Origin of the sequence: Paenibacillus tyrphae, assembly GCF_000722545.1 — a bacterium.
Lineage (GTDB): Bacteria > Bacillota > Bacilli > Paenibacillales > NBRC-103111 > Paenibacillus_G > Paenibacillus_G tyrfis.
In genome coordinates this window covers 1-57671 of sequence record NZ_JNVM01000047.1, presented here as the reverse complement: position 1 = coordinate 57671, position 57671 = coordinate 1, and the positions used below count along the sequence as shown (strand labels likewise).

The 57671-nt window shown below is 46.6% G+C and carries 47 protein-coding genes (1 of these 47 running past the window's edge); 34 read left to right on the top strand and 13 right to left on the bottom strand.

What is annotated here, in order from left to right; all coding sequences use genetic code 11:
* The 3 genes from ET33_RS33505 to ET33_RS33495 form a co-directional block, all read left to right on the top strand.
* Positions 1-496, top strand: the final stretch of a protein-coding gene (locus ET33_RS33505) for a glycoside hydrolase family 2 protein (protein WP_036692765.1). 2006 nt of this gene lie to the left of the window's left edge; 496 of the gene's 2502 nt are visible here — the last part of the coding sequence; its start codon lies beyond the left edge, outside the window; its stop codon occupies positions 494-496.
* Between the two features lie 22 nt (positions 497-518).
* Positions 519-1670 carry a glycoside hydrolase family 88 protein gene (locus ET33_RS33500; RefSeq protein WP_036692762.1) on the top strand — a complete coding sequence of 384 codons (1152 nt, stop codon included), beginning with the start codon at positions 519-521 and terminating at the stop codon, positions 1668-1670.
* A gap of 152 nt (positions 1671-1822) precedes the next feature.
* A complete protein-coding gene (locus ET33_RS33495; RefSeq protein ID WP_036692760.1) occupies positions 1823-2488 on the top strand; it encodes a hypothetical protein in 666 nt (221 codons plus the stop codon).
* A 359-nt stretch (positions 2489-2847) separates the two neighbouring features.
* Here ET33_RS33495 and ET33_RS33490 read toward each other — a convergent pair whose 3' ends face one another.
* Positions 2848-3789, bottom strand: coding sequence for a helix-turn-helix domain-containing protein (locus ET33_RS33490; protein ID WP_036692758.1), 942 nt, complete (start codon positions 3787-3789; stop codon positions 2848-2850).
* A gap of 222 nt (positions 3790-4011) precedes the next feature.
* Between ET33_RS33490 and ET33_RS33485 the strand changes: the two genes are divergently transcribed.
* Complete coding sequence (locus tag ET33_RS33485) at positions 4012-4749, top strand: ThuA domain-containing protein (protein ID WP_036692754.1); 738 nt, start codon at positions 4012-4014, stop codon at positions 4747-4749.
* Between the two features lie 349 nt (positions 4750-5098).
* Here ET33_RS33485 and ET33_RS33480 read toward each other — a convergent pair whose 3' ends face one another.
* On the bottom strand, positions 5099-5524 hold the full coding sequence (locus ET33_RS33480; RefSeq protein WP_051775979.1) for a carboxymuconolactone decarboxylase family protein: 426 nt from the start codon (positions 5522-5524) through the stop codon (positions 5099-5101).
* A 26-nt stretch (positions 5525-5550) separates the two neighbouring features.
* The gene (locus tag ET33_RS33475) at positions 5551-6777 is read right to left on the bottom strand and encodes an MFS transporter (RefSeq protein ID WP_051775977.1); all 1227 of its coding nucleotides are present in this window, start codon (positions 6775-6777) and stop codon (positions 5551-5553) included.
* A 129-nt stretch (positions 6778-6906) separates the two neighbouring features.
* Here ET33_RS33475 and ET33_RS33470 point away from each other — a divergent pair, with 129 nt between their 5' ends.
* From ET33_RS33470 to ET33_RS33455, 4 genes are all read left to right on the top strand, one after another.
* Positions 6907-7785, top strand: coding sequence for a helix-turn-helix transcriptional regulator (locus ET33_RS33470; protein ID WP_051775981.1), 879 nt, complete (start codon positions 6907-6909; stop codon positions 7783-7785).
* A gap of 208 nt (positions 7786-7993) precedes the next feature.
* A complete protein-coding gene (locus tag ET33_RS33465) occupies positions 7994-8470 on the top strand; it encodes a PH domain-containing protein (protein WP_036692750.1) in 477 nt (158 codons plus the stop codon).
* A complete protein-coding gene (locus tag ET33_RS36870) occupies positions 8457-9917 on the top strand; it encodes a PH domain-containing protein (protein ID WP_051775975.1) in 1461 nt (486 codons plus the stop codon). Before ET33_RS33465 ends, ET33_RS36870 begins: the two co-directional genes overlap by 14 nt.
* Before the next feature lie 94 nt (positions 9918-10011).
* Entirely contained in the window at positions 10012-10452 is a 441-nt protein-coding gene (locus ET33_RS33455) for an N-acetyltransferase (RefSeq protein ID WP_036692746.1), read from the top strand.
* 158 nt (positions 10453-10610) lie between these two features.
* Here the strand turns inward: ET33_RS33455 and ET33_RS33450 are convergent, their stop codons facing one another.
* Both ET33_RS33450 and ET33_RS33445 read right to left on the bottom strand, forming a co-directional pair.
* On the bottom strand, positions 10611-11693 hold the full coding sequence (locus tag ET33_RS33450; protein WP_036692744.1) for a TolB-like translocation protein: 1083 nt from the start codon (positions 11691-11693) through the stop codon (positions 10611-10613).
* The gene (locus tag ET33_RS33445) at positions 11686-12357 is read right to left on the bottom strand and encodes an RlpA-like double-psi beta-barrel domain-containing protein (RefSeq protein WP_036692740.1); all 672 of its coding nucleotides are present in this window, start codon (positions 12355-12357) and stop codon (positions 11686-11688) included. Before ET33_RS33445 ends, ET33_RS33450 begins: the two co-directional genes overlap by 8 nt.
* A 396-nt stretch (positions 12358-12753) precedes the next feature.
* Between ET33_RS33445 and gap the strand changes: the two genes are divergently transcribed.
* The gene (gene gap / locus ET33_RS33440; RefSeq protein ID WP_036692738.1) at positions 12754-13800 is read left to right on the top strand and encodes a type I glyceraldehyde-3-phosphate dehydrogenase; all 1047 of its coding nucleotides are present in this window, start codon (positions 12754-12756) and stop codon (positions 13798-13800) included.
* Positions 13779-13997 (top strand): GapA-binding peptide SR1P, encoded by a 219-nt coding sequence (locus ET33_RS33435; protein ID WP_036692736.1) that lies wholly within the window; start codon positions 13779-13781, stop codon positions 13995-13997. Before gap ends, ET33_RS33435 begins: the two co-directional genes overlap by 22 nt.
* 142 nt (positions 13998-14139) lie before the next feature.
* On the opposite strand, the gene namA is transcribed toward ET33_RS33435, so the two are convergent.
* Together namA and ET33_RS38750 are read right to left on the bottom strand one after the other, a co-directional pair.
* Complete coding sequence (namA, locus tag ET33_RS33430; RefSeq protein ID WP_036692734.1) at positions 14140-15147, bottom strand: NADPH dehydrogenase NamA; 1008 nt, start codon at positions 15145-15147, stop codon at positions 14140-14142.
* 269 nt (positions 15148-15416) lie between these two features.
* The gene (locus ET33_RS38750) at positions 15417-15971 is read right to left on the bottom strand and encodes a hypothetical protein (protein ID WP_051775973.1); all 555 of its coding nucleotides are present in this window, start codon (positions 15969-15971) and stop codon (positions 15417-15419) included.
* Positions 15972-16256: 285 nt separating this feature from the next.
* Between ET33_RS38750 and ET33_RS33420 the strand changes: the two genes are divergently transcribed.
* The 4 genes from ET33_RS33420 (at position 16257) to rlmD (ending at position 20070) form a co-directional block, all read left to right on the top strand.
* A complete protein-coding gene (locus ET33_RS33420; protein WP_010494821.1) occupies positions 16257-16547 on the top strand; it encodes a YerC/YecD family TrpR-related protein in 291 nt (96 codons plus the stop codon).
* A gap of 154 nt (positions 16548-16701) precedes the next feature.
* A complete protein-coding gene (locus ET33_RS33415; protein WP_036692785.1) occupies positions 16702-17493 on the top strand; it encodes a sirohydrochlorin chelatase in 792 nt (263 codons plus the stop codon).
* Between the two features lie 77 nt (positions 17494-17570).
* Positions 17571-18560 carry a diacylglycerol kinase gene (locus tag ET33_RS33410; protein ID WP_036692732.1) on the top strand — a complete coding sequence of 330 codons (990 nt, stop codon included), beginning with the start codon at positions 17571-17573 and terminating at the stop codon, positions 18558-18560.
* Positions 18544-20070 carry a 23S rRNA (uracil(1939)-C(5))-methyltransferase RlmD gene (gene rlmD, locus ET33_RS33405; RefSeq protein WP_200879271.1) on the top strand — a complete coding sequence of 509 codons (1527 nt, stop codon included), beginning with the start codon at positions 18544-18546 and terminating at the stop codon, positions 20068-20070. Before ET33_RS33410 ends, rlmD begins: the two co-directional genes overlap by 17 nt.
* Before the next feature lie 158 nt (positions 20071-20228).
* On the opposite strand, the gene ET33_RS33400 is transcribed toward rlmD, so the two are convergent.
* From ET33_RS33400 to ET33_RS33375, 6 genes are all read right to left on the bottom strand, one after another.
* On the bottom strand, positions 20229-21404 hold the full coding sequence (locus tag ET33_RS33400) for a tyrosine-type recombinase/integrase (protein WP_036692729.1): 1176 nt from the start codon (positions 21402-21404) through the stop codon (positions 20229-20231).
* A gap of 415 nt (positions 21405-21819) precedes the next feature.
* Entirely contained in the window at positions 21820-22134 is a 315-nt protein-coding gene (locus ET33_RS33395) for a hypothetical protein (RefSeq protein ID WP_036692727.1), read from the bottom strand.
* A complete protein-coding gene (locus tag ET33_RS33390) occupies positions 22121-23059 on the bottom strand; it encodes a tyrosine-type recombinase/integrase (protein ID WP_036692723.1) in 939 nt (312 codons plus the stop codon). Before ET33_RS33390 ends, ET33_RS33395 begins: the two co-directional genes overlap by 14 nt.
* 13 nt (positions 23060-23072) lie before the next feature.
* A complete protein-coding gene (locus ET33_RS33385) occupies positions 23073-24176 on the bottom strand; it encodes a tyrosine-type recombinase/integrase (protein WP_036692719.1) in 1104 nt (367 codons plus the stop codon).
* A 2-nt stretch (positions 24177-24178) separates the two neighbouring features.
* Complete coding sequence (locus ET33_RS33380; protein ID WP_036692715.1) at positions 24179-25720, bottom strand: tyrosine-type recombinase/integrase; 1542 nt, start codon at positions 25718-25720, stop codon at positions 24179-24181.
* 114 nt (positions 25721-25834) lie between these two features.
* Entirely contained in the window at positions 25835-26668 is an 834-nt protein-coding gene (locus tag ET33_RS33375; RefSeq protein ID WP_036692714.1) for a hypothetical protein, read from the bottom strand.
* A gap of 681 nt (positions 26669-27349) precedes the next feature.
* Between ET33_RS33375 and ET33_RS38155 the strand changes: the two genes are divergently transcribed.
* The 20 genes from ET33_RS38155 to ET33_RS33290 all read left to right on the top strand — a co-directional run bounded on the left by ET33_RS38155 (position 27350) and on the right by ET33_RS33290 (position 57475).
* Complete coding sequence (locus tag ET33_RS38155; RefSeq protein WP_081890619.1) at positions 27350-27520, top strand: helix-turn-helix domain-containing protein; 171 nt, start codon at positions 27350-27352, stop codon at positions 27518-27520.
* Between the two features lie 404 nt (positions 27521-27924).
* Positions 27925-28092 (top strand): hypothetical protein, encoded by a 168-nt coding sequence (locus tag ET33_RS39560; RefSeq protein WP_200879270.1) that lies wholly within the window; start codon positions 27925-27927, stop codon positions 28090-28092.
* On the top strand, positions 28085-28219 hold the full coding sequence (locus ET33_RS40840) for an NlpC/P60 family protein (RefSeq protein WP_200879269.1): 135 nt from the start codon (positions 28085-28087) through the stop codon (positions 28217-28219). The genes ET33_RS39560 and ET33_RS40840 overlap by 8 nt, the downstream gene beginning before the upstream one ends.
* Before the next feature lie 421 nt (positions 28220-28640).
* A complete protein-coding gene (locus ET33_RS33370) occupies positions 28641-29159 on the top strand; it encodes a VUT family protein (protein WP_081890618.1) in 519 nt (172 codons plus the stop codon).
* A 49-nt stretch (positions 29160-29208) separates the two neighbouring features.
* The gene (dpdA, locus tag ET33_RS33365; RefSeq protein ID WP_036692707.1) at positions 29209-31239 is read left to right on the top strand and encodes a tRNA-guanine transglycosylase DpdA; all 2031 of its coding nucleotides are present in this window, start codon (positions 29209-29211) and stop codon (positions 31237-31239) included.
* A gap of 57 nt (positions 31240-31296) precedes the next feature.
* Entirely contained in the window at positions 31297-32091 is a 795-nt protein-coding gene (locus ET33_RS33360; RefSeq protein ID WP_036692703.1) for a hypothetical protein, read from the top strand.
* A 107-nt stretch (positions 32092-32198) separates the two neighbouring features.
* Positions 32199-33131 (top strand): tRNA guanosine transglycosylase family protein, encoded by a 933-nt coding sequence (locus tag ET33_RS33355; protein ID WP_036692700.1) that lies wholly within the window; start codon positions 32199-32201, stop codon positions 33129-33131.
* Positions 33097-33873: a hypothetical protein gene (locus tag ET33_RS33350; RefSeq protein ID WP_036692697.1), complete on the top strand. Its 777-nt coding sequence runs from the start codon at positions 33097-33099 to the stop codon at positions 33871-33873. The genes ET33_RS33355 and ET33_RS33350 overlap by 35 nt, the downstream gene beginning before the upstream one ends.
* Positions 33842-37033: a hypothetical protein gene (locus ET33_RS33345; RefSeq protein WP_036692696.1), complete on the top strand. Its 3192-nt coding sequence runs from the start codon at positions 33842-33844 to the stop codon at positions 37031-37033. Before ET33_RS33350 ends, ET33_RS33345 begins: the two co-directional genes overlap by 32 nt.
* Before the next feature lie 39 nt (positions 37034-37072).
* The gene (queC, locus tag ET33_RS33340; protein ID WP_152570740.1) at positions 37073-37756 is read left to right on the top strand and encodes a 7-cyano-7-deazaguanine synthase QueC; all 684 of its coding nucleotides are present in this window, start codon (positions 37073-37075) and stop codon (positions 37754-37756) included.
* Positions 37757-37786: 30 nt separating this feature from the next.
* Positions 37787-38224 (top strand): 6-carboxytetrahydropterin synthase, encoded by a 438-nt coding sequence (locus ET33_RS33335; protein ID WP_036692693.1) that lies wholly within the window; start codon positions 37787-37789, stop codon positions 38222-38224.
* The gene (queE, locus tag ET33_RS33330; RefSeq protein WP_036692690.1) at positions 38221-38949 is read left to right on the top strand and encodes a 7-carboxy-7-deazaguanine synthase QueE; all 729 of its coding nucleotides are present in this window, start codon (positions 38221-38223) and stop codon (positions 38947-38949) included. The genes ET33_RS33335 and queE overlap by 4 nt, the downstream gene beginning before the upstream one ends.
* Before the next feature lie 195 nt (positions 38950-39144).
* A complete protein-coding gene (gene dpdE / locus ET33_RS33325; RefSeq protein WP_036692654.1) occupies positions 39145-42480 on the top strand; it encodes a protein DpdE in 3336 nt (1111 codons plus the stop codon).
* Entirely contained in the window at positions 42461-44998 is a 2538-nt protein-coding gene (dpdF, locus tag ET33_RS36860) for a protein DpdF (RefSeq protein WP_051775971.1), read from the top strand. Before dpdE ends, dpdF begins: the two co-directional genes overlap by 20 nt.
* A complete protein-coding gene (gene dpdG / locus ET33_RS33315) occupies positions 44995-45885 on the top strand; it encodes a protein DpdG (RefSeq protein ID WP_036692651.1) in 891 nt (296 codons plus the stop codon). Before dpdF ends, dpdG begins: the two co-directional genes overlap by 4 nt.
* 4 nt (positions 45886-45889) lie before the next feature.
* On the top strand, positions 45890-48937 hold the full coding sequence (gene dpdH / locus ET33_RS33310) for a protein DpdH (protein WP_036692649.1): 3048 nt from the start codon (positions 45890-45892) through the stop codon (positions 48935-48937).
* Entirely contained in the window at positions 48934-49650 is a 717-nt protein-coding gene (locus tag ET33_RS33305; protein ID WP_036692647.1) for a hypothetical protein, read from the top strand. The genes dpdH and ET33_RS33305 overlap by 4 nt, the downstream gene beginning before the upstream one ends.
* Positions 49651-49659: 9 nt before the next feature.
* Positions 49660-54174: a protein DpdJ gene (dpdJ, locus tag ET33_RS33300; RefSeq protein ID WP_036692646.1), complete on the top strand. Its 4515-nt coding sequence runs from the start codon at positions 49660-49662 to the stop codon at positions 54172-54174.
* A 5-nt stretch (positions 54175-54179) separates the two neighbouring features.
* Positions 54180-54695: a phospholipase D-like domain-containing protein DpdK gene (gene dpdK, locus ET33_RS33295; RefSeq protein ID WP_051775969.1), complete on the top strand. Its 516-nt coding sequence runs from the start codon at positions 54180-54182 to the stop codon at positions 54693-54695.
* Complete coding sequence (locus tag ET33_RS33290) at positions 54692-57475, top strand: hypothetical protein (RefSeq protein ID WP_036692644.1); 2784 nt, start codon at positions 54692-54694, stop codon at positions 57473-57475. Before dpdK ends, ET33_RS33290 begins: the two co-directional genes overlap by 4 nt.
* Positions 57476-57671: the final 196 nt, after the last annotated feature.

The following is a 57671-nucleotide window of genomic DNA, read 5'->3' as shown; positions in this document are numbered from 1 at the left end:
GGAGACAGCGCTGGAAGCGGGTATGAACCACGTAAAGGTCGTCGCGGTAAAAGACGGCGTGACCGTGGAGGACGAGCTGACCTTCGAGTACCAGACAGCAGTCTGGGGCGCCCCGGCGGAGCTGCGGCTGACGGCCGAGCCGCAGGCGGACGGACGGGTTTATGTGGAAGCACGGGCATACGATGCCCAGGGCGTGTTCTGCCCTGATGCGGCGGGCTTCGTCCGCTTCGGTCTTGCGGGCGACGGCCGGCTGCTGGACGGCCTCGGGACGATCCGCGGTTCACGGCTAGTCCAGCTCGCCACGGGGCGGGCCGGGATTTACATCGATCCACAGGGCGGCTTGCCGGCGGGTATCTCGGTCACGGACTTCGTCACGGCCGGAGGTCCGGCAGCGTCGCTTGCCGGCGGCAACAGCAAGTCTGGCGCAGGGCATCCGCGGGTGTCGGTGGTCAGTGCGGCTTGCGAAGGGATGGCTACGGCGTTTATTACGATATAAATCAATAGGAGGAGTTTCACGCATGACATCGATCGATACGAGCAAATGGGCGCAAGCGTCCGACCTGAAGGCGGCGCTCCCGGCGATTTGGGACGCTTTGCAGGTGAAGGTGGACCGGATGATCGGGCAGCTTGGAGAGAAATCGCCGCACGTGGCCAAAGCCGATGGTCTGTACGACGATATGCGGCTGGATTGGTGGACGGCCGGCTTTTGGCCGGGCATTCTGTGGATCATGTACGACATGACCGGAAAAGAACATTACCGGGAAGCCGCATGGGCTTGGGACGAAAAATTCGAGCAGAAAACGATTCAAGATAATAATTTCCACCATGACGTAGGGTTCCAGTTTCTTCCTACCTCCGTCATCAAATACAAGCTGACCGGCGACATGGACGCCAAGCGCCGCGGCTTGCAGGCTGCGAACTTCCTAGCGGGACGGTTCAATATTGCGGGCAGCTTCCTGCGTGCGTGGAATCAAGATAAGATCGGCTGGTCGATCGTCGATTCGTCGATGAACTTGTCCATCTTGTTCTGGGCGGCGCAGGAGATCGGCGATCCCCGCTTTGACCATATCGCCAGAGCGCATGCCGATACGGTCGTGAATAAGTTCATCCGCCCGGACGGCTCGGTGAACCACATTCTTAGCTTCGACCCGCAGACGGGTGAGCTGATCGAGCCGCTTGGCGGCCAAGGCCACGGGCCGGACTCGTCCTGGAGCCGCGGCGCTTCGTGGGCGCTGCACGGCATGGCGAACACGTACCGCTACACGGGCGACAAGCGGTATTTGTATGCGGCGCAGCAGGTGGCGCATTACTTCCTGGCCTGCCTGCCGGACGATCACGTGCCGCATTGGGATTTCCGCGCCGCCGACCCGCTCGACGACGAGCCGCGCGATACGTCCGCGGCGACATGCGCTGTTTCCGGCCTGATCGAGCTGGGCGCGGCGCTCCCGGGGGTTGAAGGCGCGGTGTACCGCCGAGCAGCGGAGCGCATCCTGCTCTCGCTGACGCGGCATTACGCGACGTGGGACCGTCCGGAGCACGAGGGTATTCTGCTCGCAGGAACAGGGAACAAACCGGCTGGGCAGAATATCGACGTCTCGTTGATCTACGGCGATTATTACTACGTGGAAGCTATCGCGAAGCTGCTCGGCTGGCAGAACCGGATTTTTTAGGCGATGGGGGAGGAGACTCTTACCTCCGCGCCTTGCTTGTTGCTAGTTGATTCGTTATGATAAGGTATACGAATTGGTTGTGAAGCACACACCGTCCATCTCCGGTAATGGGGATTGGGCGGTTTTTTATTTTTCCGGAGGTGGACTGGGGGATGAGATTTCAAGACGCTTACGAAGCTTTTTTGCATGCACATGTGCAGTCGGCAGCGGATGAGAGGCAGCGGCGGTTGAAGGAGGGGCTTGGACATGCGGAGAAGCTTTTTCTGCAGGAGGTGTGGTGGCCGGCTGTCGGACGTTTTGAGCACCTGCATCCGGAGTTCGAAGTTCATGATTTCAAGGATGGAACCCGCTACTTGGATTTTGCCTATCTGCGCCCGCCGTTCAAAGTATGCTTCGAAATCGACGGCTACGGTCCACATAGTCGGGATGCGAGCCGCTGGCAATTTGCCGACCAGCTTGTCAGACAGAACCATCTGGTGATCGACGATTGGAAGGTGCTTCGTTTTGCTTACGACGATATTAAAGAGAAGCCGCGGCGCTGTCAGCAAATGATCCAGCAGCTGATGGGCAGGTGGTTTGGGGACGAGAGTGTGCCGATCGCGTTGACCCTGAAGGAGAAAGAAATTGTGCGCTTGCTCCTTCATAAACAGCGGCAGGTGACCCCTGCGGAAGTGAGCCGGCACTTAGGGGTAAGTGTGCGGTATGCGCGGGAGCTGTTGCAGGGCCTTCTGAAGCGCCAGGTGCTGGTGCCGGCTTCGGGCACCGTGCGCGTTCGGGCTTACCTGCTGAATCCGCATGGGAAGCCGATGTTTTTGTAGCGGGAGTGCGGTTTTTAGCAGGTGATGGACAAATAGAGCATCTGGGATGCGCTAATTAGTTTCTTTTGGGTGGTCCCGGGCGTGTAGCGGAACTGGGATGCTTTATACGTGTCGAAAAATGTGCATGTCGTGCGGAAGAAGGCTGATAGAGGAAGTGTACTTCCTCTATTTTCGCAGACACCCCTAGTTCGGAGGGAATAAGTTACTTGAGTTCCTCTATTTTGTATGGAGCCCTTAAGCCGCTCGCCCTTGTCGGCGTATTGGATTCCCGTGCCCCCGTCGCTCCATACTTTAGGCCCATCAGCCCGCCGTCCCATCTCGCCAACTGCACTCTCCCGCCTGCGTCCCCCACCCGCTGTCTACGCCTGCGGTGCGGCTTCGCTAACACCGACACCGGCTTCGCCGCGCATCCGCTGCTTGAACTCCTTCGGCGAGCAGTGATTATGCCGCTTGAACAGCTTGTAGAACTGGGCCATGTTGGGGATGCCGACCTCGAAGCCGACCTCGACGATGCTCAGATCGCGCGTCAGCAGCAGGCGTTCGGCTTTTTTCACGCGCTTGTAGTTGACGTAATCGACGAAGGAGAGGCCCATCACCTTCTTAAAATACTTGATGAAATAGTGGTAGCTCAGGTTCAGCAGCCCGCACATGTCCTCCACGGCGATTTTCTCGCTCAGATGCCGGTCGACGTAATCGAGCGCCGGGCGGAGCCGGGTCAGCTCGGTGTCCTCCACGCCGCCGAGCACGCCCTCCGTGTCGGTGCGCATGAGCAGCAGCATCAGCCGCTTGATCGAAGCGCTGATAGCCAGCTCGTAGCCGCGCATCCGGCTTTGGGACTCTGCGAAGATATCCATGATGAGCGCGTACGCTTCCTGCCGCGCATCTGCGTTGTCGCGGAAAATATAATTCAGCTTCCACAGCGGCTGCGTCAGCTCCGAGAAGCAGTGCAGGTAAGGCATCGTGCTCTGGTCGAAATGCTGGGACAAATCGACCTGGAACACGATATAGCGAAGCCTCCCCGGATCGAGCTTGGCCGTCCGGTGGAGCTGCGAGGACCCGAGCACGATCAGATCGCCGGGACCGATGACGGTATACTCGTGCTTCGTCTGGATGCCGAGCCGCCCCTCGATGATGGCTAGAAATTCCACTTCCTTGTGGTAATGCCACCGGCATTTCTCCGAGAGGCCGTGGTGGGGCGAATCCGAGCAAATTTCCCATATTTTTAAGAACAGCAGCGGGTTCTGGTAAATAACCTCCTCCTCGCTGGCCGTTTCCATTGGCATTTCGACGACGGTTTTCATCGGTTCGCAGGCGCACCTCGCTTCGGTATATACAATAGCGGTAAGACATTTTTGAATAGATCGGTTTATAGCCTCTCTAGGCACATTATGTAATTCAGTATATCACGAAACGGACGTTGATGGCAGTTTTGCATACAGACGAAACAGGATTGGGAATATCTTTTTGCAAAGGGATTCACTATACTGTAAGAAACGCTTCAATTCCAATGTGGAGGGATTCTCATGAGCCAAAAACTGCGCGTAACCGTCTGGAACGAATTCCGTCATGAAAAAGAAAGCGAGATTGTGCGTTCCGTATATCCGAACGGCATTCACACGGCCATCGGCGAAGGGCTGGGCGCGGACTTCGAAGTAGCCCACGCGACGCTAGACGAGCCGGAGCATGGCTTGACCGAAGAAAAGCTGAACAACACCGACGTACTGATCTGGTGGGGTCATAAAGTCCATGGCGACGTTCAGGACGAAATCGTAGAGCGCGTGCATCAGCGCGTCCTGCACGGTATGGGGCTGATCGTGCTGCATTCGGGGCATTTTTCGAAAATTTTCAAAAAGCTCATGGGCACCGGCTGCGACCTCAAATGGCGCGAAGCCGACGAGAAAGAGCGCATCTGGGTCGTATCCCCGGGCCATCCGATCGTCGAAGGCATCGGCGAATATATCGAGCTGCCGGCCGAGGAAATGTACGGCGAGCATTTTGATATCCCGCAGCCGGACGAGCTGATTATGGTCAGCTGGTTTGAGGGCGGCGAGGTATTCCGCAGCGGCTGCACGTTCCATCGTGGACAAGGCAAAATCTTCTACTTCCGTCCGGGTCACGAAACGTACCCGACCTATTACAACGAGCAGGTGCGCCGCGTCATCCGCAATGCCGCCCAATGGGCCGCGCCAACGACGCGCGAGTATCCGAAATACGGCAACCACAAGCCGCTCGAAGCGATTAAAGGGAAAGCGAACGCTTAATTCTCGATCGCATAGCCATAAGAAAGACCGCCGCGAAAGTGCTGGTTTCCAGCCGTCGCAGCGGTCTTTTCGTCGTATTCCCCTTGTGCGAGGCAATGTCAGGCCTACCCCTTTTTCGAAGAGGCCATAATTTGGGCAGAGGTTTGAACGTAAGCTGTGGCGTCCCTGTCGGTCCCTGCACGTACCTGCCGGCCGTCAATTGTAAATTGTCCGAATTAACCATTCCCGCCTGCCGTCGCCTATCCCTGCTCGTCCTCGTCAACAGCCCACGCTTGGCTCACTCCTCCTCATTCGCATACGCTTAGGCTCATTCTTATCTGCCTTCGCTAGCTCATCCGCATCCGTTTTGTTATTCCGCCGCCTGACTCTCACCGTGACTGCCTTCGTTCGCTCTCCTGCTTTCGAACACCTCCCGAGCGACCGTGAAGATCGCGTTCAGCGCGACCGGGAATCCGGCGTAGATGATCATCTGCAGGATCGTTTCCACAATCTCTTCCTCGGTCCAGCCGACGTTAAGCGCTCCATTAATATAAAACCGCAATTGCTGCGTGTTCCCCAGTGCCGTCAAGCCCGCGACGGAGGCCAGCAAGCGGGATTTCAAATCCAATCCGGGACGGGAGAACAGCTGTCCGTAATTAAATTCGACGGCGAGCCTCCCTAGATCGGGAGCGGGGGAGTGCTTGAAGCTGTCGACAATAGCCTGATAATTTTCTTTATCGATTTGGGCTAAAATATCTAAGCCCCTTTGGTACGTTTGTTCGTGAGAAGATGACATAATAGAAGCTCCTTTTACCTTTATTATTAAATTCCAGACTTTTCCTCGGTGGTTCTCGCCCCATGCACTGGATTGCGTCGTCCGACCAGCCCGCCGAACGACGCGGCAACCATGAGCGATCCTGTGAGGCACACCATGCTCCACTGCCCGTGGCTCCACGCCAGTACTCCGAGATAGGAGCCTGCCGCGCCGCCCAAAAAGGCCGAAACCATGTACAAACCGTTCAACCGGCTGCGAGCTTCGGCAGACAGCGCGAAGATCCGCGCTTGGCAGGCGACTTGGTTCGCTTGCGTGCCGACGGTGAGCAGGAATGCGCCGAGCAGCAGGAATGGCAGCCGGTTGCTCGAAACCGCAAGAAGCAGGAACGAAGCCGCTACGACGAGCAGACACAGCAGGTTGGCAAACCACGCGCCTTTGCGGTCAATGATGCGTCCGACGACGGGCGAGGCAAACACGCCTCCGAAACCGACCAAACCCACGATACCGACGAATTCGCTTCCTAGCGAGTACTCGGGCGATTTCAGCAGGAACGCCAGGGTGGTCCAAAATACGCTGAACGCGCCGAACATCATGCCTTGACTCAAGCAAGCTTGCCGCAGGACGGGTTCCTTTAAAAATAACGGCCCCAAGGACCGCAAAAGCGCTCCGTACGTCAGAGCGCCGGACGGCTTGCTCCTCGGGAACTTCCAGCATACCCACCCGATGAGCAGCAGCATGCAGACGAGCGAAATCCAGTACATCGCCCGCCAGCCGAGCTGGGCGTCGACGATTCCGCTGAGCAGCCGGGCGCCGAAAATACCGAAGATGAGTCCGATAGCGACCTTACCCAGCACGTTGCCGCGCTGCCGGACATCGGCCAGCTCCGCGGCCCAGGGAAAGACGATCTGCGGGACAACGGTCGTCGCGCCGATCAGTAGATGGGCGGCAATCAGCCAGCTTGCGCTCGGTGCCAGCGCGGCCAACGCCAAGGCGAGGCTGACAAGACCAAGCAGCGCGATAATCAGCCGCCGCCGCTCCACCCGGTCCCCGAGCGGTACGAGAAACAGGTTACCGAGTGCATAGCCGATCTGAACCAACGTGGCCACCAGTCCGATCTGCACGTCGGTCGTCCGGAACGTATGCGCCATGCTCACCAATAGCGTCTGGTTGATATACACATTGGCTACGGTAAAACCACAGGTTACGGCCATAAGAAACACCAAGCCGCGTGTTAAAAGGGAACGTTGCGTCGCTTCAGCAACGGAAGCTTTCATCCGAATCACCTCCTTGTCCGGTGGATGGATTTCTTTACAACGTCATGTTATAGGAACTACAATCATCTAAATAGATTCTTGTTTATCCTAGTATTCGGAGTAACGGTTTTGGGAGGAGAAAGCCCTGTGATTCGTCAAGATCAGGAGCGGAGAAAAGAACTGGGGGATTTCCTGAAGTCCCGCCGAAGCCGGCTACTGCCCGCAGATTTCGGATTGCCGACAGGCCCCCGGCGCAAAGCCAAAGGGCTTCGGCGCGAAGAACTAGCTCAACTGGCCGGGGTAGGCTTGACGTGGTATACGTGGCTGGAGCAGGGGAGAGACATCCATGTGTCGGCCGAAGTATTGGAAAGCCTCGCCCAGGTGTTTCGTTTGAGCGTGGAGGAGCGGAATCACTTGTTCCTGCTGGCACATCAGCAGCTGCCGCCAGCCCAAGCCGCCATATCGCATAAAGACAAAGCGCATCCCGTGCTGCAAAATTTCATGGACCATTTTGCCGACTGCCCGGCTTACGTCACCGATCATCGCTGGGACGTCATCGCTTGGAATCAAGCGGCGTGCGTGGTGTTCGGCGATTTTAACCAGATGAACGATAAGGAGCGGAACGCGATCTGGCGCTGCTTTGCTTCGCCTGCATACCGGGCGCTGCTGGCGGATTGGGAAGACCACGCACAGCGGCTGCTGGCGCAATTCCGCTCGACCTGCAGCCGGTTCGTCGGTGAACCGTGGTTCAAGGCATTGGTCGAAGAATTAACAGAGCTTAGTCCGGAGTTCCGCACATGGTGGCCGAGACACGACATCTTCGGCACGCGGATCGGAAAAAAGGAAATGCGGCACCCCAAGGCGGGCACGCTGATCATGGAGCATATTACGTTCCAACTTTACGACGATCCGGATCTGAAGCTGACGCTGTATCGTCCGCTCCCCGACGGCGAGACCGACCGCAAGCTGGCCGGGCTGCTCCAAGAAGAGGCAGCAAAGGACCGTCCCGGCGCGACTGAACCGGTATGACCAACCGAGGGTGGCCGTGGCTGGGGATGCCCCCGGCGCCATTCACCTAAGCCATGGAACTAAAGCCCGAAACGGCATGCGTCAGCATGAACCGCGTCGGGCTTTTGTCTTTTCAGGATGACATTGGGGTGGGCCGGTTGCAGAGCGGACCCGTTTTGTTCGATAATAAAGCGAAAAAGCTTTTTGCCACGTATTGGAGTGAAATCGAATGATCGAGCCGCAGGAACAAATCGACCGCAAAGCCATCGTCGTCTGGAGATGGAGCGGATTCATCTCCTCGGCGGTCTCCGCCCTGCTGGCCGCCGCCGTATTTTATCTCGCGCATCGTTTTCATTGGCCCGGGTGGATTCCCGTTGTGCTTGCGGCGGGCGTGCTGGCGGAAATCGTCCTGACGGTTCTTGTCATGCCCGAGCTGCGCTGGAAACGGTGGCGATACGAGGTGCGGGAAGACGAAATTATGCTGCAGCAAGGGGTCATGTTCGTCAAGCGTACGCTTATTCCGATGGTACGCATCCAGCATGTCGATACGCATCAAGGTCCGCTGCTGCGGGCCTACGGGCTGGCGGGCATTACGTTCTCCACGGCGGCAGGTAGCCATCAGATCCCCGCGCTGACGAGCGAGACGGCGGAAGTGCTGCGCGTGCGGATTGCGGAGCTGGCGAAGGTGTCCCATGAAGACCTCTGAGGGAAGGCTTCACCCGTTTGCCGCCGTCCTGGTCTCGCTGCAGATCGTCAAAGGACTCATCGTGCCGCTTATCGTGATTTTTCTATCCAAGCATTCGCGTTACGGGTCGGGCGCCTCGCTCTATTTTCAGGTCGGCTGGAGCTTGGTTGCGCTGGTAGGCTCCATCGTATGGGGATTTTTGTCCTGGCGCCGGTTCCGGTATGAAGTGTCGGAAGAACAGCTTAAGGTGACGCAAGGCGTATTCGTGCAAAAAAAGACGTTCATCCCGCTGGAGCGCATCCAGTCCGTCGATGTGACGGAAGGGGTGCTGCACCGCTTGTTCGGGCTGGTCCGCGTCGAGGTGCAGACCGCCGGAGGCCAGAAGCCGGAGGCGGTGTTCTCGGCGCTTGCCCGCGGGGACGCCGCGCGGCTGCGAAGCATGCTGGAGCCGGGGAAAGCGTCTCACGGTCAAGGTCAAGGGCAGCCCGAGCCCGGGGTCTTATCTGCCGGAAGCGACCCTTCCAAGCTGCGGTTGACCTACAAGCTTCCGGTCGGAAGCTTGTTCGTCGCCGCGCTGACCACGGGCGGATTCGGGGTGTCCGTTTCTTTGCTGGCGGCGGCCATGGGCAAGCTCGACGAGCTGTTTCCGGACTTTCAGGTGTATCGTTACTTGTGGAATGCGCTCGATGCGGCGATGATCCCTTTGTTTGCACTGGGCATTGTGCTGCTGGCGTGGATGATCTCGGCCATTGCGTCCATCTTGAAGTTCGCAAACTTTACGATCACGCGCAAAGAAAACAAGCTGCTCCTGACCCGAGGCTTGCTGGAACGCCGGCAGGTGACCGTTCCGCTCCGCCGGATTCAGGCGATTCGCATTGTGGAAGAGCCGCTGTGGCAGCTATTCGGCTATTCGGCGCTTTATGTGGAAACCGTCAGCTATGGCGCGCAAAAGGGGGAGAACGCGCATTTGTTCCCGCTGCTTCGCAACCGCGAGATCGGCGAATTCGTGAGGCAGATGACGCCTCAATTCGAGGTTCCGGCTTCGCTGAAGCATCATGCGCTGCCGCGGCGGGCGCTGTGGTGCTATGCGCTGCCTGCTCCGCTCGTGCTGGCGCTGGCTGCGCTGGCCGCCGGTTTGATTACCCCGTGGGCTTATGCCGGGCTGCTGCTGTGTCCGCTCGTCATGGTCTGGCAATGGTGGAGGTACCGGAGCGCGGGCTGGAGCCGGGAAGGCCGGATGCTCGTCTTGCGCTTCCGCCGGTTGGCGAAGACGACGGCGGTCATTCCGCTGTCGCGGGTGCAATCCGTCAGCGTGGAGATCGGGCCGCTTCAGCGCAGGCTCGGCTTGTCTACCTTGCAGATTGCCGTGGCGTCGGGCGGACGCGGCGCATTTTTCCGCTTGGCGGGCTTGTCGGAGCAGGAGGCGCGGGAGCTGGCGCGCTGGTATATGGACCGGAATAAGCGATAGCCGCGTTAGCCGTTAGGCTTTTTCCCGGAAAACAAGCACGCATCGTCGCTATGGAAATGATTCGAAAAACGAACAAGCAGGAGTGAACTATCCAATGAGTAGCATCCGACCGAGCGGTCCCCAAGATCTCGATGTATTAGTTGAGCTGTGGCTGCAAGAATCCTTGACCGCCCATCCTTTTATCGATGCGGAATATTGGCGGACGAATGCGGAAGAGATGAAGACGAAGTATTTGCCGATGGCGGACACGGTTGTGATCGAGGAAGACGGACATGTCGCAGGGTTTGTATCCATGGTGGACGACTACCTGGCCGCCTTGTTTATCGACAGCAGGCATCACAAGAAAGGGCTGGGCAAGCAACTGCTCGACCATGTAAAACAAGACCGGACCGCGATCCGACTGCAGGTGTACCGCCAGAACGAGCGCGCCGTCCGCTTCTATGAGAAGCAAGGCTTCCGCATCGAAGAGGAAATGATCGACGAAGAGACGTCGACGGAAGAGTACCGGATGGTATGGATGAGGAATCATGAATAGATTGATATGAATCGAACAGGCTGCCGCGGGCAGCTTGAGCTTGTTGAGAAAGTGGTCAAATCGAGGTAATAGAGGTTACGAAGGGGTGGGTATCCACAGAGAAGGACGAGCGCTACCGCTCCTCCTGTAGATACCCCACCTCAGCTTTAATCCATTGATCACGGATATAAAACTTGAAACTGGTTGACTGTTCCCTTCTCCATGGACCAAACCTTTGTCATTTGATTGGTTTTCGGGTCGTAAATGGCAATGTTACGGGCAGGAACTTTTCTGCGCCCCTCACCACTCAACACAGGGGCATTTTTCAAAATTGCAGAAAAATAGATGCGGTTTCCATCTGAAGCGTATTGGGCATGCTTGATTCTCCTAAAAGTATCGGTATCACGAAAAACTTCTTCGTAGGAACCACTCTCCAAATTAAGCTTAAACACTAAGTTGAAAGAATTGGAATTTACCTGATCTGTTACTGTGAATAACGCATGCTTTCCATCGGGGGAAATCGAAATATCGAGAATATGCTTTTTTATGGTTGCGATCTCACGAAGTTTCCTGCCATCTTCAGAATAGAGAACAACACGGTAGGTAACAGGCGGCAATGCAACTTGATTCCGATTTGCATGTTGAAGAAGAGCCGTTTCTTCATCTAGGGAATGTTCCAGTGCGATAATCGTACGCGAAGCAGGAGAATAATCAAAGTAGTGAATTTCATTATTAGAATCGTTTTCGTTCCAAACGTTCATTTTTTTTGAATCGACATTGTACACGGCTAGCTGGGCATTATCACGCTTTGCCTGCACAACGCGCATAAATACTTGGGTATTATCCGCACTGCTCCGCATGTAGTCTACATTCCAAATTTTTGTGGGCTCCGTCAAAAGTTCCGACATGTTTCGTGGATTGATCGGCATCGCGTACCCAAACAATTCAATATAGTCGGGAGAGTCGTCACCGGTCTGATGAATCTTGCTCGTGTAAAGATTTTTTCCATCTCTGGATAATACCGCGGTTGGAAACACCGTATTTTTCCTTCGGAGAAGGGAGTTTGTTTCTTGTGTTCTGTAATTAAAAAGAATAAAGTTTACATTGTCAGTAGCTTCTTTTATATCTGAAGCCACAATAAACAACTGGTCTGAAGGGAGGGGCTCTTCTGCCATCACCGCATGGTAACTAAACGCCATCGCCAATACCGCGATTAAAGGACACCAAAGGAAGTATTTTTTCTTCACCATTTGACTAATCATGGAAATACGCTCCTTTTAACCATCCCTGTTCTCTGTTCACTCCGAGCACATTCTCAAATACGTGAGGGCGAATGTCTAACACAACGCCTGTATGAAGTCGTCCAACGTCTTTCTTTTTTAAGTAAGCGACTTTTCCGTTTTCAAGATTTTTCAGGACAACAGTACTCCCGTAAGGGGGATCATCAATCTCCTGATTTGTAGCGCATGTAAAATTATCAAGGGGAAATCCGCGTTCGTTTTTAGAATAGCCGCCTAACCCATACATCGAAACGTTCCCCTCCATAACCTCGCCATCTTTCGATGCAGGTTGTACAATTCCTAAAGCATATGGCATTGGTCTTCCAGGACTTTCCCCGCCGAAAGATACTCCTTTCATGTAGGAAGGTCTTCCGTCTACGCCGTATTCGACAGTAACTCCTTTTTTACCGCGCGGCAAATATTTATCTTTTTTTTCAGGGGGACGAACGGCTTCAGGATCGCTAAGGGATATGCCTTTTGCAAGCACCTCGTATTTATTATCCGCCACATAATGGATTACTGTTCCCGGATCCATCTTTTCTGGAATTCGCTCAGGCTGCGCATGTATCTTCGGAGTCCGAACGAAAAAGAATGTAGTAAATAGGAGCGCTAGAAGCACGCAGTACCTGATTATTTTTATACCCATGCAATACTTATCCCCTTTCAGAAATGTAAATTTATATAAGTTTTTCCTATATAATTTCCCCATTTTAGGTAAATATTATGTATAAATCAACCTAAGACCTCGTCATACGGTGAGATTCATGGGAGCATTTAGCCTTACTATATGTTCGGGCAAATATCTGTACCGTCTCCAGTACCAAACGAGCTCAAAAAAAACAGAGCTTTGTCAACACTCTCGAAGCTGCCGCGGGCAGCTTTTTTCTTTGTCGGCTTGTGGTTGGATTAGGCTTTCCGTGTCGGATTATATGTCGTCACAAAAATGTAATGAAAATATTTATTGTGTACTATTTGATTATATGTTATACAATATATATATAGACGTTGCAAAACCAACAGCAAGCTTGGGAGGGGTACCGGAATGACAGGAACGATTGGCGTAAGCGGGATGGGAAGAATCGGCAGATTGCTGGTTCGCCGCGCTTTTGATACGGATGACAACGGGATGGGCCTGCAAGCGATTAACTCACTATACCCAGCGGGCACGATTGCCCATTTGCTCAAATATGACACCATACATGGAACATGGAAGGCCGATATCCGTGAGGAAGGAAACGATCTGATCATTAACGGCAAGCGCATCCGCATCGTGTTCGAGCGCGACCCGGCGGCCATTTCGTGGAAAGACCTCGGCGTGGATCTGGCCATCGACGCCACAGGCAAGTTCAACGACCGGGAAGGCGCTTCGCGGCACCTGACGGCGGGCGCGAGCAAGGTGCTGATTACGGCGCCGGGCAAGCGCATGGATTTGACGGTCGTCATGGGCGTTAACGACAGCCGCTACAACGCCAAGGAGCACACGCTGCTGTCCGCCGCGTCCTGCACGACGAACTGCGTCGCTCCCGTGCTGCATGTGCTGGATCAGGCGTTTCAAGTGAAGAACGGCTGGATGACCACCGTTCATTCGTACACGAACGACCAGAAGCACATGGACAATCCGCATTCCGATTTGCGCCGCGCGCGCGCCTGCACGCAGTCGATCATTCCGACGAGCACGGGCGTAGGCAAAGCGCTGATTGACGTGCTGCCGCATCTTGCGCCGCACGTGAACGGCATCTCGGTCCGCGTCCCGACGCCGGACGTTTCGCTGGTCGACCTCACCGTACAGGTGAAGCGGCCGGTTCGCCTGGAGGAAGTGCAGGCGGCGTTCCGCCAAGCTGCGGAAGGCCCGATGGCCCGCTATTTGGGCTACAGCAACGAGCCGCTCGTCTCTTCGGATTTTATTGGCTGCGATCAATCGGCGGTTATTGACGGCCAGTCGCTGATGGTGGCTGAGGATCAGATCAAAGTGCTGGCTTGGTACGATAACGAATGGGCGTATGCGAGCCGGGTAATGGATTTGGCGAAAGTTGTTTCCGAAACCATGAAAAAGGAGAGCGATGAAGCGTGGAAAGAAGCCCTCGTGTAGCGGAGAAGGAAGTGCACCTCGGGACGATTCTGTGCAAGCATTGCCATCAAGTCATCGGTACGCAGGATACGCGAAAAGTTACGGTCTATTACAGCGAGTGTAGTCATGAGCAATGCTTGGACGGCCGGGGACGCTCCCTGGCAGCGGACGGGTCCGCTGTCGCCTCAACCGGATCGCACACCGTCTTCGAAGCTTGACGCGCCTGTTCGATATAAACAGCCAGATCAACTAGCAGCATGAGAAAAAAGCCGGACCGGCCCTGCGACGAGCTTACAGCGTCGCGGGAGCCTGCCGGCTTTTTGTGGTTCGGGTTCATGCTTTGGCGTGCTGGACTAAGGCTTACCAGCTACGCGTATATTGCTTGGGCGGGGCGAGCTCCGCACGCAATTGCTTGGCGGCGGTGCGGGCCCAGAACGGATCGCGCAGCAGTTCGCGGCCGAGGAAGATCAGGTCGGCGCGGCCGTTCTGCAAAATCTCCTCCGCCTGCTCGGCCTGCGTAATCAAGCCGACGGCTCCGGTCGGTACGTCGGCGCCGCGGCGGATCTGCTCCGCAAACGGAACCTGGTAACCCGGATATACCTTCGGTGGACCACTGACGACGGCGCCAGAGCTGACGTCGATCAAGTCGACGCCTTGCGTTTTCATCAAGCGGGCGTAGTAGACGTAATCTTCCGGCGTGAGGCCTTCCGGATGGTAATCGTGCGCAGAGATGCGGACAAGCAGCGGTCCGTCCCACACGGTCTTGACGCTGTCGATAATTTCGCGCAGGAAACGGTAGCGGCCGTCGCGGTCTCCGCCGTATTCGTCCTCACGGCGGTTCGACAGCGGCGACAGGAACTCATTGATCAGGTAGCCGTGCGCGGCATGGATCTCGACGACGTCGAAGTCCGCTTCCTTCGCCCGCGCGGCGGCAGCCTTGAACGCTTCGACCGTCTCGGCGATCTGCTGCGCGGTCATCGCTTCCGGCGTTTTCGACTTGTCGTCGAACGGAATCGCCGACGGCGCCAGAATCGGTCCGTCCAGCACGGCTTTACGCCCGGCATGGGCAAGCTGGATGCCGATGTGGGAGCCTTGTCCGTGCACGAGCCCGGTCAGCTCGCGCAGGCCCAGCACCTGATCGTCGCTCCAAATGCCAAGGTCGTAAGGTGAGATGCGCCCCTGAGGGGTGACGGCCGACGCTTCCACGATGATGAGTCCGACTTGGCCCACGGCGCGGGCCGGATAATGGATTTTGTGCCAATCCGTGACGCGGCCGGTTTCATCGAAGCAGGAGTACATGCACATCGGCGACATGACAATCCGGTTTTTGAGCGTCAGCTTTTGCAGCGGGTAAGAAGTGAACAGCATGCGTTTTCCACATCCTTTGCAATTGTTATCTATACTATGGTTAGCTGGTTACATGATGTATACTACTTATCTTAGTTTAGCAGTAATTCGGCGGAATGGCAAAAGTTTGTACGCAAGCTTCGAGCAAGGTACGCAGCGGGGTGCAAAGCTTGCGCATAGCGCAGGCACAAGCCAAAAACCAGCTGCACCCAAACCGTATCCCTACGGCAGGCACAGCCGGTTTAGATTGTTTCAAGCCTAGCGGCCAGCGGGCGATAGGGCTGGGGTGGCTATTTGCGCGACCGTCTACGGCCTTGCGTTGTTCCCCGGCGTCTGCGCCGTCTCCTGCCTGACTTGTTGCTCCCGCTCTTAGAGGCGGCCGTATCTTTTTTGCCGAAGGAACCGAACAGCACCTTCAGCATCGGGGCGAATTGCTGAACGCTCTGCACCATTTTTTGCATTTTGCTGAAGGTTTCTACAATGCCTTCCACACCGCCGAGCTTGTCAATGACGCCTTTGACCTGCTCGACGTTAAAGCCTCCACCGCCCCCAGCCGCGCCCGTTGCGCCCGCTGCGCCGCCGCCTCCGAACAGAGAGGAAAAAAGACCGCCTCCCTCCTGCCCGGCCGTCGGCTGCAAAGCCAGCGGGTTACCGCCGCCGAATTCTCCGAAATCCCCGTAAGGATTGCCTGCGCCCAGCCCTGCGGCGGGCGTAAGACTGCTCGTAAATACTTGCTGCTGGCCCGGAGCGTACACTTGAGGCGCGGCATGCGGGTGCGCGTACGTAACGGCACGCGGATAGGGCACCATGCCTCGGTTGCCAATCATTTGTCTTGGATAGCTCATCGTTTCACAACCCTTTTATTCATAGTAATGTCGCAAAGTTCACCTTGTCGCACTTTCCTCTATAGGCGGTTTCCTAGTATACTGTATGTGGTGGGCGAATGATTGGATTGGACTCCTGTCACGATTTTTATGATTTTTGCCCAGTTTCGGTTTAGTTCGCTACCGCATAAAAATAGCAACGTTTTGCTAACTTAAAGGGAGGAATTCACTCCCAGATGTCGAAATAGGTTATGGACTTGGGAATTCATCGATCTTAGCAGACCATCAAGGGGTTGAAAATTTGTAATGCAGCTGAAAAAGTTAAATGATAAAGCGATCGACCAATTATTCGAGGCGATCCTGACACTCAAGGATATAGAGGAATGTTATGTGTTTTTTGACGACTTGTGCACGGTGAACGAAATTCAGTCGCTATCGCAGCGGCTGGAGGTTGCCCGCATGCTGCGCAAGGGCAATACCTATAACCAGATTGAAGCGGAGACCGGCGCCAGCACGGCTACGATCTCGCGTGTCAAGCGCTGCTTGAACTACGGCAACGACGGCTACAAAATGACGCTGGAGCGCCTGGGAAGGTAAAACGAATATTACCTCTTACCGCGTCCGGACTCGATTACAACGGAGCACTCGAACAAATCCTTCTCGCCGGGTCGGTGGAGTGGGATTTTTCGTGTTCGTGCGGCTGGAAGCCATGCTGCGGGACACGATCTTTTTCCCCCGGGAGGGATACGGTGTGGTAAAATACGGTATATTAGTGATAAGTCACGGGTCCCGGAGCGAGTCGTGGGTCCGATTAGTGGACGAGGCGGTCGGCGCCGTACGGCTTCCTGCAGAAATACCGGTCTTTTCCTCCTTTTTGGAAATTGTGGAAGGAAGCCTGATCCAGGACGGCATCACGCACTTAGAGTCGCTTGGCGTTACGAATATCGTCGTCGTTCCGCTCTTCGTTTCGTCCGGCAGCACGCATATCGATGAGATCGCTTATGCGCTGGGCGCCAAAAAAGCGCCGCAGCTGCCGACGGACATGGTGCCGTTCGCTATTCGGGCACGCATTCACTTGACGACGCCGATCGACGACGACCCGGTGATCGCCGAGATCGTCTATGCCAAAATCAAAGCGCTGTCAACGGACCCGGGACGCGAAACGGTGCTGCTCGTCGGCCACGGGAGCATCGAGAACGGCTTCCATCAGCGATGGAGGCGGGGACTGGAGCGGCTGGCGGAGCGCCTGAAACGGCTCGGCGGCTTCGACGAAGCGGCTTCGGCGATGCTGCTGCCCAACCAGATTCCAGACCGGATGGAGCAATGGCGGAAGCGCAAGCCGGGGCATACGGTCATTGTGGCGCCGCTGTTCCTGAGCGAGGGGTATTTTACCGAAGCGGTCATCCCGGAGCGGTTGCAGGGGTATTCGTATCGGTACAACGGTGAAGCGCTGCTGCCGCATCCCGGCATTTCCCGGTGGATTGAGCGGCAGATCAAGCCTTTTGTCGATAAGATGCAGGACGGAATGCGAACGCGGCTTTAGCAGTTTTTTTGCGGTCAAACGACCAAGGGTCAAAAATGCTTTCATACGATTTCTTATGTGAACGGGTGAGAGAGAGAATGGCACAGCAAGCCAAACGGGCAAGGCTCATATATAATCCGTCCTCCGGCCGGGAGGAAATGAAGAAGCGGCTGCCGGAAATTTTGCAGCGGCTGGAACGCGGCGGGCTGGAGACAAGCACGCATGCGACGATTGGGGAAGGCGACGCGACGCTCGCGGCGGCGGAGGCGGTGGAACGGGGGTTCGATATCGTCATCGCGGCCGGAGGCGACGGCACGCTGTACGAGGTGATCAATGGCTTGGCGGAGAAGCCGAACCGGCCGCCGCTCGGGATTTTGCCGCTCGGGACGACGAACGATTTTGCCCGGGCGCTGAACATTCCGCGGAACTGGGAAGGTGCGGTGGATGTCATTCTGCGCCAGCACGCGCGCGTGATCGACGTCGGGAAGGTGAACCAGCGCTACTTCATCAACATCGCCGGCGGCGGATCGCTGACCGAGCTGACCTATGAGGTGCCGAGCAAGCTCAAGACGATGATCGGCCAGATGGCCTACTATATGAAAGGGCTGGAGAAGCTGCCGCGGCTGCGCCCGATCGAGCTGTACATCAAGACGGCGGAGGTGGAGATGCACGAGGAAGTGATGCTCTTCCTCATCTCGAACAGCAACTCCGTCGGCGGCTTCGAGCGTCTAGCGCCGGACGCGTCGCTCAGCGACGGTCTGTTCGACGTGCTGATCCTGCGCAAATGCAACCTCGCGGAATTTATCCGCGTCGTCTCGCTGGCACTGCGCGGCGAGCATTTGTCCGACCCGAACCTGATCTACCTTCAAACGAAGCAAATTCAAGTGACGTCCCCCGACTACGTGCAGGTGAACCTGGACGGGGAGCTGGGCGGCACGCTGCCGTGCATTTTCACGAACCTGCCGCAGCATCTGCACATCTTCATCGACGAGACGGGCCAGTCGACGTACAAGTCGCCTCCGATCAACCTGATGAAGCTGCCATGGAAAACGAGACCCGGAGTGGACGAACATGAACAGGAAGAATAAACGACGCCCGGGCGCGCCCGCTGCCGATCTCAGCGGCCTGCCCGTCGCGAAGAACGAAGAATATATCGCCGACGTTGTCGGCTTAGGGCATGACGGAGAAGGGGTAGGCCGTGTGAACGGCTTTACCCTTTTTATTCAGGGCGCCCTGCCCGGCGAGAAAGTACGGGCGAAGGTGCTCAAGGTGAAGAAGCAGTACGGCTACGCCAAGCTGCTGGAGATTATTGAAGCAAGCCCCGACCGGATCGACGCGCCCTGTCCGATCTACAAGCAGTGCGGGGGCTGCCAGCTCCAGCACCTGAGCTACGACGCGCAGCTCCGCTGGAAGCGCCAGCTTGTCATCGACAATCTGGAGCGGATCGGGAAGCTGCGAGTGGCCGGAGCCAAGGCGGAGAGCGACGTAGCCGAGATGGAGGCTGTGGCGGAAGCAGGCGTGGGAGCTGGGAGCGGCGGTGCGAGGGATACGGGCATCGTGGTGCATCCGACGCTCGGGATGAGCGCCCCGTGGCGGTACCGCAACAAGGCACAGGTGCCGATCGGTCTCGCCGGGGGCAAAGAGGGCGGTCTGATCGGCGGCTTCTACGCGCAGGGCAGCCACCGGATTATCGACATGGAGGCGTGCCTGATCCAGCACGAGAATAACGATGCCGTCGTCGCGGCGGTCAAACGGATCGCCGTCGAGCTCGGTATCCGGCCGTACAACGAGGAGACGGGCAAAGGGCTGCTGCGCCACGTCATCGCCCGCTACGGCTTCAACACGGGCGAGATCATGGTCGTGCTCGTGACGAACGGTCGCGACATCCCGCATAGGGACGAACTGGTCGGGCTGATCCGCGAGGCGATCCCGGACATGCGAAGCATCTGCCAGAACGTCAACCGGCAGCAGACGAACGTGATCTTCGGCGACGAGACGCGGGTGCTCTGGGGCAGCGAGGTCATCTACGATACGATCGGAGATATCCGCTTCGCGATCTCGGCGCGCTCATTCTACCAGGTCAATCCGGTTCAGACCGAGGTGCTATACCGGAAGGCGCTGGACTACGCCGGTCTGAGCGGCGAAGAGACCGTGATCGATGCCTATTGCGGCATCGGCACGATCTCGCTCTTCCTCGCGCAGAAAGCCCGCGAGGTGTACGGCGTCGAGATCGTCCCCGAGGCGATCGAGGACGCGAAGCGCAACGCGCTGGTCAACGAGATCCGCAACGTGCGGTTCGAGGTCGGCGGCGCGGAGGTCGTCATCCCCGAGTGGAAGCGACAGGGCATCACGCCTGACGTGATCGTCGTCGACCCGCCGCGCAAAGGCTGCGACGCCGCGCTGCTGGAGACGATCCTTGCGATGCGTCCGGAGCGCGTAGTGTACGTCTCGTGCAACCCGTCGACGCTGGCGCGCGACCTGCGCGTGCTGGAGGATGGCGGGTACCGCACGATGGAGGTGCAGCCGGTGGATATGTTTCCGCATACGGTGCACGTAGAATCGGTGGCTTTGCTGGTGAGGAATGGTCCAGATTATTAAAATCCTTATATTTACTGGGTTTTTCGATGTGATACAGAGTTTAAATATTAGTGGTACAGAGGACGAAAATCAGACTTGATGTAAAATTGATGTAAAAATCGATCAGAAATAAACCTAAATGAACCGAAGACGCCAGGAAATACCTGGCGTCTTCATTATTATCCTTGTGCAGTTTTAGATGTAAAGAATGATTCGAATTTATCAGCAGCGGCTTGATCTGCAGTTCGGAGAGCATGGCCGTAAATATTCATTGTTGTAGTAATGCTTCCGTGTCCTAACCGTTCTGAAATGATTTTGGCATGAACACCTTGATTAATCAGAATTGTAGCCGAGGTATGCCGAAGATCATGGAATCGAATGTATCGAAACCCGTTTTTCTTAACGAACTGTCGAAACCAAAGATAGGGCCGTTCATGATGGAAAGGTTGTCCATCTGTATGTGAAAACATAAAAAACCAATTGCCGCCGCGCCATGCATCCCCGATGTCATTTCGTTCTTGCATTCTGTAGTCGTAATATTCTTTTAGCTCTTTAAGCATGGATCTTGGTAATGCAACTTTACGAATGGATTTCTTTGTCTTAGGCTGTTTCACGATGATTTCACCCTTCAGAGCATGAATCATGCTCTGTGAAACATCTAATACGCCCGTGTTAAAATCAAGATGCTTCCATTCAAGTCCAAGCAACTCACTCCGTCGTAACCCGGTTGTAAGAGCTAAAGTAATCATTATCCTCCAGTGGTAAGGTTCACGTTGCAGGGCTCGAAGCATTTGTTCAACTTCTGCTTCATCATAGGGGATAATCTCCTTTGAATCGACTTTTGGTTTTTGCACGTCACTAACCGGATTTCGTTTGATGATTCTCCATTCAACTGCACGTTTTAGAATGTTTTTTAAGATACGGTGATTAATTTCGATCGTTCCAGAGGCTAATCCACCGTTTTTTTTATCTCCGCGGCTGCCCTCTTTTTCAAGTTTATCGAGAAAGTTTACAATATGGAGGGGGTTGATATCCTCCAATTGCATGTGTTGGAAAGCAGGAAGGATACGAATTTTTAGATTCGATTCGTATGTATACAGTGTCTTATAACCCAAATGTTTAACAGCATATTTATCGCGCCACTCTTCAACAAATGCTCCAAATGTCATTTTCTGAGGTGCGATATATTCACCAGCCTCAACTTCCTGACGGAACTTTGCATATTCGCTTTCAGCTTCTTTTTTGGTACGGCAGTTAACGGTTTTTGTGCGTCGTATATACTTACCTTGGTGGTCTTTTCCAAGGCTTACAGTCAAGAACCACGAATTGTCTCCACGCTTTTGAATGTTAGCCATACTAAATCTCTCCAACTCCAGAGTGTTGTGCTCTGCTGTAAAGAATGAAAAATCAGCAAAGTATATTTACATTTTTCCCCTTAATGTTTCAAAAGAAACGTGGATGACATAAATTACAGTATTGAAAAAGGGCCTCACCGTTAACGGGACCCTTAAGTTTGGTATATACTTATTGTCATTTCCTTATAATAATTTAGTGAGTAGTTTTTAATGTGGAGCAAGGTAATGAATTGTGTCCAATAGTAAGTTTGGTTCCACTGTTCTATGATTGTACATTTTGATGGTGTTACGTAGACTCCTTAAATTAAATTGTGAGAGACCAGTTGCACCAGCTAATCTTCTTACCTTTTTTTCAGAACATAAGAACTTGTTGGTACGACAAGTTCCGAGCTTTCCCTAGATTTTAGCAAGAATACTAACATTGATCCGGGTACAGGAATTTGCCTCCATTTAAGTTTTCCTTGAATGGAAATTTTTTTTGGGGGATATCAATCTGATTCCAACGCAAATTAACAATTTCAGTTAAACGTAGTCCGATCAAGCTTAGAGACATGACTGATAAAATTTGTTGGTCATTTTCATGTGCCCATTTTATTGCGAGGCTTATCTCTTTGATATTTATATTATTCATATAACAGTTTTCCTTTGTTACAAAATTTGTTTTTTTCATTTGTGCCATTAAAGAAGTATGGGGGAAGCTTACGGTTACACATTTATTACTGTTGTTCATCCTCCTTGGCCAGGATTTTGGCTAAGTCATTCAACGGTGGGATATAGCGTAATGTTGTAGCCATTATCTGATGCCCGAGCTGCCTTTGAATTTCGACCATATTCATTCCGGCTGATTGCATGAGATAGCCAGCAGTACGCCTCAAATCATGAGGGGTTACAATCCTAGATAAGTTAGCGTCGAGGCATAAATCCTTTAGGATTACCTGTAACGCTTTATAGGTTAATGGTTTTTCTTTCCGAAAAAACAGCTTGTCATTACCTTTCTCTGCCCAAGCGATATAGTTCGGATGATTGATATACCGTCTAAGCTCTTCTGATAGGGCAGTTGTGATACTGGTAGAACGAGCATCATTTTTCTGCCCTTGTATAATCATTACCATCCTGTTCTCTAGGTTAATACTGGTTCGAGAAACGGATCTAACTTCTGAATTCCTAAGCCCCGTAATCAACATGAACCAAATCAAAACGAATTCCTGACGGAAGAAAGGATCTTTTTTTAAGGCAGCACCGAGCAGAGCAAGGCATTCCTCTTTTGAAAGTGCAGTATTTTTGATCGGCCGGTCGTAATATGGATTTGGATAATCCTCCATCGGGTTTTGTTGAATTAACTCCATATCATATAGGAATTTAAAGAAATTTTTTAAAGAACTGATCGCATTGTACATAACATTCTTCGTTGCCTGATAATCCACGCGAAGGTATTCTACAAATTGGTCGATAAAGTATTGTTGAATGGGACGAAAAGAGTCGGGATGCTTTTGGCTGGCATGAAACTTGTCGAAATCAAGTTCTCCTTCAAACCCTCTTAAATGTAAATACTTTTCAAATTTTCGTAGATCGCGTTCAACATATTCCTTCGCCGTAAGATCTACATGCTCATACCAAAATCTATAGTACTTGGATTCGAACAAAATGTTGTTCATCTATTGGATCTCCTTAGAAAAAATCATTGACTTTTAGATTTCCTAGCGGATGTTGATTAATAACTTTGACAAGCATGCTGTCAAACATTTTAAGATAAACTAATGTTGAACTGAGCCATTTGTGCCTAAGCAACTCCTGAATGGTGTATATATTTACACCGGACTCCAGCAAATAAAGGGCAAACGAATGACGAAGGGAGTGTACGGATAGTTGATAAACGCGTTTGTCATCATCAGTAATCGTTGACGCCTCGTCAATAAGACTGGTAAACATTTTTTGGATTGTACTCTCATGCAGTGGTGATATCCCTTTATCGTCGGAGAACACATATCGTTCAGTATAATCGGTCAAGTCCTTAAGAGCGCCATATCTGAAATTTACATACTTACACAGCAATTCAAGCGAAAAGTTAGTGATTTTGCATGGGGATTTAAAGTCTTTTTCGCCCTTCGAACGAATGTAAATGTCTTGCGTCTGCGGTTTTATGTCCCCAATTTGAAGAGAACATAATTCACTGAGGCGAATTCCGGTCCCGAGGAATGTCCATAGAATTATAAAGTTCCGATGGGACTCACGACCTAATCTTGCTAGCATGATCAACTCTTCAATTTGTTCTTTGGTGAATGCACGCGGTACACGTCTTTTATCGACCTCTACCTTTAATACCCGCTTTAGTTTATCTATCTTTTGTTCATAAAAATGCTCAAGAATGGTTCGCAAAAAGCTTCTCAAAAATGCAGCCTTTTTGCTTCGTGTATTTTTATTTCTCACTGGCGCTAAGTAATCGCTTAAAAATTGAGAGGTGCAAATCGTTTTGAAATCCGGGTCTTGATCGAAATGTTGGTTACAGAATTTGATAAACAAATTCATTTCATAGCGGTAAGCTACTTGTGATGCTTTTGCAAGTTCTGTAAATGAATCACTCGAAAAATAGAATTCGACCGCATCATGGAGCATCACATGTTCGGAAGGTTTTTCGTTGTTAGTGACTTTTGGAACCCAATCCATTTGATTTAACGCTTGCAGAAATTTATGGGGGCCGTATGCTTCGGCCATTTCTTTAATCTTGTCCTCTAGTAAGAGGTCCATTTCAAATTCCTTATCGTAAATAGGCATGCTCATTTACCTCCTTGATATGAATAATCAAGCTTATTCAATTCTTGAGAAAGCCAATTCGACTTCTGATTAAGATGGGTATATAAACTGACCGTATCCATCTTAATTACCCGGGAAAGTGCCTGAAGCACTTGTGGTGGCGGGTTTTGACCCGCTAGATTCGTTACGAAACAATGACGGAACAAATGTAATCCACCAGGGAAAGTCCAGCCAGCGATTTGACTGTATAATTTATAGTTTTCTTGAAGTTCTCTTATCATCTTTTTTGGATCATCGCCAAATAAGTACTTTGACGTTGATGGAATACTCTTGATCATTTCTAGATCACGATAGAGTTTTCCCGCCAGCGGCAGTTCGTGATGTTTTCCGCCTTTGCTGTGAATAGAAATCGTTCGGATCTCCATATTAATGTCATTCAAGGATATTTGCGAAACTTCCATAGAGCGCAAGCCAAGTGTAAGCATAAATTGAAAAGCGATACGCTCCAAAAGTGGATTTTCGGAATACGTTTCAATCACATTAAAAAACGCAGTGATCTGTTCTTTAGTAGGCAGGTTTCGGAAACGATATCGAGACGCTTTGATTGATTTAATCTTTTTTGCGGGGTCTGGAAACCCATAAGTTTTTTGCAAAAATAGAAAGAAGCTTTTAATCGCATAGATGCATTCACTGATGGTGATTGAGCTGTACTCTCCTTTTCGTTGTTTCTTTAGAAGGTAGGAACGAAATTCCTGTAGGTGCATCTCTTTAATAGATAAGATTGGAACTGTATGAGTTTTACATGCTGCGAAATCCTTCATATTGTTAACTAACCAGAACAGCATAGAATTGATGTGAGTTGTGACTCTTGCTAGGGTATGTCCGGATTTTCCTTCTTTTGTTAACTGCTTCATATACATTTCAATTTTCGGGTGAACTGGCTTTCCTTTACGATTTTTTAGCGGAGAAAATAGAAGGCTATATTTTTCTGTATTGTGCAAGGGAGTTTTTAGATACTGATTGGCATGCTGAACGACAAACGCTATCAGTTTTTGTTGCATGCCAGTTGTTGCAAGTGATGTTGATAAATAAGTCAAAACTTCATCACTCAGTAGTTGTTCATCCATAATTTGGCTTGCAGGTATTTTCAAATAGACGCCAATTTTTTGTGCTAGTTCGTGGACCATGATATACTCTTTATAGAAAATAAAGGCATCTTTGGTCATTTTGCGAAGGAGATACTTCTTTAATATTTCCGTTGGGATCTCTAAGATCACTTTGTTTTCCCATATCCATTGGTTGATTCCTTGTCGGCCAAGGTAAATGTTTACGGGTGTTTCTAACTGCTGTAGGCTGTTTGCATAGAGCATGTTCTCAATCCTCGCTCGGGTTATTTTTCTAATATCATGATCGTCACCACGGCGAGTAAACATACCTTCATTGAGAAGAATCTTTTCGGCAAAAGAAGCATTCTGCCGAAAAGATTCTTGTTTTTTTGTAGATTCCAGATCATTGATCTGGTGAGGGTTTTGGTTCGAAGATTTTGTTTTTTCGAAGTGGTCCACCTAGGTTTCCTCCATTCATGTCCTTTTGATACTTAGCGTTGACACGAATGGGGAGGTGGTTCATTTTTCTTAGTTCAACTAAATTGGGGCTAACTTGAAAACTTGTGACGGTAACTATTTCAGTCTGTGGTATTCCGTATGCTCCCGATACTTCTTCAGTTCGTGAAGAATTCCTTCGTATGAAGGTGATGTTTCGTTTTTAGGGATAATGACCCATAACGCCCGTTTGGTTAGCGGCTTAAATGGACGATATGTTGTAATCATGTGGTTAGCCATCGGAAACAGTTTCAGAAGTGATTCCCGAAGCACCTTATCGATTATAGGCTCGTGATTCAGATGAAATTCAAAGTAATCAAATTCGGGGTATGTCGTCACCCAGCGACCGGTTAAAGCAGTTGATTCCTGTTGGAACAACTCTGGGGCATTGACAATCACGTATCCTCTAATGCTCAATACTTTTGATCTTTCATTCGCCAGATCATTAAGGTGTATTTTTTTTGATACTCTTTCTTCAAAGTACTCCGGCGATTCAGAGTAAGAATATGGATCAGGAATCTCATAATTGATAAGCTGCCACGGGTGCTCAAAAAGAACGCTAAGTTGAAATGGCCGCGGCCAATTTGGCTTGGTAGATTCGTTAAATAGATTACTTACTGCACCACTTGATAGATCTAGCTCTACCATGATATCTGCCCGTTCGAGTCTGTAGAGTTTAGCACATAACTCTCGCCTAAAATTAAGACTGGGATCGTTCATCAGCCTTTCCCAATGCTCTTTGGAACTTTGCAAAATAAGCAGTTCATAATGGAAAAGGCTTAGAATGTTATTTCTTGCTTCAACAACTGCACTATCTACGGGCTCTTTCTTCTGGGTCTCAATTAAGTATATGTTGTAGTGCTCGTGTACTGTGCTGCGATTCGTCTTATACATTATTGGATCAAGTGTCATATGTTCATCACCACTAACCATGATATCGCAGTTTTAGGAGTGCTATTGAAATTCTTAGTCCGACTAAGTATTCGTAAACCCGTCGTATAAAAGGAAAGATTTGATACTATATGGTACACCTCCACTAAAAATTATTAGACGTAGGAACTTGAATCTGTAAATATGCATAAATTGAAACCACTTTGTACCTAATCCCCATCAAAAGCTTTATACAACGTGAAATAGTAGGATTAAATCATCCTTAGTCAGACTAAGGATTTCAAGGAAAAGCAAAGCAATGACTATACTTTTAATAATGAGTTCGAGCAGAACACCTCCAAGGGAAACAAACTTTTTTAATATGTTTACAGGCGCACTGTAAGTGAACCGATTCGATTAAAAATTAATATGCACATTAAAAACACCTTGAGATAAATTTCTCAAAGTGTTTGCAATTTAAAAGTTATTAGCTAGATCGGGAGAATTGAGAAGACAGCTTGGAATTCAGGTTCTCCGCGTTTAATCACGAATTAGGCATGCTTAAAGAGAGCATAACTTTAGCCGCTAGGGGGAGCGTGATTACAGCTGAGTGCTGTTTTGGCCTGTGGAGAACAGGCACGAGCATGAGGAGAGCTCGCGTGGTAGATGCAGGTACATTTTAACAAAAAAATGATTAGAAATATAGTAAAGGAATGATGTAACTTGAAAAAAATTTTTACTGTTTCTGAGATAGCCCAGTATTTAAATGTATCAACCGACAGTATCTATGCAATGGTTCGGGAAAAACAAATTCCTCATGTTAGAATTCGAAGAAGGATTATTTTTTCTATTGAAATAATAGAGGAATGGCTCAGGAATCAAGGTGGAATTTAACAAGGGGAGCCCGGAAGCCAGTTCTACGAATCGGAATGGGGGTGGTTGTTTTTGGGAAAGGAAATCAACAGGTGACCCGGATATCTCGTATGCATGAAACGATTCCAATGATGTAAGTCTTTGCGGGTAACAATAGCAGCGGAAAAAGTACAATTTGTAATCTCATCGTTGATCGGCTAGGGATTAGTATTTTCAATAACATATCGGTCGGATTCTCCTCAATGGGATGAGCGCATTGAGCAGAGATTACAGATGTAGAGTGAACAGTCAGACAAATTGGGCTGTTCTTTTTTTATATTAATGAAAGAAATTCTTCGTAGTTCCTTTTAACCATGATACGATAAAACCATTACCAGCCGAACAGCAGATGAGCAATCAGCAGCCTACAGCTTCAGGATTCACTTATGGAGGAGCTGTTGTCAGAGGAGTTCAGACCACTTATGTTTGCACTTTTGGGCAAGGACAGCGACACAGGATTATCTCAGGAACAGCTTGAACTTGTTTATCGTGATTTGTCAGAGGAGGAGCGAGGCGTTGAGGCTGTTAAGCTGGCATTGATCTCGCTTGGGTGATCCGTATAGCCAGCCGAAGGCGGGGCAGGATCGCTACACAGATTGTAGTTACCTTGTGCAATGGGTTTATAAGCAGCTAAATATTCAGTTGCCGCGCACTGCAGCGGAGCAGGCACGTTATATTTAGAAAATGAGATGGCAATACAATATGAAGATTTAGCAACAGGTGATTTGGTCTTCTGGAGTTATGAACAGAATGGTCGTTTTATGGATATTACGCATGTAGGTATTTATGCAGGGAATGGCTAGGCGGTCGATGCATCCTCCAGGCGTGGGCAGGTGGTTTGTCGGAATTTGTTTGATGGGGATAAGCGGGTGATGTATGGGAGAGTAAGATAACTATTGTATTTATACCCTTCCTAAAATAACTCGATTTGATAGATTATCAAGTAGAACAAGATGTTGCCCTGTACCTTCAAGCTAGCCAATGATTGGATAAATTAATTAGCTTGGCAAGGGTAGCTCGGAACAAAAAGTGGTGTTATAATTAATGATGGATTGAATTGAAGAGGTGATGTAAAATTAAATATTTAACAATTGTAGCTTATTTGCTGGCTATTATTTCTTCAAATGTCGTAACAGCAGGAATACCCCCATTTTTTATTGGACCCTTTATTATTCCGGCAGGGACATTTATAATAGGGGCAACATTTATATTCCGCGATTTTGTGCAAAATTTTGTTGGTAGGCGGAAGACCTATTTACTCATTTTAATAGCAATGGTTTTATCGGCATTAACATCATATTTACTTGGGGATACACTTTGGATTGTATTTGCTTCAATCATTACATTTGCGGTATCCGAGACTACAGATACAGAAATTTATTCACGCCTTAAACTACCTTTTCATATGAGGGTAGCATACAGTGGTATTGTTGGAGGAATACTAGATAGTATTATTTTTGTTGTTGTGGGACTATCACCATTGGGGGCCAATATTCTTCCCTGGAATGCTGTATTTCTGGCGATTGTTGGTCAAATCATTGTTAAGACATTGGTTCAATTATTTGCTGCAATTATTGTGAAAAAAATTTTTTTAAAGCATGCAAAAGTTGTTTGGAAATAGGGCGTTCTCGCCCTATTTTATATTGGTGTGAGTAAAGGATGGGATTTTTTTGTCAAAACGTATTCTTGTTGTCACTTCTTGTACTGGAGAGAAGTTACATAAACCGATAAATCAACTTGTATTCGATGATTTCAAGAATAAAGATGTATTAAAACAAAGAGAAGCAGAATTGTTGGAATTCAAAGAACGTGCTGATGAAATGTACACAGGGAGTCAGCACCTTGCTCTAATGAGTGGTATTAAAGAATATCGGCAACAAGGTGGAAAAATTGACCTATGCATTATTTCAGCGGGTTATGGTCTTTTGAATGAAAACTCTCAGATTGTTCCCTATGAAGTGACTTTCAATACAATGGACTCGCAGACTATAAAAAAATGGGCGCGCGAACTTGAAATTACACAAGCTTTGCAAACAAAAGTTGCGGACTATGATCTTATTTTTTTCTTACTTGGAGATAAATATTTGCAAGCAGTGGAGTGGCCATTAAAGCTACAAAGTAATCAAAAAGCGATCTTTTTTGCTGGAGCATCCAGTCGTTCTAGGATTCTAAATTGGGACGATTATCATGTATTAACTATTGGGGAAAAAGAAGCTAAGACATTTAAATATGGTTTGATAGGAATCAAGGGTTATCTTTTTTCACATTTATTAAAGAGCATCATTTCGGATAACATTGATCTAAAGTGGGACGCAATTATGTATAGTCCTAATCAAATTAGAGAGTATATTTTCAATTCAATTTCCTCTAAAAAACAACTTGAACTTTTTAGTGACATATCAGGAAATGAAGACTTATTACTGTTTTATAATGAAATGTTTCCTGTGCCAGATGAGTTAGTTGCTATAAATTGCATTGAAGAACCAAAATTTTATCTTCCAGAGAATGATGATAGGGTCGATCCAAATTATGATTTTATGAGTGATTTCTCTGAGAAGAATAGAAATCCATTAGAAAACGATGTGTACGCTCATCAGATTTTTGAAAGACCTCAATTTGATGGACTCCTTGTTTCTAAAGTGAACATCGATAATGCTACAAAGTTGAAAAATCAGATGATTCAAGATATGGGATTGCACGAATTTTATCGACTTCCTAGAGAATATCCGATTATGGGTGATTGCGGTGCCTTTAGTTATATTGATAAAGAAGTCCCGCCTTATACTACTCAAGAGATCATTGACTACTACCACAAACTGGGGTTTGATTATGGAGTGTCAATTGACCATCTAATAGTAGGCCCTTTTCAAAGAGATGAAAATATAAGAAATCAGCGTTATGAACTAACCCTTACTATGGCGGAAGAGTTTATACGGATGTATAGGGAGAATAAGGAGACAAGGAATTATCAGTTTCATCCGATAGGTATAGTTCAAGGATGGGACCCACCTTCTTTCCGTAGAGCAGTAGAGCATCTTATTGGACTAGGTTATGACTATATTGCCTTGGGTGGTTTAGCCAGAGAACAATCTGAAAAAATATATGAAATTCTTAAAGAAATAGCACCTGTTATTCCGAGTCCTACGTTTCGTATGCACTTGTTTGGAGTTGCACGAGATATGAAAACAATGGAATCCTTCCATAAACTAGGCGTGACTTCGTTTGACTCATCTTCTCCCTTAAGAAGAGCGTGGTTAGGAACTGGACATAACTATCATACCTTAAGTGGTAAACATTACACAGCGATTAGAATACCTGAAGCAAAAGAAACGTCCGGAAGAGTAAAAAAAATGATGCAAAATAATGATGAGATTGAGTTTGATCAATATAAGAGGCTCGAACAGGAGGCATTAATCGCTTTAAGGGAATTCAGTGCTGGGAAAAGGGAATTATCATCCACACTTGAAGCTATACTGGAATATGATAAAATTCTAGGGGAGAAGCGCGAAGTGCATGAGGATCTCTATAGAGAGGTTTTGTCTGAACGTCCATGGGAACAATGTGGCTGTAATATATGTAAGGAAATTGGAATCGATGTGATTGTATTTAGAGGTAATAATAGAAACAGACGAAGAGGGTTTCATAATACTCATGTCTACTACAGTCAAATTCAAGAATTAAAAAAACAGTGGAATAATTAGTGCGCAAATATGCCTTAGTGTGATACACTAAGGCATATTTGCGTTGGGGGAAATTCCATGGTTTTTACTTTTGAAAACGTAAGAAATTTAACCAGAAAGAATAGTGACGTGTATCTTGCTGTACTGCCATTAGGTGTGATTAAAGACTGGGGTTTTTCTATAATTCAGTCTGATGTAGTTGGCGAAGACGTCATTTTAGTAAATTATGATACTGTGGTAAGTTTTTTAAACGATAAGTTACAAGTGACGAACCCCCGGTTTACTTATAAATTGCCCAACGGCAGTATCAGTGATGAATACGTCGTTCTAATTGTATCTGAAACCCAGTACTTTCCTAGCTACTGTATGCATCAATTAATGTCATATGAGCGTTTTGAGCGGTTGATTGAGAAGGGGGAGAAAATAAGCAGCAACTCCACAAAATTAATGACCATTAGATCGCTGCATGATATTTTCAAGGACTTTCAAAGGTATCGAGTTGAACATAGCCTATGTCCTCAATTAGCTAAAGATTTAATTAAATATGTTGAATCTATAATGAATCATTATCCTGAACTAGGATATCTTCCTGTAGCACAGAGGAAACAATTTCGAAAAAAATCCATTGCTGACTCAGCCATTGCCTGGTATTGCTATATTAGATATTTCATGGAGCAGTGGACTGAGGATTCTCATCTAACCAATCAGCCGCGGCCGCTACTCACAGAAGAATTTCATTATGAGAATTGGAATGGTCAGTTTTTTGACCGAGACAACCCAGTGCTACTTGTTAATAAAGGAAGTTTTAAATTTAATGATGCACAACGCGATTTAATATATGAAATATGGAGACAATGGATAAAAGAAGCCTGATGGCTTCTTTTTTTTATATTCAAAGAGTAGATGAGTGATGGTGAACTGTGATACAATCAAATTATCACGTATAATCACGTATATTATTTGAGCTAGGAGATGAGGATATGGAATTTTATATTGGTTGGTCACATAGTGATGCAATATTTTGTGATTACTTTCCTCAATGTCCAGTTTTAATTAGTGCAATACCAGACAATAGAGGAGGAGTAAAAAGGTATAAAAATAAACCTAGCAAGCTAATACTAGACTGTGGGTCAGTGTTTTATGTTAAACAAAAAGTTAGGCCTCCGCTAAAAGATGTTTTTGATATTCAACTCTCGCTCTTAGAAGATTGCGAAAAAGAAGCAATTGTTCGAATGGTTCATTTTGACGAACCATTGTTAAATAAGTTCTCTTTATCTGAACGTTACATGGCGATAGAAAGAACGCTATTTAATGCGTATGAGTATTTCAATATTTTTCATAAATGTAATCTTCCGAAATCTGTTCAACCAATGGGAGTCATTCAAGGTTATGACCAAGCTAGTATTGAGTTTTCAGCTTATGAACTGATCAAAATGGGGTATACGAAGTTTGGAATTGGATCGTTACTTTTTAAACATCAGACCCAGCAAATTGAAATGATCAGAAGGGCAGCAGATGTTGTAGGGCCTTCAAACCTGCATGTATTTGGAGTAACAGGAATTCCCCAACTCAGTGCAATGGTTGATATTGGTGTAAGCTCATTTGATTCAACACGACCAACGATGGCAGCTGCGTTCTTTCAAGTGTTCTACAGCAGGCCATTTAGAACCTTTTTCCTCTCAGAATCTCGAGCTAAACCCACAAGTCCGCGATTGGAAAATCCGCTTCATTGTGAATGCCCTGTATGTGAAAACGATGCAAGACAAATATTAGTCCCATCCCCAAGAGAATATATGAAGTTAAGATCAATCCATAACTATTACCACTTACTTAGAACATTTAACGATATTTTAGAAAATAAGAAGAGGAGGAGCGAGCATGTTGTTTCAAATGTGCTACGGACCGGAAATTGAAGTGATTTATGAAAATTTAAGAACTAATCCAGGACTGGATGTAAAGATGTTAAAAACAAGATTTCAGTATGGTGATAACGGGGACATTACATCTTTAATTGAATGCGGCTTGACCGTATTAGAGGATCTACAGTTTGTATATAAAGACAAATCTCAATTTTTTGTACTACAAGACAAGCCATGGTGCAACAAAGAGGTTTTTTTTAAGTTAAGGGAACTTTCAATGTCTGAAGATCTACCTAGCGATTCGCTTGATAAAATATTTGCTTCCCTGTTTGAACAGTTATTTGTAAAGCCGGATCGATTGTTTGTGAGTAATATTCACTATCAAATCAATAGCCAATTAATGAAAACATTAGTCGGGCACGAGAAAGTTAATGCCTGGAAGCGAATGATGGAGTGCTGGGGATTGGGTAGACGTATATACTCAGGTTTCTATGCACTTCCACAGCTTTCGTTAATGAAAAGTATCATTAAGGGGAATGAGGCATGGGAGGGTGGATTGCATCCATTTTGTGAAAATATTATTCATCCGGTCATACCGTGCTTAACATCTGAAGGAAATATATACAGAGGGGTTATCTTTTCTTTAATGGCGTTACATCAAGAAGGGGCGTTGGAGTTGAGTTACGTGCAAGATTTACCCTATAAATCATATGGACCTAAAAATGACTTCAATTGGATAAAGGTGGAGAGGAGATGTGATTTAAATGATGCCTTGTCTCAACAAAAATTCGCTTAAACTTTTAGTAGGGACTGCAGACGAGCGTTACGACCAATCGCCTGAGTATTTTAGGAAAACCCATTTCCCTCAAGTAATGCATAGATTTAATGATAGTCAACTGATCGCCGAGGTTACGGAAGGCGAATTACTGGAAGAACTCAAAGAAGTTGATTCTGATGGCAACAGGGTTTATTTAGTATTTGGTTCAACGGGATCAGGGAAATCTGAACTGCTTCGTTGGCTAAAAGATAAATGGTTAGTGGAAGTATCTGAACGACCGGTGATACGAATTTCACGAACGGAGTTAAACCCTCAGACACTGATCAAAAAATGTTTAGATGCATTAGATTTGTCTTTAGATGTTTGCATTGATGAAGATAAGTGGGGGCTATTACTCAAAAAGCCTATTACGCTTATTAATCAAATGGTTTGGACAGCACTTGCCGAATCGCTGGAATCCGATGAGGAAATTGTTCCAGCAGCACTATTGTTGAGACCTATAATTGAGAATAACATTGTTGAATTTACTTCTCAAATTAAACGAGGAAAAATCAAAAAACCACTAGAAGTCCTGCATCGTGAGCAGTTCGAATCTTTACTTGCTAATACGACTCTTAATATCTCCCTGGAGTATGCACCATTTCGACAAACTCTTTCTCGGAAACTAGACCATTTTCTTTTTGAGGGACGGGACATTGGAACCCTGTTTAAACAATTGTCGCAGCAGATAAAAAGCAAGGGTATCCGTCCATTGCTACTAATTGACGATCTTGTTCAATCGGTTAACATTTATGCAACAAATATATTGGATCAACTTATTACGTTAGAAGAGGGTAATTGGGATGTAGTAATTGGTCTAACTCCTGGCGCGGTTCAGGACACAGAAAAAGGATTTAGTCTTACTCAAAGAATCAAGAATCTTGATACTATCAATGACCGTGTGAAAAAGTTATGGCTATCTGACGAGTCAGGAAAAGACTTTTTCAACCTAGATCGTAAACAAGTAATTCCATATATGGCTAATTACCTTACACAGTTGAAAGCAACACAAGGCTTTAAATGCTCTCCTGAATGTCCTTACTACAACCAATGTTCAAGTAATACCCTAGAATCAAGCAATAATGATTCTAAATTGAGCGATATTGAAGTGCAGTTGCTTCCATTTAATAGTCATATGTTAAGGCGAACGTATGATGCAATTCCAATGGGAAAAGGGAAATTACGTTACATGATTTTGAATAGTAAAGAAGTTATTCGCTTTTTTCTAAGAGGCAAGAAAGATATTAGTAGAATTCTTCCTCTTATTAGAAGGGAAATGTTCGCCGAGCATACTGATGTTTTAATCAAAACTCTCGCAGAATGGTATGCATCTGAAGAAGCGGGGAAGATTACAATTTCTGAACCTATATTAAAGCACTTTGGATATAAGGACAGCCAAATCGTTGTTAAACTAAATAGTATTGAAAATAGCTTAAGAGAGGAGCAGCAATTTCTCGAAGAGCCGACAAGAGATAGTAATACTGGTTTCAATGAAAAAGAAGTAGTTAGAGATTGGGTGGAAGGAAGAGAAGTAAATGAAGAATTATTATTACCGGTTAGATCTGGGGTGGCGGCATTGGTGCATGATGCTATAAAGGGGGTTCATATGTCTCGCTCATTCACATCGAGAACCTCCTCAACCATTCAGCGAAATGAAGTTGTGAATCGAACACGGTATCCAATTACACTCCAGGATAACAATGATGAGTCTACAATAAGCGTTAGTAGGGGTTATATTGCTATTCAAATTGCCAACTTTCAAACAATGAAATATTCAGAAAAGGTCAAGACATTTCAAAAAATTTCTAATGAGTATGAAATTGCTAAATGGATACACCAAGCAGAGTCAATCCATGAGGAATGGCTTAATTCTCTTGAGCAGGCTCTTGGGTTGAAACTTCCTGTTTTTGTGTACGGGATGAAAAATTGGGTTCAAAATGCCCGAGTATACAGTGAATCATTATGGGCCTCAAATGTAATTCAATATTCTCCCTTCCGAACAGAATTAACAGCCCTGCTTGAGGATTGTTATTCAGATTGGTACTTGTTACGTGATAATTTTTTTCAGCCGCCAAGCAATGCCATGTTGACGAATGAAGAATTTGATCGTTGGTTTAGAAATCTCACGCCATCGAACACCCTAGAAAACTATCAAATTGGAAACACTACTCTAAGGGTATTTCTATCACAATTGAAAGAAAGTTACCACAGATACTCTGATCTACTTCACGAAAGCTTTAAGCAGTCATTTCAGAAAAGAACATCTATGATTCCATTTTTAATTGGTTCGGGCAATTTGAAATTGATAGAACTTGCTGGACGGATTAAAGCTTTTAGCGAGAAGAAGATTGTTACACAACAAGACTTTGTTACTTACACTTTGCTGGAACAAGAATTAGAAAATCAAGAACTTGCCGCTCAATATAAGAGGGCTACTACTTTAAACGATGAGATAAAACAGTTAACCAAACAATTCGACGAGATGGCACTTGAAGTTGCAGACTTTCTTACTGAGTGTAACATGCAAACAAACTATGAACGAGATGAAGCGGAAATTACTGAAAAAGATGAAGTAGTGTGGTCTGAATTGGAGGCGAATAAAGCAAGCTTAACAACTATTGTGCAGGAACTATCAAGTTTAAACAACTGCCTTGCTCTCACTCCGCGGAATTTAGTGAAGCATCTGCTGAGCCTTCAAATTAAGTTAGAAGTTTTAGATCATATTAAGAACCTCCAATTTAGATTAGCAAATTGTGCGAATCGTCTAAAGAAAAAGAAACTTATCGGTTCTGAATTGGTTACCTTAATTTCTGAATGGCAATCTATAGATTTCTATCAACTAAGAGATTGGGCCGAAAGAAAACTTCAGCATGAGCAAACAAAATTGCATCTTCTCCAAGTAATCAGAAATGACCTTGATTGTGAAGACATTGGAAATATCTATCACCTACTAGAAAAGATAAATGAAAGTCCACAAATCAGACCATCAATAAAACGTCATGTCCGATTACTGGTTGAAAATGGTTATAGCACACTTCCTCCAGTACAATGGAAACGTCTGCTGGATGAAATTAAAGAAAAGTTCCCAAATTTATTTGATGTTGTAGAGATTAGATTAGTTGTAGGGGACAATAAATAGTCGACTTTCGATATGATAGGGCATCTGTTATCATTAGAAATGAGACTGGTAAGAAAGTGGGTAAAGCTAATGACTAAAAATAATAATAAAGCCGTCGTGGTATTTAGTGGCGGACAAGATAGTACAACATGTTTGTTCTGGGCAAAACAGCATTTTAGCGAAATTGAAGCAGTGACTTTCAACTATGGTCAGCGCCATTCTGCTGAACTTGAGTGCGCGGCGCGAATCACAAAGGACCTGTCCATTAAACATCATGTGCAGGATATGTCCTTGTTGAACCAATTGGCCCCTAATGCGCTAACACGATCAGATATTGATATAGCAAGCGAAGAGGGGAAGCTGCCGACAACATTTGTAGACGGGCGTAACCTTCTCTTTCTCTCTTTCGCAGCAATACTTGCGAAACAAATTGGAGCCAAGCATATCATCACCGGCGTGTGCGAAACCGATTTTAGTGGTTACCCTGATTGTCGTGATGTGTTTATTAAGTCATTGAATGTAACTTTGAATTTATCAATGGACTACCAATTTGTAATTGAAACGCCATTGATGTGGCTAAATAAGGCACAAGCATGGAAACTTGCAGACGAACTGGGAGCATTCGAATATATTCGTAATAATACGTTGACTTGTTACAATGGTATTCTTGCGGACGGGTGTGGAGAATGCCCGGCTTGCATTTTACGTAAGAGAGGACTGGAAGAATATCTGTTAAGTAAGTAAAAAGAAATACCTCAATTGGAGGACGATAGTATGCTTCAACAAATATATCCTTCTGTGAACCATTCGTTTGTTTACGAATTGAATAAAGATCTTCAATTTGCAGCCGCGCATTACATACCAAGTGATCTCGCTGGAAAGTGCAGTAGAATACATGGTCACACTTATTTTATGAATGTTTGTATCGTTGGCGATGTCTTAGATGATACGGGGTTTCTTGTTAATTTCTCTGATCTTAAGGCACTTATACATGATCGATTTGACCATAAATTAATCAATGAAGATCCTCTATTTAATGAGGAGCAAGGAAACATATTTCCTAGCACTGAAGTTGTTGCGCGAACTGCTTGGACAATAATACAAGATTATCTAGATTCGCTTCCTAACCAACCCAAATGTCTGCAAATTTTTTTGAGAGAAACTCCTACTAGCTATGTGATCTATCGCCCCCGGATAGGAGATAGGTCATGAGTAGTAATACGATTCCCGTCCTTGAAATATTTGGGCCAACTGTTCAAGGAGAAGGACTTGTTATTGGTCAGAAAACGATGTTTGTTCGAACAGCTGGCTGTGACTACTCCTGTTCATGGTGCGATTCGTCTTTTACATGGGATGGTTCTGCAAAGGAAGAAATCAAGCAACTGTCTGCTCAAGCGATTTGGGATGAGTTAGTGTCTATTGGTGGAATAACGTTCGAGCATGTTACAATTTCTGGTGGGAATCCTGCGCTAATAAAAAATATTGGTCATTTGGTTAATTTGCTTCATGATAATGGAGTTCGTGTTGGGCTAGAAACACAAGGAAGCAGATGGCAAACGTGGATGAGGGATATCGACGATTTGACGATTTCCCCTAAACCACCAAGTTCAGGAATGATAACTGATTGGGACAAGCTTGATGGAATCATTCAGAATTTGAATGGTGAGAACAATGAAGTATGTATCAAAGTAGTCGTTTTTGATGAATATGATCTTCAGTATGCCGTAAAGGTTCATAAGCGTTATCCTCAAATGAGGCTTGTTTTACAGGTCGGCAATAAGGATGTAACCACTGCAGATAAGGAAGCATTGGTGTTCGAGTTATTAGAGAGATATGAGTGGCTGATAAATCAAGTAATGGATTCCTCAGAGTTAAAACAAGTTAAAGTTCTCCCTCAGTTACATACTTTATTGTGGGGGAACAAGCGTGGGGTTTGAAGCAACAAAAACGAGCATTCCTTTATATTGGAATGCTCGTTTTTGTTGTTTCAAAATTGATTAGGGACTTATTTGGACAGCCCTTTTTATTTATGTGCTAATTTTGATTTTGGGTAACACTCCATTCGGGTTTTATGGTAACATTTATAGAAAGGATTACCACTTGAGTGATTCTAAAGAAGTGGTTTTTTCCTTTTGGCATTTACTAAATTTGAAATGGATAGGTCTATTCTCATGGAAAACAAGGTAATTGGAAGGTTCGTTAGAACTAGAAACGATCTGGGTATAGGTAAAGTAATCGACCACTTTAATGGAACGGTCGTTGTAGAGTACTTCATTTCAATAGAAAATAGAAAACGTTTTAATATCGCATTGAGCGAAATACAATTTGTTAAGCCAGACATTCAAACACGATGCTATTATTGGGATTCGAAGAAGAAACGCTGGATGATTGGCCGTATTACAGGATTCGATGCAACAGATTACCAGGTTGACTTTCCCGACTCCTATTCCAATTACATTGACTCAGAAAATTTATTCGTCCGTTGCTCACTGCCGATTGAAGATCCTATGGAGATTCTCATCAATAAGGGACATGAGACGGCTTTTTTTAATCGTAAGCGTACCCTTTTTGTGCAAGAAATGATGAATCAACGGAAAGTAGGACGTGGGATGGAAGGACTTCTTTCATCTTCTGTTTCACTGTATCCTCATCAAGTGGAGGTTATTCGGAGAGTATCGGAAGATCCAGTCCCCCGATATCTACTTGCAGACGAGGTAGGTCTCGGAAAAACGGTTGAAGCAGGAGTTATAATCCGTCAGTTTTTATTGGATTATCCAAACTCTTCCGTTCTCATTGTGGTTCCTTTATTTTTACAGGTGCAGTGGCAAACAGAATTACATAACAAATGCAATTTGTACGAATTCACCAATCAGCTTACATGGTGTGCGACGGAAAGGCTGTCTTTTAATGATAACCTGCTGCAAAAGAATGATTGGGACTTAATCGTTATTGATGAAGCGCATATTATCGCAGCGAAGGCATCAAGTCTAATAGAAGAAGAACGAAAGCAGTATCAGTTGATCGAACAGTTAACGAAGCCCGCCCGCGGGTTGTTATTGTTATCTGCAACGCCAGTATTGCATCATGAACAAGATTTCTTAGCGATGCTTCATCTGCTGGATCCGGATCATTATCATCTTGATGAGGTGGAAAGATTTCAAAAACTTATCTCCATTCGACAACACATCGGGCGAACATTATTCACTTTACGTGAGAATGCAAAGCCACTTCTTTTACGTAGATCCGCTGAAAAGTTGTTGGAACTCGTGTCAGATGATTATTTGTTGTCCGGCAGTGTGGAGCGTTTATTAGATGCCCTTGATAAAAATGATGAAGATAAGCGCATAGCAGCGGTACGGATCATTCGGAATCATTTGACGGAAACGTACCGACTACACCGGAGAATGTTGCGAAATCGTCGTGATACGGTAAAACAACTTTTTAAGTATGGACGTGATCTTGAACGTGGTGAACTCTCGGTAGCTGAGGAATACGATTTCGATAGTCGAACTGCCTCCGTTCAAGATTTAATGGATGAATGGCGTGAAACGGCATGGGCATTAGAAAGGGAAGAATGGCAGGAGTGTGGATTTTCCCACTCAACTGGGTATCAAAGGTTGTTTCTTCATTTATTGGAGTTATCGAATTCTGCACTACCGGTATTCCGGCACGTACTAGAGGCACGCTTGTCTGGGGAGATAAGCGACTCGTTCACGGAGCTCTACGATACGGAATTGGTCGAACTATTGCGCGAAGTGCCACTATTTTCAGGTGAACGAGAGTTGCTTGAGTCGTTGCTCCTCACAGTTGATTGTTCCGTCGAAGAAGAGGACAGAATGGATCACCTTGTCATGGTAATTGATACCGTTACGGAACAGGCACGGAAAAAGAAAAAGACGCCACCTAAAATTGTTGTTTTTACGGGACACTATGCCGCGGCAAATTTCATCCTTAATCATCTGAGAGCTATATACAAAACTCAGGTAATTGCCCAATATCTCAAAACATTGAGCGATGTCCAAGTGGAACAAGAGATTGAGCGTTTCAGATACGATGAGCAGTGCTGCGTACTGGTCTGCGATCCTTCAGGCGAGTTAGGACGCAATTTGCAATTTGCGGATACGATTGTGCATTTCGATTTGCTTACACAACCCGGTCGCATGGAGCAAAGAATAGGTCGTGTAGATCGTCTAGGACGTACGCGGATGTTTTCTACCCATGTATTCACCGGACCGGATCATCCATCGTTGATTGAGGCCTGGTATATATTCTTGAATGAAGGACTTAAGGTGTTTCAAAACTCCATTTCGTCATTGCAATTTCTGATTGACCGAATCATTCCGGAAATTTATGGTAGGTTTTATGCTGAGGGTGCTCAAAGTTTTATTCGATATGTAAGGGAGTCTTTCGCAGATCGCCTAGAAGAGGAAAGGATTCAGGTGGAGGAACAAAATGCATTGGACGAAATGGATTCGAGCGATGACTTTGTGCAAGGACTTGTTCAGAATTTGGTGGCATATGAATCTGATCACGCACGTATTCAAAAAAACATGGAGGGATGGGTTCATAATGCATTGAAATTTGCCTGTAAACCATCCACTTCACACACGGGGGTATTAACTTACTTCCCAACTCGGCAAACACTTTTGCCTATCTCTACTTCAATTGCAATGGCGAAGATAAACAGCAGGGATGGCAGTTATGATCGGATGACGGCCGTCTCCCAAGAAAATTGTCGAATATATCGTATTGGAGATCCTTTTATTCAAATGCTGGATGATGACATCAAATGGGACGATCGTGGGCGAACCTTTGCTTTCTGGCGCAAAGTGAAGAGTTGGAACCCGATGAAAGGTTTCGAGTGGTTCGGGTTTAGCTTCAACTATATCGTCGAAGGCGACGTCTCCGCAGCAGCAGCAATCTATTCTTCCATAGACGGTAAGGCGTATAACAGAAAAGCTTTGCAGCGTAAAATGGATCGGTATTTTCCGCCCTTTATGTATACCGTTAACGTTACACCAAGTGGCAGTCCGGTGACTGACTCCAATGTTATAGAAGCCCTGAAGGCTCCATTTGAGAAATTGAGTGATTTCGGCAACGATACGAATTTAACCAAAGAACGATTGAATGTAATCGATGAATTTATTTCGCCCGACCAATGGCCTTCCTTATGCTCCTGTGCCCGTGAAAGTTCGGAACTGTTTTTGCTGCAAGATGCGTCTGTAGTCACCGCATGTGAGGAAGCACTGCAGTCTATGCAACAGGAGTTGAACCGGCAACTTCAGCAGTTGGAGTTAAGAGCCAAAACGCAGCAAACACATGGACAATTCGATCGAATTGATTTGGCTTTTGAAGTTGAACTACACCAAGCAATGCAGGCTGGCCTTAAGAGGCCGCATGTTCGTTTGGATTCCGTTGGATTTATTATATTATCGGGAAGTGAACTTCGTGGCGACTACGATGAATGAGTATGACGAATTTGTGCAGTTGATTGAAACGTCTCATTCGACAGGAGGTTTCTTTACCTGTTTTTATTTGCGGTTTAAAAATAGTATGCACTCGCGAAGAACTTCGCCGCGTGACAAGGTGTCTCTGATTCGTAGCATTTTGAGACATAATGCGGAGAAACAAGGTGGCTTATCGTCCATCCTGTGGGTTCCGCGCAATTCGGAATGGCCCGATCCACACGTGTGGGAAGAATCAGGAATTGCTGTCATCGTTCAAAAAAATGATCGATTACTGATTAAGGCTCACCCGTGGATTCCTAAATGGCTACCTGATTCGTCGATTGCTGATGTCGAGAATCCTTTATTTGCCAAAATCCCTCGACAAACACATAATATCGTGAAGGGGGATCCGTTTTTATCGAAGATGAAACTTTCCGCTTACAGGAGTCAGGGACAAGCAGATGCGATCCGAAGCATACTGACTGCACCGGAAGGGTCAACGCTGGTGGTTAACCTTCCTACTGGAACAGGGAAAAGCTTATGTGCCCATCTACCCTCGATTATAGCATCGGAAATTGAAGGGGTGTCGATCGTCGTTGTCCCTACAGTGGCTCTGGCTATTGATCAGGAACGAGCGATGGCCCCCTTTATTTCGCATTCAACTGCATATTTTAGTGGACGGGAAGCGGAGAATGAAGGAATCCGCGGTCGGATACGCGACGGCACGCAGCGAATTGTCTTTACTTCTCCGGAGGCGATCATGAAATCGCTATTTGTGCCGTTGCAACTAGCTGCTGGCCGGGGATATTTGCGTTATCTGTTTATTGACGAAGCACATATGATCGAATTATGGGGCGATGAATTTAGGCCGGCTTTTCAAGAGTTGGCTGGATGGCGCAAACATTTGATGCGTGAGGCGCCGACTCTCCGGACGGTACTATTGTCGGCGACCATAACGGAGGTGTCCTTGGATGCAATGGAAGATTTGTTCGGGGCTCCTGGGCCGTTCAAACATTGTTCAGCCGTTCAATTGCGACCTGAACCGGCCTACTGGTTCAAGCGGGCCAACAACAAGCAAGATAAAGAACGATTTATTTTTGATGCAGTTTTCCACTTGCCGCGGCCGCTTATTCTTTACACATCGGAAGTTCAGGATGCGGAGGATTGGGGGGTGACTTTAAGGGCGGCCGGTTATGGCCGTTTGGAAGTAGTTACTGGTAAGACCCCGAACCGCAAGCGCGAGGTGATTGTCTCCGCTTGGCGGAATCGTGATATCGACATTGTTGTCGCGACTTCAGCCTTTGGCCTTGGCGTCGACCAACCAGATGTACGAGCAGTTATCCACGCCTGTGTACCCGAAAGTTTGGATCGCTACTATCAGGAAGTTGGACGCGGCGGACGCGACGGCAACGCTGCTATGTCGCTTGTGGTATACACGGACGACGATATCCGAATCGCCGAAGAGATGAGCGGCAAAATGCTTATTACCATCGAACGCGGGCGTCAGCGTTGGAGAGCGATGTTCCAGCAAAAGCAAATTGATACGCGATATCCAGACTGTTATCTCGTTCCGATTGACGTCTCTCCTTCCCTTGATTCGAGAGATATTGATATGGGGGGATCGGCTCGCAATGCCGCCTGGAATATCCGAACGTTGAACTTGATGTCCCGGTCCAAACTAATCGAGATGGACTGGCAGAAATGGGATCAATCTAATTCAAAAGCAGAATATAACGGTAACACCCATCGGCTTGTGCGCATCCTGCACAACGACCATCTTCAGGAGGGCGCATGGAAGGCTTTAGTAGAACCTTTCAGGATACTCAGTTCTAAGGCTAGTGAGACATCACTTGTGCTGATGAAGGAACTGTTGCAAGGGAAGCGTTGCGCCGCTGACATCTTTAAAGACGTGTACCATATTCCAGAACGTCCGGGTGTGAACAGACGCAAAGCTATCGGCGTTCAAACCTCTTGCGGCGGTTGTCCTAATTGCAGACGACAAGCGCAAGGGCCGTATGCAAATATGGCAGTATCACGATTGATTCAATGGCAGAAGCGACCGGGTCTGACCGAACAGTTATCCAGGCGATTGGACAACAGCGACAAGGCGGTGTTGTTCTTTGATCCATGGCCGGAAAGAAGCTTTAGTCGACTGGCTGGACGAAAAAGGGAAAGATGGACCATGCTTTTGCGTTATTTGATTGATCATGGTATTCGGCAACTATGCGCAGAAGAAGCCCTATTGAACGAATTAAATTTGTCGCAATTTCATCTGGGATCAGAACCGTTATTTACGAACCATATAGATGCGCCATCTTATCGATGGTCACATGTTCCCACTGTCGTTATTCATCCGTGTACGGATTTGATATTACATACGATCGAACGAATGTTGCAGCAAAAGTTACATCCGTTCCCTATCATAACGTTGCTACCGGAATATATACGGGAATCCAAGACACCTGGGCGTTTGCTAATTGATGTATTGCAGTGTAAAAAATATAGATTGACTGAATTTCAATTGGAGGTTGGATTGTGAGCGTATTAAACGAGCCGTTTGCAAATCCAAGTCGAGTTCGTGGAACCTGGCGATTGCTTGCACACCTTGGTTCGCCCGTCGAGAGAAGCGAGCTGGAAGAGATGTTGTCCCCATTTTCTATAGCGGGGGATGTAAGGGATGAAGAGGACAACGAAGATCCATCGGAGGTATCTCATCGTAACCGAATTCGGAAAGTGATCAATGAAATGGTGAAAATGGGTGTTGTTGTGGAAGAGGGCGGCATGCTGTGTTTGGCGGAAGATGCTGTACCGTTGGATGGAACAGAGTGGGATGATTTTCTTGTGAATGCGATTACTCGTCGTATTTTCGACCTTCATAACGAAGAGAATCATGACCTGGTCTTGCTGATATCGTGGTTTTATAGTCAAAATGCATATGCACCAATGACCTGGGACCAAATAGCACGGGCTCTAGACGAGCAAACGGATCCCAATCGATTAGGGTGCAAAAACAAGACACGTTTTGAACAATTTGAGTATTGGGCGAATTATCTTGGGTTTACTTGGACGTTGACGATTGATAGGCAAACGAGACTAGTTGTGGATCCAACAAACCATTTGAGTAAGTTGTTACCAGACTTGTTCGTAGGTACGGACACGTTAAGATATTCAGATATTCAATCAAAACTTGCCTCGCTTAGTCCATTACTTGAGAATGGATGGGCTCGCAAAGCGTTAAACAAGAAGTATTCGATAGAAAATCGAGATCCACTTGTGCTCTCATCATCGACTGCTTTTGCATGGTATCGACTGCAGGAAGAAGGAACAATAGAATTGCTAAGAAAATCAGATGCAGATATGTTCCTTTTCCCCGAAGCTTCAGGGATTTTCAGTGGATTTTCAGGAATTACATGGAAGAGGGTGTGATGGTTTGAAACCTTATATATGTTGGGAACCGAACTTAATTGATCAGGTAATGAATCCCGATACATTGCAGGTAGAGCATCATCATTTTTTGGCCGCCCATCACCCGATGACGATGTATCGAGAGATTGCGACCTCTGTGGTCAACAATTCTGGTGTCAAGTTCACAGAACTGGAGTTTCTTAGGGAATTTCTGAAACCAGAAGATTATATCTTCGTTGCCGTCCTGGGAGATTCGGGGGCTGGAAAGTCCCATCTAATCCGCTGGTTGTCTGCACAGATACCAAAAACCCCGAATAGACGCGTCTTGCTTATCCCGAAATTTACAAGTCTTAAGGAGATTATTGCACGTATATTGGACGGGATGGAGGGTGAGGTTTTCGAGAAATATAAGGAGAGCTTAAACGAGGCCGTTACGAACCTTTCTCCAGATCTGGCACGCCGGCGACTGGCAGATACGATTGGTCAATTAATTGGTCCGGATGGGCCGCACCAGATGCGAAATTTAACCGAACATGAAGAAGTATTTATAGAAGAACTTCATCACCTTTTCTATGATCCTGAATATCGAAAAAATGTGCTACTCAAAGATGGAGGCATCTTGCATCAGTTGACTGATCATATTTTAGGCGTAGAAGGACAAAGTACGACCCGGCGAGAGAACCGTCGATTATTCACCAAGGATGATCTGCCTGTCGATGTACGCAACTTCAAAGGTGCCAGTTCCAGCGCAATGGGGGCTTATCGTATCTTGATAGACTCAGAGTTCCATGAAGCAGCTATCGAGTGGATTAATAAAAACCTAGACGCAGCAATTGCGCTGATGCTCAGTTTTAAGGGGGCGGATCTTGTCAATTTGCTGAATGACGTGCGAGAACAACTAGCGTTACAAAATACCGAACTAGTCCTGCTGATCGAGGACTTCGTTGTTATGCAGGGGATTGATCATGATCTGTTGGACGCTATGCTTGTTCGTCCTAAGCAGCTTGATTCTCAAGGTCAATTGTCTAAAACATTGTGTTCGTTGCGTGTTGCATTAGCCTGCACCTCAGGGTATTTCGAGAAACTTCACGATACGGTTCGGACAAGAATTGAATTTCGCGTTAACGTCAATGTGGAGGCGGCGGAATCCGAGGAGCAGATGACCAATTTCGTGTCCTTGTATTTAAACGCAGTTCGGACAGTTGACACCGATCTAAAGGACTGGTATGAGGCTCGAATCTCGGGCGATGCCAGTTTAGCGGTTCCTTCTAAGTGTAGCGGATGTACGCTTAGAGAAAGTTGTCATAGTGGATTCGGGGAAGTAGATGGAAGAGGATTGTACCCTTTTACGCAGACCTCGATTCAAGTCATGTACAAGCGGCTAACGGATGGGAAAATATCAAAATTTAACCCGCGGCTTCTGGTTGATCGCATTGTGAGACACACATTGTCGGCGTATGGCGATCAGATCGGAACGGGGAGTTTTCCGCCTCCTTCATTGCTGGAGTATTTTGGAGGACGAAATAATAAGCGACTGTCAGGGATCCAAATGCGGGAATTGGCGCAGAAAGACCCAACAAATACTGCTCGCCGAGAGACGCTGTTGGAACTGTGGGGCGACGGCGATCGGATTATGGATTTGCATCCGGCCATTCATGAGGCGTTTCAGTTGCCTCCGTTATCGGATTCATGGGATGATACTCCTGTCCAAGAACTGAATACGCCAAATCGTCAGGATGAGGAAGGTAAGCGACAGGAGGGGCTTGATCCCAACATACAGGAAAAAATAGATTTGTTGCAGAAATGGGCTAACGGAGCAAAGTTGCTGCAAGCTCTCGCTCAGGAGTTGAGAGAGGCTGTTTATGAGTTGCTGTTAGATTATATACCTTTCGACGATGAATTCTTGCTGAAATCGACTTTGCGCAATCACCTCTGGAAAGCGGGCAACATTAACTTCGTCAATCAATATACCGAACCTAGACGACAGACTGTTAATTTGGTGCTGCCCTTACCAGAGCATAGTTTGAACGACACTGCGATTGCATTTCAGGCCATAGTCTTGTTCAAATATTATGGGGCCTGGGACGCAAAGGAGTTTCGGGATGGCCACACCTATTTTCTTGTATTAGCACGCTTGATCGGGGATTGGTCTCGCCATGTCATGAGGCAGTTCAAGCATATTCCGCAAAGAGATGGAGGAAGCTGGGATCCTGTTGAATCAGGAATAGAGGCCCTTGCTGCCGCGGCGGTACTTTCAGGTGAACCGGTAAAACAGTTAAATGGTGCTTCGCTGATAAATACCTTATTCCGTAAACCTAAGTCGGTATCAAAGTATCGTACAGTTGAATGGAGCCGACTGCATGAAAAAATTTCCGGTAAGTTTGAGGATGTCCGAAAAACGATCATCCAAAGAATACCGGCTACTAAAGGATCAAGCTCAAACATTAAAGTGATAGATGCGTTTCAAGTTGTACGTGTAATAGAAAAAATCGATCCTGCTCTTGAATGGAAGTATATGCCGCCTGTAGAAATGATCAGGGGATATGAACCAATTGCCGAGATACACAACCTGTTGTATAAAGAATTTCAAAATACTCTGCGTGCTGAAATTGCTAGATTAGCAAGTTGGTCGGAAAATGTTTTGCGCTGTATCGGTAATCAGGATGTTTCAGAGTTGGTAGCCAGTGTCTTATCCGCCGTAGAAACTGCCCGCCAAGCGGGAGTATTCGCGGGGGCAGTGTATACGGACATAATTGATGCTTTACAAAAGATGAAAAAGGTTCGTCTCCCTTCGCTTATGAAAAATGTTAATCGCTTGAAAAGTTCGACATCGCTGGCTGATCAGGCGACAATACTTGCAGCAATTGACATCTATCAGGTGCATGTTGTCGACAACTTCATGAGACTGGCTAATTCCTTTCTAGAACAGTCTACAGCCCGCATCGACCGGAATTTATCGCATTTGAAAGAAGATTCAAAAGCACAGAAGTTAAATGACGCCAAGGAAGGCATTGAACAAGCTTTCGATCGAATTCTGGAGTTTTTAGGTCCCCCAAAGGGGGCTTCCTTATGATCATTCAACAATCACTAGACCTGACCCAAAAGATCACTGGTTGGAATCAGTCCATGGTGGAAAGTAAGAATGCAACAGCGTATCAGGATCGATACGAAAAACTAAAAGAATTGGCTAATCGATTAGAAACTGTATTCAACACCTATCACCTGCTTACGGCTAGCGACATCGAATCATTTTCAACTGTGGCACCTTATATACAAGAGATCAAATCATATGTTGAGAATTTGCGCGAGCAGTTTCGTACACAGACGAATTGGGGAATAGAACCTCAAGTATTGACTGAACTACAACGCAAAGTTCAGCATTTGGTCGATTCGATCAATAGGCAGGCCAGTGTGGCATGGTCGGACTATATTGAACGGAACCGTCCGCCAATTCAAATGAGTTTATTATCTACACTGCTAGGTATCCCCGGTTTTAGAGAGAATGTTATGCAAATTCGTACTCTGATCGACAATTTGGAGAATTTAAAACGTTATTTACCTACATCCAAGTCGGACATTGATTCAGTGAAAGATATAAATAAGATGATTATGCACGCTTGGACTAAGATTGGGGCTGAAGACATTCCGGATGATGTTCAGCACTTTCTCCAACAGGCCGCATCATCTGGTGGCATAGCGTTGGAGGCCTATACCCAATCCATACGTGATTGGCTTGTACAACATAGATTAACTTCACATTTTTGCATTCGTACTCTTTCGTCATAGGAGGTAAATATGCCGACTACACAGCAGATAAGTGATTTCTTGAGTTTTTTGGAGGATGAAGAAGCAAAGTTGTTGGCGTGGGGATATGTTGAAGGGGGATTTACGGATGACGAATTAATGGAGTTGACCGAAAGTTGGATTTCGGCACACTCCCTCTCTCTCGACCCTCACGCATTAATTAATTCGCTTGAAGCATCTAGAGCTTTATCAATATACTCTTTGCCAACTGGATCCATTTGGCGTTCCCGAATGGCCGAATCGGTACGATTATTTGTTCGATTGCGGCAAGTTTTTGATACTAGAGCCTGGTCTAGCGCATCGACACTCGTTTCTGATTTTCGGTTCTCAACACACAAACGCAAATACCCTGCTAGAAACATCGATGGGCAGAGCGTGCTTGCCACATTGACATCAGCAATGAATGACCGTCAGTTAAATGCTCTTAGAGCACTTCTAGCCCGTGAAAGACCAATTTTATTGTCGCGCTTTCAGGTGGAAGCAACGGTCAGCATGACGCGCTCTCTGAACGTGTCGCAGACAAGTGGCATGATTGTCTGTGCGGGAACGGGTACAGGAAAGACGTTGTCGTTTTATTTACCCGCCTTGTCTGCTATCGCATCGTGGGTAGAAAAGACTGAATTTTGGACTAAAGCAATTGCCATATATCCTCGGAATGAGTTGTTGAAGGATCAGTTTTTGGAAACTTATCTGGAGGCGCGCCGCTTGGATGCTTTTCTACTAACTGAAAAAAAGCGAAAGCTCCGCATTGGGGCGATATATGGTAGTGTTCCACATAACGCTAACTTTCTAGAGAGATACGGTTGGAAAAAACATACTAATGGGCATGTTTGTCCTTTCCTGAAATGTCCTGAAGACAACTGTCAATCAGCTATGATTTGGCGATTTTCAGATGCGCAACGTGGTCAAGAACGGTTATTCTGTGAGAAATGCCAAAAAGAAATAGCAGAGGATGAGATCGTACTAACTCGGGAACGGATGAAGAAAGAACCTCCAGACGTATTGTTTACGTCCACGGAGATGCTCAATCGTTTGATGCATGATCTATCCGCAAGAGAATTAATCGGAATCGGAGCGGAACAGAATCCACGTCTGGTTTTGCTTGACGAAGTACACACGTATGGCGGAATACATGGTGCACAAGTTGCCCTATTACTTCGTCGCTGGCAGCATGCCGTTGGTCAACCTTTGCATTTTACGGGATTGTCCGCCACGTTGGAAGATGCTCAGACCTTCTTTTCACAATTGACTGCAACTAAGCAGCATTTTGTCGAAGTTATTAATGTTGGAGAAGATCTTATAGAAGAAGGAAAAGAATATCAACTCATTCTGAGAGGGGATCCCAGTTCAGGTACTGCGTTACTTTCAACGACTATCCAGAGTGCAATGTTAGCGCGAAGAATTTTGGATAGCAGGCAAGATCAGATGAGAAACAACTTTTTTGGTACAAAGGTTTTTGTATTTACAGACGATTTGGACGTTACAAATCGTTTATATGATAACCTACGAGATGCAGAAGGTTTAAATGCATGGAATCGTCGAAAGAAAGACTCTCTGGCTGCTACAAGAAGGCATAATTTTTTCCCTGATCCTATAAAGGCATTTCAAGCGGGGCAATCATGGATGATGGCGGAGAGGATCGGGCACGACTTGCGAAGACCAATAGTTATTGATAGAACGAGTTCCCAGGATTCAGGGGTTGCTGCAGGGGCAGAGGTAGTTGTGGCGACTGCTTCACTAGAGGTCGGATTTAATGACCCGGAAGTTGGAGTGGTCATTCAGCATAAGGCCCCTCTTGATATGGCGTCTTTCATGCAGCGTAAGGGTCGAGCAGGTCGTCGCAGGGGCATGCGCCCTTGGACAGTTACTGTCCTTTCAGATTTTGGACGCGATCGCATGATGTATCTAAACTATGAAAGTTTATTCAACCCAGCCTTGTCGAAAAAAACGTTGCCGCTCCATAACCGTTATGTATTACGGATGCAGGCGGTCTATGCCTTTATGGATTGGGTAGCAGAGCAACTGCAGTTCAGACGCGGATTCACATTTGGTTCACTTTGGAGTGATTTCGCTGGTCCTAATCGCGAAGGGAAGTTTTCGATACAGCGGCAGCAAGAGGTAGCTACAATTATTGAAGAGGTGCTGACCAAAACGCATATTAGTCGAAATTTGGAAGGTTACTTACAGGAAGCACTTGGTGTATCCGCAGATGAAATGAGTGCATTGTTATGGGATCCGCCGCGCGCTTTGTTTACTCAGGTTTTACCAACATTGCATCGTAGGCTAAAGACCGGTTGGGGAAGGTTCGATGATAATGAGGGTGGATACGAACGATATTCTGCCAATCATCCTCTTCCAGAGTTTATTCCAAGTAACTTATTTAGTGATCTTCATTTGCCAGAAATTACGTTTGAGTTTGTGGATGAAAAAGAAAGGTATGATGTACCCGCCATGTCGATCGTGCAAGGATTAAACGCATTTGCACCAGGCAAGGTCAGTCGGCGATTTGGCAACAGGCGGATGCAACAATCGCATTGGATTGCTCCTTCCTCCCTTAAACCAACATCGCTGCCGCAACCACTTATGATCAATGAATTCTGTACTGAATACATTGATCTCGGTATGGTATCTTATGAAACTGGAGACGGCACACTAGAGCAAATGCGATGTTTTAGACCATGGGTACTGCGCCTGTCAAATGTGCCTGCACATGTTGAAATTTCCTCAAATGCATCGCAAATCTGGAAAAGTCAAATCGTATCGCCATCTAATGAGGACAACCAGCCTTTAAAGATAAACGTACCGTCTGGTGTGATCTGGGGAAAGTGGATTAAGGATGTAAATTTCTATACACATAACCAACAAACTGCTGTCATTGTCAAAAGGTTCAGTATCGGTTCGGAAGCGGCGATTCGACATCATCGTTCTCAAAAAGTTGATATTGATATGCGTTATATGCTGGAGCAAGAACCGATAGCCCTCGGATTTTCATTGGAAACAGACGGGGTTATGTTTCATATTAGCCTGCCTGACCAGAATAGTTTTTACCTAGAGGATAACTATTCTGCTCGTCTGCAGTCGTTCCGCCCGCTGTTCTTCCAACACATGCTTACTCAAGATGAACGTTTCAAGGGAATTGCGAACGTATTCCAGATTGACCGCTTATCCGAGACGTATTTGTCGGCGCTTTCGGCAACCGCTGTCCTACAAGGTTGTACCCTTGAGCATGCTTTTCAACTTTTAAAAGGAGTACCTTTACGGTCGGTTTGCGATAAAGTACTGAATGTCATTTTTACGACCTCTCAACCAGGAGAGCAGGAAAGTGGGGATGACGAAACTAGCGATGATAATGATGAAATGCAATATCAACGCGCTCATGCTGAGTTGTTAGCGTTATGCGATAACGAAATTGTAAGCCAGATTCTCTATGAACATGTTCCTTGTTTGTGGTTACCCCTAGGAGAAAAAGCTATCACATGGGCACGACATAGATGGGTTACAACTCTCGGAGCAGCGTTGTTGCAATCATGCAAAGAGATCAGTAATCAGCATGCAAGAGACGATTTAATCATGGACATCAGATATACGGATTCGAATAAAACGGCTGCCGAAATCTGGATAACGGAGTCGACATCTGGAGGCGTGGGAGTCGTTGAGGATATTATGCAGAAATACCATACTGACCCACGGCGATTCTATAGATTGGTGGAAAGTGCACTCGGTATTTCTGAAATGGAACAAATTGATGTTGAACTTTCTCGAATATTGTCGATTTATGAGCAGGATGAGAGGCTTATGCAAGTATTCAGAGAAGTACGTGAGTTCAATGGTTATCGAGGTTTATCAAAACAATTACAACAATTGAAGCAACTGTTGCACGAACATGGTATACTCGCGACCCATTCAGTAATGAATTCCCTTTACAACCGTATCCTTAAGCCAGGGTCGAGCGAACTTACGGATCTGTTCCTTCGTGATATTATGGCATTATGGAAGGCTGAGGAGGAGCGAATTGGTATATTCATGGATGTTCGGGTTTTTGCCTATGTGTTTAGTAGTAATGATGTGATCGTCGACCGTTTTAAAAAAGCATTACACCATATTGATTCTCGTGCATTGGAGGATGCTAATTGGCGATTCCATGTGATCGTAGGCATGCTGTGGCCGCGGGGCAATCAAGTAAGGACACGTGCCCTGATCGCGCATAATCCATTTGAGCAATTTCCTCCGACTGATCGTGAACTTGTCTTGCAAGGCTTTACAAGTTCGGAATCTGTTAATTTGGCTGACGATGAGTGGTGGAGTAAGGTCAATGAGAAATTGAAGCAAGAGGGAAGCGTACGCCTTGTTGCAGCATCTTCAATTGGAGACAATTTGCAGCAGGCCCTGCTTAAGATTTTGAGTGAACCGATCGAAGTTGGATTTTTACATGTGTATCCGCGGATTGAAGGGTTAACTCGGGAGATGGACTCTATCACAGTAATCCTAGACATACGGGAGGTATAGGGAGAATGAGTACCCGCTATATCCATTCCTCAAAAAGCTCTTGGGAAATAGCAGACCTTCTACAAAGCATATTCTTGATGGAATTGCTTTATCCCAGTAAATCGATTTGGATTTCTTCTCCTTGGATATCGGACATCAGTGTGATCGATAATCGTTCAAATCAATTTGTATCCATCGAACCGAGTTGGGCAAACCGTCAAGTGACACTGACTGAAGTAGTGGCAAAACTTGTTGAAATGGATACGAGGATCATCATTGGATTGAATGACACTGAGCATAACAAATCCTTTATAAATACATTGAATAGCAGAGTTGGAGAATCTTCAAACTTACGTATTATTCGTCGCGCACTTCTCCATGCCAAAGGTCTAATTGGCGATCATTATTACTTGGGTGGTTCAATGAACTTTACGTTTAATGGGATTTCGTTAAATGAAGAAACGGTGTTTTTTGTTGAAGATCCAGCAGAAGTTGCACATAATCGAATCTCATTTATTAACAAATGGGGGCAGATCGAGTGAATCCTGACTTTTCATCAGACATACAGATATTTTTAGATCGTTTTTTTGGAGAAGGAAACTTGCCCAGATTAAAGGGCATTTATGATCCCGACTCAAGTCATGCTAAAATCAGGCCTTTAGTAGATAGACTGGCTAAGGAACCTGAAGCAACAGTCCTTCCTTATATCGATTCAAAAAAGAAGGTTACCTGGTTTGGACTAGCTTTCAATGATGCACAATTTTCACAACTAGCTGATGGCTTATCTGCATTCATGGGCCCGAGTTTTTCAACGTTTCATCGTAATAAGGTTCAGTACGAAGGGCATTCTATAGCGTCTTATGTTCATGAGATTACAAACGGACGATACTTTGCTTTTGAAGCTGACAACGCTCATGTGATGACTCAACTCCAGTTGATGTTTAGTGTGTGGAAAAGGCGCCCCACAAACCGACAAACCATATCAAGAGATATGAGTCACTTGCTCCGCGATTTTTATACATCACTTGAAGCAAAAGATCAGATGAGCGCTGAAGCTAACTATGAAGCAATCAAAGGATTTGGGCAACTCAGTTCCCCAAATGTTTTGTTCTTACAGATACAGATGGTATCGGTATTTGAATTATGGGAAGAGTTGTTTTCGCTGAACGGTATTCGGGAAGTAATCGCCTCACGTCGGCCAATCGCTGTAACGGAAACACTCCTGACTGGTCTGTATAAATTATATATTTTCAAGTTTGAGCAATCTGCCGATGTCGAAGGGGCTGTCCAATCGTTTAGAGAAGACGTGTGGCCGTTATACGGCAACTTATTTCAATCTCGCCGCGGACTGCGCAGTATTGAAGCTATCAAGTGCCATATATTGCGTGCTGCCGCGTTGCCTGAACACAACGTACCGATTGAAGATTTGAAAAAGTTGTTTGATAGCGAGGTGTTTTACAGACATCTTCTTGCTCGGACTCGTGGTGAAGATCCGAAAACTAACACTTCGCATTCTTATCTTCAAGCTCAGCAAGAAATGGATAAAGGGCATGTTGATATTGCATTCAATATTTTATTATCGTTATCACCAGGTTTAGATCGAACGATTGGAATGCTTGAATGCGCGTTTTTATTGCAAGATTTGGACTCGATGAAGCAGAGTCTAGAAGCTTTTGAAGCTTTACATGAGGATCAAAAAAGTGAGATTCTATCCAATCGTAGATTGCACGCTACAATGCAAGCATTACAAACAATGGAGAACGTCAGCCAAGCACCTGCACGTAGTATTCCGGGGGACTGGAACGAATGGCTAGCTAGTCTTAGGGATCTGGATGAGGGACATGCAATAGAAATAGCTAAGCAAGGAGCGGTTCAATGGGGGCTCCAACAACTGCAGATTCAGGACTCAGGGCTTGCAAATCTATACACTAATTTGAGAACCGTGGAGGGCGAGCATGAACTGGAGCGGAAACTCAGGCTCTCCGTTACACATTTACTTGCATTCTTTCGAAAAGACGAGGAATGGCCGAGACAAGAATGGTCAAGAGTTTATATTCTCTTGTTAGGCCATCTGCTCAGAGGTTCAAGTGGCTCGACTGTCGACATTCGATATTATCGACAAATATTGCAAGAGATTGGGCAATTAAACTTTCATGTTGAGGAATATCAGCGGTTGCTCCACCCCGCACTAGATTGGGTGCAAAAATATGGCGGTAAGACAGCAGATGATTCTATTGTTGAATTGCTCGATACGCTTATCCATTTACCTTGTCCGGATCAAGCTACTCGCTTAAGGTTGTTACATACAACAGTATCAAGCCAACGATCAGAAATGTCACAGTCATTGACAGAACTCCGAGGGCGATTAATCCCCCATAGTTGGCCTGAATGGTTCGAAATTATGAGGGAGTATGCGGCGACTTCGGAGTTTCTCCTCGACTTCATGCCGGAGAAGGAGTCGATGGAGTGGGGACACAATGTAATTGATAAGATGATCGAATTACTTGTGGATCCGTATCCCTACTTGGAACAAAAGATGGAATATATAGCTCCTCGTCTTGTTAATTCGGCACTGCAAGCTGAGACTTTCCCGCGGCAGGAGTTGGAGCTTTTTTATGAAACGCTTTTAATGCTTATGAACGCTAAACTAAGTCGCAACTATGAAAACACTCAACGTTTTGTAAGTATGATGGATGGCATGCTCCGTCTTCATCCTGAGTCTGCGGAAGTACGTTGGAATGAGATAGAGGATTGGTTTTCCGGCACACCCTTTACAGCAATTGCGGATCAACTTGTCGATACATTCGATCTGTTTTTTGATTCTCCACTTGCTTATGAGCGAATGACATCATTATGGAATCGCTGGAGTACCCACCTGTTGGAGGAGCTAATCAGCGGGCCACGACTGCGTATATCTCACTGGTTTAGAATTGGAGAACGGGTGAGAGGGTTATATGAGCCAAGATCCAGACTGAAGGAAGCACTTGCGAATGAACTGTTTGAAGATCCTATTGAGAGACTTGGTAATCAGACGATTACAATCTTCACACTGCGAGAAAAGCCGGCAGTTAGGGCAATTGAATATTTGCGCGAGCGGAATCCTGCTCTGCAATTACGCCATTGTACCGACGATCGTTTAACGGATCGAGCCAAGGAGTACGCCCGTAACTCCGATATTTGCGTTGTGGTGACAACGTGTATTTCACACGCGCTGACATATGGTATAGGAGAGTACTTGCAACGGACTCCTGTATATCCGAGAAGTTCTGGTGAGTCATCTATTATTGATGCGATTGAGCAATATGCAAGGAAACTTATTTGAGTTGTATTCGGCCAAAGAGGATTTTATTATTGCAGTTTGCCATGATTACAACTGGGTTACTATTTATTGAACAGATGATAATGGGGGGATTATCTTGCCATGCATACGTTGCTTCTTTAATAACTCGCATCAAAAACAACTTAAGTGTGAATCCTTTCATTCGGGGATTACGACCCTAGTATCTTGACCGAATCAG

What these genes read in the sequence shown, in the direction of transcription:
- ET33_RS33445 (WP_036692740.1), bottom strand. Translation starts at nt 12,357, where the DNA reads ATGGGTATAAAAATAATCAGGTACTGCGTGCTTCTAGCGCTCCTATTT.
- dpdJ (WP_036692646.1), top strand. Translation starts at nt 49,660, where the DNA reads ATGCCGACTACACAGCAGATAAGTGATTTCTTGAGTTTTTTGGAGGAT.
- ET33_RS33500 (WP_036692762.1), top strand. Translation starts at nt 519, where the DNA reads ATGACATCGATCGATACGAGCAAATGGGCGCAAGCGTCCGACCTGAAG.
- ET33_RS33420 (WP_010494821.1), top strand. Translation starts at nt 16,257, where the DNA reads ATGCAGCTGAAAAAGTTAAATGATAAAGCGATCGACCAATTATTCGAG.
- ET33_RS39560 (WP_200879270.1), top strand. Translation starts at nt 27,925, where the DNA reads ATGGAGGAGCTGTTGTCAGAGGAGTTCAGACCACTTATGTTTGCACTT.
- ET33_RS33450 (WP_036692744.1), bottom strand. Translation starts at nt 11,693, where the DNA reads ATGATTAGTCAAATGGTGAAGAAAAAATACTTCCTTTGGTGTCCTTTA.
- ET33_RS33475 (WP_051775977.1), bottom strand. Translation starts at nt 6,777, where the DNA reads ATGAAAGCTTCCGTTGCTGAAGCGACGCAACGTTCCCTTTTAACACGC.
- ET33_RS33455 (WP_036692746.1), top strand. Translation starts at nt 10,012, where the DNA reads ATGAGTAGCATCCGACCGAGCGGTCCCCAAGATCTCGATGTATTAGTT.
- rlmD (WP_200879271.1), top strand. Translation starts at nt 18,544, where the DNA reads ATGAACAGGAAGAATAAACGACGCCCGGGCGCGCCCGCTGCCGATCTC.
- ET33_RS33490 (WP_036692758.1), bottom strand. Translation starts at nt 3,789, where the DNA reads ATGAAAACCGTCGTCGAAATGCCAATGGAAACGGCCAGCGAGGAGGAG.
- ET33_RS33345 (WP_036692696.1), top strand. Translation starts at nt 33,842, where the DNA reads ATGATGCCTTGTCTCAACAAAAATTCGCTTAAACTTTTAGTAGGGACT.
- ET33_RS33305 (WP_036692647.1), top strand. Translation starts at nt 48,934, where the DNA reads ATGATCATTCAACAATCACTAGACCTGACCCAAAAGATCACTGGTTGG.
- ET33_RS33375 (WP_036692714.1), bottom strand. Translation starts at nt 26,668, where the DNA reads ATGACACTTGATCCAATAATGTATAAGACGAATCGCAGCACAGTACAC.
- ET33_RS33385 (WP_036692719.1), bottom strand. Translation starts at nt 24,176, where the DNA reads ATGCCTATTTACGATAAGGAATTTGAAATGGACCTCTTACTAGAGGAC.
- namA (WP_036692734.1), bottom strand. Translation starts at nt 15,147, where the DNA reads ATGCTGTTCACTTCTTACCCGCTGCAAAAGCTGACGCTCAAAAACCGG.
- queC (WP_152570740.1), top strand. Translation starts at nt 37,073, where the DNA reads ATGAGACTGGTAAGAAAGTGGGTAAAGCTAATGACTAAAAATAATAAT.
- ET33_RS33355 (WP_036692700.1), top strand. Translation starts at nt 32,199, where the DNA reads ATGGAATTTTATATTGGTTGGTCACATAGTGATGCAATATTTTGTGAT.
- ET33_RS33395 (WP_036692727.1), bottom strand. Translation starts at nt 22,134, where the DNA reads ATGAACAACAGTAATAAATGTGTAACCGTAAGCTTCCCCCATACTTCT.
- ET33_RS33335 (WP_036692693.1), top strand. Translation starts at nt 37,787, where the DNA reads ATGCTTCAACAAATATATCCTTCTGTGAACCATTCGTTTGTTTACGAA.
- ET33_RS33360 (WP_036692703.1), top strand. Translation starts at nt 31,297, where the DNA reads ATGGTTTTTACTTTTGAAAACGTAAGAAATTTAACCAGAAAGAATAGT.
- dpdK (WP_051775969.1), top strand. Translation starts at nt 54,180, where the DNA reads ATGAGTACCCGCTATATCCATTCCTCAAAAAGCTCTTGGGAAATAGCA.
- ET33_RS33465 (WP_036692750.1), top strand. Translation starts at nt 7,994, where the DNA reads ATGATCGAGCCGCAGGAACAAATCGACCGCAAAGCCATCGTCGTCTGG.
- ET33_RS33410 (WP_036692732.1), top strand. Translation starts at nt 17,571, where the DNA reads ATGGCACAGCAAGCCAAACGGGCAAGGCTCATATATAATCCGTCCTCC.
- ET33_RS33485 (WP_036692754.1), top strand. Translation starts at nt 4,012, where the DNA reads ATGAGCCAAAAACTGCGCGTAACCGTCTGGAACGAATTCCGTCATGAA.
- ET33_RS33495 (WP_036692760.1), top strand. Translation starts at nt 1,823, where the DNA reads ATGAGATTTCAAGACGCTTACGAAGCTTTTTTGCATGCACATGTGCAG.
- gap (WP_036692738.1), top strand. Translation starts at nt 12,754, where the DNA reads ATGACAGGAACGATTGGCGTAAGCGGGATGGGAAGAATCGGCAGATTG.
- ET33_RS33400 (WP_036692729.1), bottom strand. Translation starts at nt 21,404, where the DNA reads ATGGCTAACATTCAAAAGCGTGGAGACAATTCGTGGTTCTTGACTGTA.
- ET33_RS33350 (WP_036692697.1), top strand. Translation starts at nt 33,097, where the DNA reads ATGTTGTTTCAAATGTGCTACGGACCGGAAATTGAAGTGATTTATGAA.
- queE (WP_036692690.1), top strand. Translation starts at nt 38,221, where the DNA reads ATGAGTAGTAATACGATTCCCGTCCTTGAAATATTTGGGCCAACTGTT.
- ET33_RS38750 (WP_051775973.1), bottom strand. Translation starts at nt 15,971, where the DNA reads ATGAGCTATCCAAGACAAATGATTGGCAACCGAGGCATGGTGCCCTAT.
- ET33_RS33390 (WP_036692723.1), bottom strand. Translation starts at nt 23,059, where the DNA reads ATGAACAACATTTTGTTCGAATCCAAGTACTATAGATTTTGGTATGAG.
- ET33_RS33480 (WP_051775979.1), bottom strand. Translation starts at nt 5,524, where the DNA reads ATGTCATCTTCTCACGAACAAACGTACCAAAGGGGCTTAGATATTTTA.
- ET33_RS36870 (WP_051775975.1), top strand. Translation starts at nt 8,457, where the DNA reads ATGAAGACCTCTGAGGGAAGGCTTCACCCGTTTGCCGCCGTCCTGGTC.